This is a genomic window from Pseudomonas sp. UYIF39, from assembly GCF_029963765.1.
Taxonomy (GTDB): Bacteria; Pseudomonadota; Gammaproteobacteria; order Pseudomonadales; family Pseudomonadaceae; genus Aquipseudomonas.
Map to the genome: position 1 here is coordinate 230687 of NZ_JALBYU010000009.1, position 50824 is coordinate 281510.

Genomic DNA, 50824 nt, shown 5'->3' on the forward strand with positions numbered 1-50824 from the left:
CTGCAAGGTAAAGTGATCGGCGCGCAACGTGCGACCCTCGCCGGCACCTGGCTGGAAGACAACATGGAAGGCGTTGAAGTCAAACTCTACGACACCCAGGAAAACGCCTACCTCGACCTGACCTCAGGTCGTCTGGACGGCATCCTGGCGGACAAGTACGTCAACTATGAGTGGCTGAAAAGCGACGCCGGCCGTTCTTATGAGTTCAAAGGCGACCCGGTGGAAGAAAGCGACAAGATCGGTATCGCTGTACGTAAAGGCGATGAGATTCGTACGAAGCTGAACACCGCACTGAAAGAAATCGTCGCTGATGGCACCTACAAAAAGATCAACGACAAGTACTTCCCGTTCAGCATCTATTGATTCTGACCTGCCGGGCCGGCGCCGTTATTTGACGGCGCCAGTCCCTGGCATTGCCTGCCGCGATTTGAAAAGAAATCCATGACTATCGATCTCTACGGATTCGGCCCGGCGCTCGCCGCTGGCGCGCTGATGACTGTGAAACTGGCACTCTCGGCCTTGTGCCTGGGGCTGGTGCTCGGTCTGCTCGGCGCCTTGGCCAAGACTTCCCCGTACAAGCCGCTGCAATGGCTTGGCGGTACTTATTCAACCCTGGTTCGCGGCATCCCTGAATTGCTCTGGGTGTTGTTGATCTACTTCGGCACGGTCAACCTGATGCGTGCCCTGGGCGAGTTCTTCGGCAACCCCGACCTCGAACTCAATGCCTTCGCCGCTGGCGTAATTGCGTTGGGGCTGTGCTTCGGCGCCTACGCCACGGAAGTGTTTCGTGGTGCAATTTTGGCTATCCCCAAAGGTCACCGCGAAGCGGGTGTGGCGTTGGGCCTGTCGAAATTCCGTATCTTCACCAAACTGATCATGCCGCAGATGTGGCGCATCGCGCTGCCCGGGCTGGGCAACCTGTTCATGATCCTGATGAAAGACACCGCACTGGTATCGGTCATCGGCCTGGAAGAAATCATGCGTCACGCGCAAATCGGCGTAACCGTGTCCAAACAGCCGTTCACCTTTTATATGGTGGCCGCGTTCATGTACCTGGGCCTGACGGTTCTCGCCATGACCGGCATGTACTTCATGGAAAAACGCGCCGCTCGCGGCTTCGCGAGGAGTACCCAATGAACTGGGAAGTCATCATCAAGTGGCTGCCGAAACTGGCTCAGGGCGCGACGCTGACCCTGGAACTGGTGGCCATCGCCGTGATCGCCGGTTTGCTACTGGCAATTCCGCTGGGCATCGCGCGCTCGTCGCGACTCTGGTACGTGCGGGCATTCCCCTACGGCTACATCTTCTTTTTCCGCGGCACGCCGTTGCTGGTTCAGCTGTTCCTGGTCTACTACGGGCTGGCGCAGTTCGATGCGATCCGTAACAGCTCGATGTGGCCGTACCTGCGCGATCCGTTCTGGTGCGCAACCGCGACCATGACCTTGCACACCGCGGCCTACATCGCCGAGATCCTGCGCGGTTCAATCCAGGCGATTCCAAAGGGCGAGATTGAAGCTGCCCGGGCGCTGGGCATGTCCCGAGCCAAAGCGATGTTCTACATTATCCTGCCCCGCGCAGCGCGCATCGGTCTGCCGGCCTACAGCAACGAAGTCATCCTGATGCTCAAGGCCAGCGCCCTGGCCAGCACCGTGACCTTGCTGGAACTGACCGGGATGGCCCGCACCATCATTGCCCGGACCTACCTGCCGGTGGAGATCTTCTTCGCCGCTGGCATGTTCTACCTGCTGATGGCTTATGTGCTGGTTCGCGGCTTCAAGCTGCTGGAGCGCTGGCTGCGCGTCGATGCCTGCCAAGGGCGTTGATTGCTGCGTGCTGACGGGTGAGGCCTTACTCGCCCGTTTCGCGGCGCTGGATGCTTTTCTGATCGAGCATCAGGCGCTGTGGAAGCCTCGTCCGTTTACTCATCTGCAACTTCCTTGGGAAGCTTCCTACCCCGAGTTGTCTGTATGGCTACGCGGCAGGTCGTTGGAGGATGCGGAAAATGCTCATAACCAACCTGCTCTTCTCGATGCGCCGGAGCCCTTTGCTTCACTGGCCGCGTTTTCCCTTGAGCTTAGCGCTGTAGGTGAATTGCCGGCTCATGCACTCGAAGCAGCTGGCCATCGACTGGATGTCGATGTGCCGGGGCGCAAGTGGCAGCAGATTGAGGCGTTTGTCAGTCGGCTGGAATTTTCTGACGCGCCGAAGCATTGGCTGGATTGGTGTTCGGGCAAAGGCCACTTGGGTCGACGGTTGCTGACAGCCGGGCAACAGCTGACCTGCCTGGAATACGACCCGGCGCTGGTCGTCAGCGGTCAGGCACTCAGTCAGCGTCATCAATTGCATGCGCTTCATGTCGAGCAAGACGTGCTCGCGCCGGGTGCTGCCTCTTTATTGAATGCTGACCACACGCCGGTAGCGCTGCACGCCTGCGGTGATCTGCATGTGCGGCTGATGCAGCTCGCTAGCGCCTCCGGTTGCAAGCAGCTGGCCATTGCCCCTTGCTGCTACAACCGGATCAGTGTGAGCGAGTACCAGACGCTTTCCTCTGCGGGCATGCGATCCGACCTACAACTATCGCTCGAAGATCTCTCGCTGCCGATGAACGAAACCGTCACCGCTGGCGCTCGCGTCCGACGCCAACGCGACACCTCCATGGCCCGGCGCCTGGGTTTCGACCTGCTGCAACGGCAACTGCGCGGCGTTGACGAGTACCTGACCACCCCTTCTCTCCCCAGTGCCTGGCTGGATAAATCCTTCGCTGATTACTGCAATCATTTGGCCGCGCTTAAAGAGTTATCCACAATCGGACCGCAGAATTGGCCAGCACTTGAAGCCGCTGGTTGGCAGCGATTGGCCGAAGTGCGCAATCTCGAACTACTGCGCGGACTTTTCCGACGCCCATTGGAGCTGTGGCTGGTACTCGATCGAGCCCTTTTCCTCGCCGAGCAAGGGTATGCGGTTCGCCTCGGAACCTTCTGCGAAACCCCGCTTACACCGCGTAATTTCCTGATCCTGGCTGAGCGCCCTTAAAGCGCCTCTGCCTGTGGATAACTCTGGGGATGAAATTATCATGGATCCAATATATACAGCTGTTTCGGAGCTGAAACACAAGTGTTCAATTTTCGTACACCTGTAAAAAAAGCGGAAAAACAGGCATTTGCGATCAAATGAGAACGGCTCCGCAAATTTGCCTCTAAGCAGGTGCGGTACAAATCCCGTTGTGCATAAGCGTTCAGCCAAAACAACATAAACGACCTGCGAAACCTCGACTATCTTTGCCAAACGCCAGAATTGCCTGGTGTTCAAACAGCAAGGAGCTAGGAAAACCATGAGCACATTGAACAGTGCGCAGGAAGCCGTCGATACCGTCGCCAACCAAGCCATTGATGCTGCGCTGCAGCAAACCTTCGCAGTGGGTGGCGCCATCATCAACAACGCAACGGGCGAGGTCATCGCCGCGCTGCACAACAACGTGCTGATGCCTTTCCCCGGCAGTGCCACCACGTACTTTCTACCTCATGACCCGACCGCTCACGGCGAGCGGCAATTGGTGGACTGGTACTACGAAAACGTCGCGCCATTGAACCTGCAACCGCCCAATCAGTTGACTGTCGTCACCACGCTGGACCCGTGCGCCATGTGCGCTGGTTCACTGCTGACTGCAGGATTCAACGTCGCCGTCAGTGCGATCGATGACTACGCAGGCATCAACTACAACAGCCAGTTCACCTTTCCATCGCTGCCGCCGCAGATCCGCCAACAGGCGCAGGACACCTGGGGTTATTACGCGATCGCGGCGCCGGTCAGCCGGGCTTATCAAGGTTCGACCAGTCCGGTGTTTGGTGGCCAGACCATCGACTCGGCGGCTTACTTCCTCACCAGTTCGATCTTCTCCGCCAGCGTCAACACCGTACGCGAGGCCAGCAACAACAGCGGTCTGCCGCCGGATCAACTGCAAAACCCGGCAAACCTTCCGGCCAACAGCAAAGTCCGCCAGGCACTGACTGCGCTCAGCCCGTTTGCGCTGACCGTGCAATCGGCCAACCCACGCGACCCCGGCGCAGAACTCGCCCCGCCACTGTTACAAACCGCACAGCACAGCCCGGTGTTCAACTCGGTAGCCCTCATCGATCCATTCGGCAACCTGCTGGTGTGTCTGGGAGGCGTTGAGAACCAGTCGCCGATTCGTACAGCGTTCATGGAAACCACCCGCAACTACGCGGTCATGCGCTGGACCCTGATGAACGACCCCGACCCGGCAGTTCGCGCCCAGGCCGAGCAATACCTGACGCATCCAAAGTACGGCACCTTTGTCTTCCTCTACGCCCCCGACCCCACCACCCCGCAGGCCGTGATGACCTTCGGCGCGTATGGTTCGACCATGGAAGGCCCCGTGCCGCAGAGCTATCCGTCCAACCTCCAATACGTTCTGCTGCCGGGCAACACCACCGCCCAAGCGTTGTCGACACTGGCCCAGAACCTGCCGCCGTTCTACACGCAAAGCGTGCAAGTGGCGCCCGCGCAGGTGCTGAGTCAGGACCTGATTAACGCGGTTAAAAACGGCGTGTAATGCTTTAAAGCAATCGCACTGGCCGGCCCCGCAGAAGCGTCCGCGGGGCCAGCCTGACGCCTGCGCAAAAATAGTCTGAATTCAGGGGTTTACAGAACCAACCCAATCGCTATAATCGTCGCCCAACACGCCGGTATAGCTCAGTTGGTAGAGCAACTGACTTGTAATCAGTAGGTCCCGGGTTCGACTCCTGGTGCCGGCACCATATAAAACAAGGGCTTACAGCGATGTAGGCCCTTGTTGCATCAGCCAAACGTAATAACCCACGTAATAAGCCCGATCGAGCATTCCCCACGACCATCCTTCGAAACTTAAGGGCATGGGGTCAAGGTGCTGCTTTTAGGCGACTTACCGATCGTCCTGCACTTGTACAGGCAGGCCTGCAACCTTCCAGGTGAATGCATGGACAGCAGTGCCCTAGCGCCGACCCCTTACGACAATGGCGTAAAGGGTACCCAACAAGCCGGCCTTGTTGAGGATATCGGGGAGTCTGCAACCCCGCCTTTAACGGGGCAGTTCATAGAAAAAGCAATGATCGGCCTAGCAGCTGCTAGACCAGGCAAGTTCGGAGGTGAACTGGGCGCTCCTATGTTCACTGCGATGATCAATCATCTTTCGCACGAAAAAGAACAGGCAAAATCCTCCGAGATTGCGGCCCAGATCAAACTCGAAGCGGTAACAGCAGAACTCAACGCTCTCAACATCCAGAAAGTCAGGCTTGATGAGCGCCTGGAAAACCTTCGCAGCACAAGTAGAATTAAGCAGACCTGTGCGTTTTTAAGTCCCATTTTCTTCTCAGTAGCGATCGATCTTCACAAAGGCAACCTGAACATTTCAGTTGTTGTCGCTATCGCTTCCACTGTTCTGCTCGCAGTCAATTTTTTCGGATTCCGAGGTAAATCAGAATGAGTATTGGAATGGTTGAAAGCCTTAAAATTGTTCACGTGGAAGACCATGGGGTTCCGAACGAAGAGCACATCGCGATATCGGTCAAACAACGGTGCGACCTTTCGGACTTTTGCTTACTCATCGGTTTAGCTGGTATGGATGGCCGTGCTACGCCAGTTAAAGATCACATGCTTTGGTTCGGGTACGGACAGGTGAACCCTGGCGATTGGATCATTGTGTACACAGCGGCGGGCTCTACGAGAATTACTCCATTAGGTGACTCCGCTGGCTATGCGCGCGGCGCACGCGCCATTGCTATCCACTGGGGAAAGGAGCACACCATTTTTCAGAATAGAAGTTTGATTCCTATGATTGTTCGAATTGGTGCAGTTGGGATGGAAAAACAACCTGAGCCCCAATTCCAAGGTGTTTCGAAAGACGAGCAACGTAGATTGTTTTGAATCACCGAAGCATTTTGCCCGCTATCCAGTCCCAAGCTGATAACGAGGGTTCGATTCCCTTCACCCGCTCCACTATTTTCAAGGGCTCCAGACGTGTCAGTTTGAGCCTCAGCGTGTTTGGTGACAGTTCCGGTGACAGTTTGCGTGTGAGCGAGCTGATCCGCGAGAGAGAACCTGCCGCCACCCTCCCCTATAGCCAGTCCCGTTTTTATGTTGACCCACGGGAAACTGGTATTTTTGGTAAGTTTTTCCTCCCCCCTTCTGAAAGCTAAGAACCACACGGCTTGTAGACGATTTGATTAGGTAAGTTTTAAGTAATATCTAGAAATAACATTACCTTTTACCAAGGTCAGAAACCGAAAATAAAATATCTATATAATTCATATAGTTATATAAAAATTACTTCCCTCCTTACTCAAAAAAGCTAGTGCAAAGTAAGTGCTCAACACTGCATCGCGTGCGGGCTGTAGCAGGTTTTTCACCTCCACATACCTAAATTACTTGTTTCCCATGGGTCACCTGAAAATAGGGGCTTGAGATGGCGCTGCTGGGCGGTCGAAAAAGAGGGGGTGCGTGCAGGGTTCTGCAGGGTTTTCTCAGCCCCGGCTCGCCCAGGAGAGGCCCAGCGGGCGCTGTGGCAGGCCTGCTGCAGGTGTGCAGAAATTGAGACCAATTTAGCCCGCAGGCGTGGCGGGGGGACGACGGCGCGCGCCAGGTGAAGCCCCATCCAGCCGCGCCGATGCCGCCCCAAAACGGTGCGCTCCCGACGCTGCGGCCTCGCCCCCCCTCATCCGGACTCTCCAGCGACCAGCTGACCTTCGCCCGACTCGTCAACCGGTCACAGTCATGTAGGTGTTCCCCCACGACTGGGCAGCCCTCTGTAGCGGTAACGACAACGTAGGGTGATAGTAAATATTGTCGGGGGACTCTTGATCCCCGGACATTGACGGGCGTAAAGTGCGGACGTCGCTGCCAATTCAGCGATCCGGTTTGGTCGCCGGGATAAATCAAGGCGCAACAGCGCCCCATAACGATTGCAGGCGCTTTTTTTGTGTCCGCAACTTCGTGTTATGGCAGCTGTGCGTGGGAGGGCTTCGGCCCTGCCGGGTTCCTTGATCCCCGGTCGACCAACCTACGTACAGCTGCCACCCCCATTGCTTGGTCGCGATTGGTGGCAGCTCCTCAATTCAAGGAGCTACACGATGACCGCTCTCATTCCGTCCAAAATTCGCGCACTTGCCCACCGCCGCATGGCTCTCGCCGCGCTGCACGCCAACTCCTCCCTCTCCACTCGCCTCAAGCGCTACAACCATCACATGCACCAGGTGCGCATTCTGGAAACGCACGGCGGTGCCCTATGAGAAAGCCCTACGGTCTCACCGATGCGGATCTGTTTGAGTTGGAACGGGTGCGGGATTCGCTTGCCCTGGTGCACGCGCTCGCCCAGCAGGCTGATCACCCTGGGTTGTATCAGCCTCAGATGCTGGCCGGCTTCCTGGACCGGATCTGCGATGACCTGAACAGCGTAATTCGCTCTGCCAACAGCACCCAATCCCGCATCTAAATACTGAAAGGACTCACATCATGAACACCCAACTTATGCCCGTTCCGTTTTACGGCGACACCGTTGTGCTGGTTGGCAAAGACAACGCACCCTTTGTCGCTATGCGATCTATCGTAGAAAACATGGGACTGGCCTGGCAGGTGCAGCACAGAAAGATAAACGAGCGGTTCGGTTCAGTTGTCACCGAAATGGTGACAACTGGCGCCGACGGCAAACAGTACGGAATGACTTGCCTCCCCCTCCGCAAGCTTGCCGCCTGGCTCTACTCGATCAGCCCAAACAAGGTGGCGCCCGAGTTGCGCGACAAAATCGTCCAGTACCAGGAAGAATGCGACGAGGTGCTCTGGAATTACTGGACCAAGGGCGCGGCCGTTCGACCTGGTGCCGTCACCATCGCGCAACAAATCAGCCTTTCGAAACATCGCATGGTGCTGCTGAAAGAGCTGATGCGTAGCCGCAATCGGTCGATGCGGGACCTGCTTGGCGTCGAGATCACAAACCTATCCAACGCCATGGGCCTGCCTGTGCCAGATCTGGACGCCATCGGTACGGTCGAGCCGCCCCAAGCGGACGTGGTCGCAGACTTCTGGGGCGCGCTCCTGCAGCTGGACACCAAGGGCATCGTCTACAACCACTCCAAGGATCCGCAGTTGATCGCGCTGAACATGCCGCACCTGGTCGAACTGTTCGCTGCCAATGGCATCCAGACCGTGATCAGCACCGAGGTCACCACCGCGTTGAAGCGCTGCGCCGAGCCACAGTTCTTGGGATTAAAGGCGGTGGACAGCATCATTCGCAAAACCACGACCAAGTGCTGGGTGTTCAAGAAGGTCACCCAGATCCAAGCCCAATAGCGAGCGCAGCCTTACCGTCTGGGTAAGCAGCCGGTAAGCTACCTCCGCCACGTGACCTATAACGAACCGAAAGGAACCGCCGCCATGACCGAGCTGTGCACAGTAGATAGGCTGTATCAGGGTGATACCGTGGCGCTCTTGATGGAGCTGGCCGAGAACCCCAGCGAAAGGCTCGCGCAGCGGCTGGATGCCCTCACGGCACTGGGGATGTGGCCCCCGTCGCTGAAAATTCGTGATTTCCTGATTCGCTTCAAGAATAACCCAGCATGGGAGGCGCCATTGCGTGAGGTCGCTACGGCGGCGCTGGTGCGCAGCTTCGATTAATTCAAACAAAGGAACCCGGGGCGATAGTGCCACCGGTTCAATTAAGGAGCAGTAACGATGAGCAAGACCGATGCAGTGGACTACCTGATCAGGGCAATTGGTGACAACTCGAAAGGCAGCAACGCGCAACTGGCGGCCGTGGAAGCGCTGGGCGAAGCCGGTGGAGATCAGGCGATTGATCATCTGATCACCTTTGCCAGCGACGTGGCTCGTGGCAGTAACGCGCATATGGCAGTGATCAAGGCGCTCGGACGCGCCGCGCGCAACGCGTGATCCCGCGTTACGAGTAACGCCGTTTATGTTGAATCGGGGGGTACACCTGGACAAAGGGTGGCCCCCTTTTATTGCCCACTGAAGCCAGCACCACCTAGACTCGTAACCCGACACCCGGCCTGCTGGTTTTCGCAGAGTTGGCCACTCACTCGAAAAGGAAAGCACCATGTCCGACATTCATCAGGAATTACGCGGGCAACCGCTGTTGCCGAATGACCGAGCCCAAGGCGCCTGGTTTAGCATGCTGACCGAAATCATGGGGGCTCGCTCGAAAGCGGGCGCGCGGGAGACTTACCATCAGGCTCAGGGCTATATGGTTGCGCTGCATGATGTGGACTTGATCGACGCAACGGATTTGAAGCTCATGGGCACAACGGTCCTGCGCGCCCTGAATGACGCCTTGGAGCGTTTGCATGCAACAACAGACGCGAATAAGCCATGAGCGCGCGTGATGGTCACGACCCGTTCGCGGGACAGCACTGATGGCTCTGGTGTATCGCGGCATGGTCAACGTGGTGTTGATAGCGGCGGACGGCAGCGAGTACGTGACGTGCTTCCCGGCCATCCTCAACGAAACCATGCCAGGGCTGTTCGAAATGAGTACGCCGCACAAGCTGCCGGCGGCGCGCGACTCGCATACGATCCGCGTCATCCTGGACGACGGCCAGAGCCTCGGTGGTGACGTCGGCTATGTCGGCGACTTCGGCCTGACCTTCAGCCGGCCCCGGGGGCTCGAATGATCGGCGAAGCCATTCAAGAAGACGTGTTGCGCGCTGGGTGCCGGTGCGCTCCAAGCGCGAAAAGGTGCGCACCTGCCCGAGTCTAATCGCCGTGGGGCGGTTTGCTGATATGGGTGCGTGACCACCGGAGAACGGTGAGAAACAGGAGCATAAGGCCAGAAATAGACACCTGCCGCCATCTAAGCTCTTTGAACACGATTGACGTTGACCACATCGCTGCTCCGATCTATCGTTGCGCGTTTGCCCCAGATGAGGGCATCTGCGCGCCGAGATGTTGGACACAATGAAAAAGAGAACGGAATCAGACTTCCTCAAACAGGAACTTAAATCTCGCAGGGCTTTAATAAACGCGAGACATCCGCGCAAGTTCAGCTTACAAAAACTTGAAAACTCACGACGCAAGGTTCTTGGCCGAACCATCATAACTGCGCCATCGTCATTTTCGTTGTTTGAGCCCAACTATGACGCGTTTGCCGCCTTCCTGATAAGTCTAGAAAAGGCGACGTCAAAAGGAAGAGTGCTTATTGACTTGCAGCATGTTAAGTCCGTAAAGGTCTCGGCACTTTTGGTCCTTTACGCAAATATCGAGCAAACTCAAAAAAAGTTAAAAGACAACAGTATTATTAAAACAACTGGCGAGTGCTCCAGAGAAGTATCAATGTTCTTTCGAACCTTTGGACTTTGGAATTTAACTGGCGAGTCTAGAATGAGGTCGTTGAGAGCTTATGCAGACTCTATGGAAATTTGCACCATGCCACCACAAACTGTGGAACCTGACTATCATAGAAAACAGCTTAAAAAAGTTTTAATTTACGCGCAGCAAGCTGTAGAAAAAGTCGGGATGCACGAAGGGGCCCTGCTCGCTTATAACGCTGTAACCGAATCAATATCCAACGTATGGCAACATGCTTACGACAACAGTTTTTTTGATGAGCCGGTGCCGCTTGAACTCCAGAATTGGTGGATCATCGTCCAGCATGTAGGAGATCAGTTCTTCATCGCGATGTATGATATGGGCGCTAGTATTCCTACAACCATTAGCACCAAGCCATGGGCACATGAACTTATTGAAACAATTTCAAAGTACCTTGATATCAAAGTGCTTTCATCGGGCGACGCTAAAAGCATTAAGGCTGCTGTTGACTACGGGCGCTCGCGATTCAAGCGTGACAACCGAGGCAAAGGCCTGACTGAAGCAAAAGACTTTGTCCAAAAAAACCCCAAAGGGTCGATGTTAATTTACAGCGGACTAGGGCATTATGAGTACAAAACTGAGGGTGACAAGGAGATCCTTGAAACCTTAGGATCTTATTTTAAAGGGACCCTTATTCAGTGGAACTTAATGCTGGAGAAGAAAAAATGAAAGGTGAGAGAACAGTAATTGATGTTGGCAACGACTTCTCTGACATGCCTTTTGGACGTGACGAAAAAGATGGAGAATCTAACGGCCTTCGTTTTAGAAAAGAATTCTTACTTAAAGAACTCGAAAAGTTTGAATACGTTACAATTGATCTTACCAACACTCTCGGCTGCCCCTCTTCATTTGCCGACGAAGCGTTTGCCGGGTTAGTTATTTATGAAAATTTCAGTAAAGAAGAAGTGCTTCGTCGCTTGACGTTTATTTCCGAATACGAAAGCGTGAAGAGCAATATCCTGAAGTACATAAATGAAGCAAAACCAGCAGCGCAAATGAGGTAGATCGATTGGACCTCGTGAAATTACTTGCTGAAAGCGGATTACTGGCAATCATCGTAATGCTGGCTGGTTGGCTATTCGTTTTCAAGAACTCAAGAGCGCTACACAAGCAATCTGAAATCAACACGATTGCGGCAGGCATCGAAAAGACACTGCAAGAGATAGCGGACGAAAACTATAAATTCTGGAAAGATGCAGAAGACGACGACGACGCTCATTTAGCAAAAAGCAAGCTGTTCAGCTCTTACATAGAACACCGCTGCAATATAATCGAACGAAAAATCGGTATAATTTACGGCAAATGCTGCAACAGCTTAAATCCTGCAGTGGAAAAAATGCAGTTCACTGAGACTTGCATCAGCCTTATTGCCAAAATTCGTGACAAGTCAACCATTGACTCTGAGAAGCTAAAATTAGTTAAAGACAAGTACACAAGAATCAGTGCAATCAACAATCTGACTTTGAAGCTTTCCAACGAAATTCATAAGCTCATACTTACTAGATACCAGCCCATCAATGAATGGAAATGGCCGGAGAATTACTAGTAAGGAACAAATGCCGTGGAATCGCAGGCTTGTGGTCCAGCCTGCGTGATCGATGCAGCCTTATTCGATCGATTCAAACACCCTGAACCGAATCACTTCCTCTCCCAGCCACTCATTGACCTGCTGCAGGCGCGCCTGGATCGGCTCAAGCTCGTTCATTGCCCAGATCTGCGCGGCCTCTTTGATCGAGCCGAAGCCGCCGGCGTTTTGCGGAACGATGCCCATCAGCTGAGGGGGAATCCGCAGCGCCGCGAGCATGTCGTCGCGGCTGATGTTCTTGATCGAGCCGAACTCATCCTTCGCCGCCACCTCGCTGACCGGGATCAGTTGGATGCCATCCTTCTTGCCGCCGGGGGCATACATGAACAGGTTCCGGAAGTTGCCCGGCCCTTTGGCTGACTTCAACGCAGACCGGAGCGCGGAAACGTCCGTCTCGTTCTGCGCGGTGTCGGTCATGTACATGATGAAACCGGCGTGGCTGCCGTTGTTGTAGTACTTGCGCCGGAACAAGGTGGCGGACTCATTGAGCAGCGCGCTTTGCAGCGCCGGCAGCCACTCCGGAAGGCCGTAGATTTCCTGGTTGATGTCAGCCTCGCGCTGGTGGTAAACGGTCCCACGCTTGAACTCGTACTCATCTCGCCAGCCGCGCACCTGGTAATAGGTTTCGAGGTCCGCGCCGCGTCGCATGTACTTGCCCAGGGCGGGCTGCAGGCCCAGCGTGCTGCGCAGCATGTTTTCGCGCTTTTCCAGATAGCCGTTGCCGCACCAGAGGAAGTCCAGAGCGAATTGCTCGAACGTCTGCCGCGACAGCAACTTGTGGGGAATGAAGGTGCGGGCCAGCATGTTGCGTTTGAAATTCAGGCCCGATTGCAAAAATACGCTGGCTCGAGAGGACTTGGCCAACCCATCGAGGGACATCGGCGGTTCATACCACCGGCCGTTCAGCCAGCACTCCAAGTAGTCGAGGATCCCCCGCTCGTCGAGCACCGGCGTGGGATCTCCGAAGGTGAAGGCTTCCATCTTGCCGCCTGTTGCCGGCAGCACCTGTCCCTCGGCCGCAGCCGGGGCTGAAGTGGACGATTGCGTGGTTTCGCTGCGGCTGTTGCTCATCAGTAAATCTCCATGAAGCCGGTATTCGTTGAGGTTTGGCCCTCAAGCGGTTCGTTCTGTAATGCGTGGAAAAGCGCCCATGCGAGATCCGCGTGTCCGGTCTCGTCGGTGCGGCCTGCCGTGTAAGTGAACTGCCGGCCGCTGGCCGTGATGGTTTTGCGAATCGCCATGAGCGACTGGGCCATGTCGATCCAGCCGGCGTCGAACTCCAGGCGTCCTTTGTGAATAACGTCGTAGGCCTTGAGCACCAAGCGCGTCTTGACCTCGGGGGAATAGCTGAAGGTCGTCACGTTGGGGAAAAATTGGCGCACAAGCTGGGCCACGCCAGAGCCCATACCAGTGATGTCGATTCCGATGTATGTCACCCAGTAGCGCATCGTGACCAGGCGGATCGCCTCGGCCTGGGCGGCGAAGTCCATACCGCGGAACTGATGGCGCTCGAGCACGCGGAATTTCCCACCTGGAACAGTTGGCGGGGCCACGACCACCAGGCCGGAGCTGTCACCGGTTTCCGCCGGGTCGTAGCCAATCCACACCTGCCTATCGGCAAACGGCCGCGCGGCGAAAGGCTTGTAGTCCTCGGACCACTCGACCCAACTGTCGACCATGCAGGGCTGCAGGACGTTGAGCGGGAAGATGCTCGCCCCGTCGTCGACGAACTGGCACATGAGCAGGTTCGCGAAGGCGTCCGCGTTGTACTCGAGGCGCAGCTCTTCCAGGTCGAACAGATCACAGCCGCGCTGCTCGGCATCCAGGATGGTGACGATCTGGCGCCAGATCCGGTCCTCGCACAGCCGGCCCTGCTGCAGCGCATCGTGCGAAACGTCGAGTTTCAGCCGCTGGGCAACAGGCTTGCCCTTGTTGAAGCGCTCGCCGGTCCAGAACGTGTAGGCCTCATGCGCCATGCTCGATGGTGTCGAGAAGTAGGTGCGGCGGTATTGTTTCTGCATCGCCATGCCGCTGGCGACCTTGTTCAACTCGTTGAACTTGAAGGTCCAAAAGAATTCGTCGAAGTAGAAATTACCGTGGTAACCCTGAGCGGTTCGGGCGTTGGTACCGAGGAAATGCAGCTCGGCGCCGTTGGCCAGGATGATCGGGTCACCGGTGAGCTCTACGCCGCAAACCTCGCGGGCGAAGCCTTGTATGTATGCCTTGAAAATGTGCGCCTGGTTCTTCGACGCTGACAGGAATATCTGATTGCGTCCGGTGACCAGGGCATCAATGAACGCTTCCCGGGCAAAGTAGTAGGTGGCACCGATTTGCCGGCTTTTCAGGATTGCCCTGGTGCGCTGATTGCTCGCCCGGTACCAGTCCAACTGATAGCCAAAGCAGCCGTCTTTGAACGCCTCGGTCAACTGCTCGATTTGCTCTTCGCTGAACTCGTTGCGAGCCGCTTTCTTCTTTGGACCTTCGTTGCGTTTGGCCAGATTGGGGTTCAGATCCGTGTCGGTACCGCCGGCCTTGTAACGCTCGATCCGAGCCTGACGTTCCAGCTGACGGTGCAGCAGGTCAATTTCCTTGAAATCACCACCGGTCTTGCCATCCTTGAGGATCAACTGCACCAGGCGCGCTTCCAACGCACCACCGATGCGCTCGACGTTATCGGCCCGATCCCATTCGTCACGCGTTTTCCACGCGTGAACGGTCTTTTCCTTTTCATCCAGCATTTCGGCGATCGCACAGACCCGCAGGCCGGTCCAGTAGAGGAACTTGGCCTGACGGCGGTTATCGCGGATTGGAGTGGCGTCGGTTGTCGTCATGGCGGCGATGCTGACGCCTCGCGCGCGTGAAGGCGTAGCGATGTGCCATGTAGCGCCCGGACCTACAACTGGCGCTGATTGCCCGTAACGACGCTACTGCCGACGATGCACCTCAACGCAACTGCACCCAGCAGCACCGCTTTGAGGACTCGCTCAATGAAAAAGAAGTTTCGCTCCAAATGGTTCCGCGTCGCCGTCGAAGGTGCGACCACTGACGGTCGTCAAATCGAGCGCCAGTGGCTGGTCGATGCCGCTGAAACCTACAACCCGAACACCTACGCCGCTCGCGTCTGGGTGGAACACTACCGCAGCGTCCTGCCCGACAGCCCGTTCCGTGCTTATGGCGATGTGCTGGCCGCGAAGACTGAAGAAGTCGACGTCAATGGCGTTAAGAAGCTGGCTCTGTTCGTTCAGATCGAGCCGACCGCCGACCTGATCGCCATGAACAAGGCGCGCCAGAAGCTGTACACCAGTATCGAGATTTCGCCGAAATTCGCTGATACCGGCCGCGCTTACCTTGACGGGTTGGCTGTCACCGATTCACCGGCGAGCCTGGGCACCGAAATGCTCACCTTCAGCGCGCAGAACCCTGATGCCTCGCCGCTGAAGGCCCGAAAAAGCAAACCGGACAACTTGTTTTCGGAGCTGGTCGAAGCGCAGTTGGAGTTTGACGAAGTCGTCGAAACCCCGAGCGTGATCGACGGCCTGTTCTCCCGCGTTTCCGATTTGCTCGGCCGGAGCAAAGCCAAGGCCAACAAGGACGACGCTCAGTTTTCCGAATTGAACGACGCCGTCGAGGCTCTGGCAGGTCACGCCGCCGATCAGGCCAAAGTCGTCGCCTCAGCCGATGAAGCGCTGAAGTCTCTCCAAGGCAAACACGAAAAGCTGACCACCGACTTCGCGGACCTGATCAAGCGCCTGGGCGAAACCCAGGACCACAGCCAAACCAACCGCCCAGCCGCGACCGGCGGCGACGGCGCTGCGCTGACCGCCTACTGATCAAGTCGGCCCTTACAAGCTCCCCAGGAGAACACCATGCGTAACGAAACACGGCTTGCCTTCAACGGCTTCACCAAACAGGTTGCATCGATCAACGCCGTCGGGTCAGTGGCGGAGAAATTCACCGTCACCCCTTCTGTTCAGCAGAAGCTGGAAACGGCTATTCAGGAATCCAACGCCTTCCTGAAAAAAATCAACGTGCTGGGCGTCGACGAAAAAGACGGCGAGGCCATTGTTCTGGGCGTCGGCTCGACGATTGCCGGCCGCACCGACACCAGCCTGGCCGCACGCAACCCTCGCGGCGTCAGCTCGCTCAAGAACGACACGTACAGCTGCAAAAAGACCGACTTCGACACCGCGATTCCTTATGCGCTGCTGGATGCCTGGGCAAAATTCCCCGATTTCCAGGCTCGCCTGTCCGGTGCGATCGTTGAGCGCCAGGCGCTTGACCGCATCATGATCGGCTTCAACGGCACCAGCGCTGCGCCTACGACCGATCGGGCCACCCACCCATTGCTGGAAGACGTGAACGTGGGCTGGCTGGAGAAATACCGCACCAAAGCGCCAGAACGTGTGCTGAGCAGCGGCAAGGTTGCTGGCAAAGTCACCATCGGCCCGACTGGTGACTACAAAACCCTCGACGGCCTGGTTTACGACGCCATCCAGCTGCTGGACCCATGGCACCGCAAACGTCCGGACTTGGTCGTACTGGTCGATCGCAACCTGCTGCACGCGAAGTTCCTGGCCAACATCGAAGGCGCAGCCGACAACGAAAACGAGTTGGCAGCCGCGCGGATCCTCGCTAACGGCACCTTGGGCGGCTTGCCGATCGAAGACGCACCGTTCTTCATCGACGGCGGCATCATGATCACCACGCTGAAGAACCTGTCGATCTACTTCCAGATCAGCAGCCGTCGTCGCATGACCAAGGACGAGCCAGAGCGTGATCGCATCGCCGATTATCAATCGTCGAACGAGGACTACGTGATCGAAGACTTCGGTCTCGGCGCCCTGGTCGAAAACATCGAAGAGGCCGCGTAACAATGGCCCTCTCCCTCGCTCAACGTCACCGGCTGAAGGCGCTTGCCTCGCAGGAGGCTGCTGCCGCTTCGCCCGCCGTTTCGATGGCGGGCGGGACGGCCTACGAAATGCAGCTGGCCCAGCTGCTGCAGGATCGTCTGCGCCTGAAACAGATCCAGTCGAACGAAGGCAAAGCCGCGCTCAAGTTGCAGCTTCTGCCGGCTTACGTGCCTTACGTCGACGGTGTTCTGGCGACGGGCAACGGCGCCCAGGACGAAGTACTCACCACCATCATGATCTGGCGTGTAGATGCCGCCGACTACAACGGCGCGCTCGATATCGCAGCGTATGTGTTGCAGCACAACCTACTGATGCCCGACCGCTTCGAACGTACCACCGGCTGCCTGATCGCTGAAGAAGTCGCCGAAGCGGCGTTGAGCTCTCAGAAAACCGGTGGTGGATTCGACCTGGCCATCTTGCATCGGACGATGGAGTTGACCGCCGAGCAAGACATGCCGGACGAAGCCAGAGCCAAGCTGTATCTGGCTACAGGGCGCGCCACGGTGGCTGGTCTGAGCGCCGATAACCCGGGCCAACCCGGTCAGGTAATGGCCGGTATTGAACTGCTGAAACGAGCCATTGAGCTGAACAACAGCTGCGGTGGCAAGAAGGATCTGGAAGGCGCTGAACGCCTCCTGAAAAAGATTGCTCCCCCACCAGGGAGCTGACTGAGCGTACCCCGCAACCCCGGCGGCCCGGGGGTGAACAGCAGGTTTCTCTCCTTTCCTTGCTGTGACGCCCCGGCCACCGCCGACTTAGGGCTGAACCATGAGCGGATTTATTGCCACCGGCAGCACCGATGAACCCTTTGTCATCACCAATGACGGGTTCTGGCCTGACATCGATGTCGTACACCTGCGATCCGCTATTCGCTTGGATGGCAGCATCACCGACGCACGCATTGAAGTCGTGACCGTCAACGCGTTGATCCAGGTGAACGGCGAACTGGCCAAGGTGAAGCTGAATCATGTGGAGAACGGATACACCACCATCGCGGCTGTGCCGGCGCTTGAAGTTAATGGCGAAAGCCACTTCATCCACCTTTACCGCCGTTCGATCTATTGCAGCGTTGGAGCTGAGCTCGCTGAGCGATATCGCAGCTACGACACCAGCGTCGACGGCAACAAGAACGCAGACGAACTGACACCTTCGGTCGATGAATACCGTCGTGACGCCCGCTTCGCCATTCGCGATCTATTAGGCGTCGGCCATTCCACCGTGGAGCTCATCTGATGACGACCTCCGTGTATGCCGCTCAGGGCGACACCGTCGACGCCATTTGCTGGCGGGTCTACGGCCGCACTGCCGGCATCACCGAGGCAGTCCTTGAGGCAAACCCGGGGCTATCAGATTTCGGCACAATCATTCCGCACGGCACGCTGGTAGCGCTCCCGGATATCGCGCCGCAAGCCCCGGAGCTGCAAATGGTGAACCTATGGGATTGAGTCATCCGAAATCGCAAGCACACACACCATTACCTTCAACCTTGGACAGCGGAATCACGCGCATGCCTGACAAACCGGATACATGGGCCTGGTTCGCTGCCTGGCTCGAACTGAACTGGCCTGCCTTCTACGCAGGCGGGCTCGCCTGCGTGATCGCCGCTCTGCGGATCATTTACGGCGGCGGCACTTGGCGCCGGGTTTTGCTTGAGGCTCCGCTGTGCGGCGCCCTTGCGCTTGCGGCCAGCCACGGACTCTTTTTGTTGGGCATTCCCGCGACCACCGGCCCTTTCTTCGGTGGAGTGATCGGACTGCTGGGCGTTGAGGGAACCCGTGCACTGGCCAAGCAATTCTTCAACCGCAAGGTGGATCAGCTATGAGTGTTTTGCGCCACGGCGATCGCGGGCAACAGGTCCGCATACTGCAACAGCGGCTCAACATGCACGGCGCCGGTCTGGATCCGGACGGCGATTTCGGTGATGCCACCGAATCCGCAGTGCGTAATTACCAGCGTCAGGTTGGGTTGGTAATTGACGGTATTGCGGGCTCGAAAACCGCTCTGGCGCTGGCCGGCGCCGATTGTTCGAACCTGCTGCAGCACGCCCTGTTGGTGAAAGCCGCTGCGCGCCTTGGCGTTGAGCTCGCGGCGGTCATGGCGGTCAACGAAGTCGAAAGCCAAGGCAGCGGTTTCCTGGACAACGGCAAGCCGAAGATTCTTTTTGAACGCCACATCATGTATCGCCAACTCAGCACGCCGCGCACACCTGGTGATGATCCAGACGATTTGAAGGCAAACGCCGACCAATTGGCTGTGCTCCAGCCCAACCTGGTCAATCCGAAAGCAGGTGGTTACGCCGGCGGAACGGCAGAGCACCAGCGCCTGGCGAATGCCCGACTGATTGACGATCTGTGCGCGTTGGAGTCGGCCAGCTGGGGCGCCTTTCAGGTGATGGGTTACCACGCAGTGCGCCTCGGATACGCCAGCGTGATGGAATTTGCCGATCGGATGGCCCGGGACGAAAACGAGCAATTCGAGGCTTTCGTGCGGTTTATCGAAGCTGACCCGACGCTGCTCAAGGCGTTGAAGGGCAAAAAATGGGCAGCCTTCGCCAAGGCCTACAACGGCCCCAACTACGCCCGCAACCTGTACGACACCAAACTGGAGCGCGCCTATCAGCGTCACGCTGCAGGCTGCCCTATTCTGGAGGCCGCATGATTGACCACGAACAGATCCGCAAGCTCAGCCCCGTCGATGGCGACGTCTTTCTCCTGCCGGAGGGCTCTCCCTTTGAACTGGCCCGGGCACTCGGTGAAGCGATCGCAGTGGCGAAACCGGGCGTAAAGGCTGTGGTCATCTGCGGCGACGTGCGCAAGCTCGATACGACTGCGATGAATGCAGCCGGCTGGTACCGCGCGTGAGCACGCTGCGCCAGGCGCTATATGGCATCGCTTTGCTCGCCTCGATCGCGCTGCTGATCTGGGCTCAGAGCCAGCAGATTGAGGTCTCAGACCAAAAGACAGGCCGAGCGAAAGATGCCGCTGATGCAGCGCTTGCTCGAGCGACGCGCAGTGAGGAGACGGCCGCTCAACTTCTGGCGTCGCTGCAGCACGAACGAACCGCCCAGACCGCATTGCGCAGCGTTCAAAACCAACTGCGCCAAGGGCTCGCCGCCCGTCAACGAACGATTGAGGAACTGAAACGTGAGAATGCCGAACTTCGCCTATGGGCTAATCAGTCTCTCCCTGATGCTGCTCGCAGGATGCGCGAGCGCCCCGCCATCACCGGAGCCGCAGCTTATCGTGACTGGTTGTCCGGCCGTCGTGCCCTGCACCCTGTCAGCGACTAAGCCGGACAAGAACGGCGCCCTGCTCACCGACCAGGAGGCGACTGAGGGCGACTGGGCCCAATGCGCTGCGCAGGTCGATATGGTTTATCTGCATCAGCAAGCACAGGCCGGCAAACAATGAACAAACCTGATTCGCTTCGCGCTCACCTGCTTAACTCGGTACCGGATTTAAAGAAAAACCCTGACCGTCTGATGGTGTTCATCGACAACGGCACCATGCGCAGCACTGCGGCCTATGGGCTGTCGTTCGAATACAGCTACACGCTGAATCTGATTTTTACGGATTACGCTGGCCACCCCGACGCGATCGCTATTCCGCTGTTCGCGTGGATCCTGGTGAATCAGCGCGAGCTGATGGAGAACGTCGACCGCAGCAAAACGGCCGTCGCATTCGAGGCTGATGTCCTGGACAACAGCAAGGTCGACCTGTCGATCAAGTTGCCGCTCACTGAGCGAGTCATCGTCAAGCGCCAGGACAACGGCAACCTGGTCGTCAGTCATCCGCCGGAGCCAGTGGTCGACGATGATCCGTTCACCATGCCTGGGCTTGAGCTATGGACGGCCGAAGGCGAGTTCATCACGCGGTGGGAAAAACCGTGAGCAATGACCTGCAGGCGCTGGAAACATGGGTCTCTGTGTTGTTGGCCAAACTCGAAGAGGGTGAACGCCGCAAGCTGCTCGGCGCCGTCGCCCGGGATCTACGTCGCAGCCAGTCAAAACGCATCACGACGCAGCGCAACCCTGACGGCTCGGCATACGCGCCCCGCAAGCCCAAGGACCTGCGTGGAAAAAAGGGCAGGATCAAGAACAAGATGTTCGGCAAGTTGAAAACGGCCCGTTACCTGCGCACCGAAGCCACAGCCAACGGCGTAGCGGTCGGATATGTCGGGCGTGTGAGCCGCATCGCCCGGGTTCACCAGTATGGCCTCAAGGATCGCCCCGAGCGCGGCCAAGCGGACGTGCAATATGAAACACGACAACTGCTGGGATTCAGCGGCGACGAGCTGGAGAACATCCGAAACTTGCTCATCGATCACCTCGGAAGCTGACGTTCTACTGTACGCACTCGCGCTACAGCCCACCGCCGATGCAGCTTGCACGCGCGACCTGCAACATCGGCGGTATGGACTCTCTTACTGAACTGACTCGACGCCTTGAAAACCTGATTCGTGCCGGCACCCTCGCCCAGCTCGATCCGGAGAAGCCGCGTTGTCGTGTGAAAACCGGTGGTCTTCTGACCGGCTGGCTGCCGTTCTTTGCCCTGCGTGCTGGGGAGGACAGTGACTGGGACCCGCCGAGTATCGATGAGCAGTGCCTTGTGCTTTCGCCTTCCGGCAACCCAGCCCATGGCTTCGTCATTTTCGGCCTGTACAGCGATCGCTTCCCCGCTCCGGACAACGTGCCGACGCGCCGACGACGTCGGTACCGTGATGGCGCAATTGTCGACTATGACACCGAGAGCCACACGTTGACCGCCACATTGCCTGACGGTGGTAGAGCCAACCTGGTGGCCCCCGGCGGGATCACGATCACAGGCGACATCACGATTACAGGCGACGTCAACATCGAAGGCCTGGTGACTGTCACCGACGACGTCGTCGCTGGCGCGAAGAACATCAGCCTGGTGAAACACCGAACGACCGGCGTGCTGTCCGGCGACGGTGTATCCGAGGGACCGATTCCATGACCGGCATGAACAACCATACCGGCCTGGCCATCAGCGGCAACGCCCATTTGGCCCAGTCAATCGCCGACATCCTGACTACCCCACTGGGCTCTCGGATCATGCGCCGCGAGTACGGCAGCCTGTTGCCTAACCTGATCGATGCCCCCTTCAACCCGGAGACCCGGATGCTCTGCTACGCCGCTACTGCGACTGCTCTTATCCGCTGGGAGCCCCGCCTTCGTCTGTCGCGTGTGCAGTTTAGCGACATGACCGTCCAGGGAAACGTGGTGATCGACATCGAAGGCACCCGTGTCGATACCAATGAACCACTGAACCTGCAGGTTCCGCTCAAACTGGGAGCTACGGCATGATCGATCTTTCCCTGCTGCCCATGCCCGAGGTCGTCGAGACACTGGACTTCGAGGTGATCCTGAGAGCGCGTAAAGCGCGTTACCTGAGTCTGTACCCGGTGGATCAGCAAGAGGCGGTAGCGGCCGTGCTAACCCTGGAGTCCGAACCGGTAACCAAGATGCTGCAGGAGAACGCTTACCGCGAGATGGTGCTTCGCCAGCGCATTAATGATGCTGCCAAGGCGAGCCTACTGGCGTACGCGAACGGTACCGATCTGGAGAATCGCGCCGCAGATTTCGGCGTAGAGCGCCTGGTGATCACTCCGGCCAATCCCGACTCAGTACCACCGACCGCTGCAGTAATGGAGCTGGACGACGCATTGCGATATCGCGCCCAACTCGCCCTGGAGGGCTTGTCCGTAGCCGGTAGTACCGGCGCCTATGAATTCCGCGCTCTCAGCGCTTCGGCCAACATTGCCGCTGTCTCGGTCGATTCTCCAACCTTCCAAGCGGCCGAGGTCAGCGCGGCCGTGCGTGCCCAACTACCGGCCAATGCAATCGTTTTAGTGTGTGACTACGCGGCGGGACTGACCAACCCGTTACCAGGTGATGTGTCCTTAACAGTGCTTCCGGTAGCCAACGGCACTTTGGCACCGGCGTCATTGGTGGCCTCCGTACTGGATGCCTTGTCGGCTGAGGACGTTCGTCCTATCACCGATAGGCCCCGCGCGCAGCTCGGGCAGCCTGTCGACTTTTCCATAGTTGCAACGCTCGAGCTTGAACGCGGACCTTCGGCCGCCGTGGTATCCGCCGCGGCCGATTCAGCACTGGCAAAAACGATTGCCAAGGCCCGGGATTTGGAGGGCGAGCTGGCACGCTCAGCGATTTACGCCGCATTGCACGTCCCTGGCGTGGCTCGTGTGGTGTTGACACAGCCTCCTGCTGACATCCTCTGCGACAAGCGCCAATACCCGAACTGCACCGCTATCAATCTGACCAAGGTGATACCGGCATGAGCGAATTGTTACCTCCCAACAGCACTACGCTCGAGCGCGCACTCGCCACGGCGAGCGTCCTGGGCATCGATCCGCAAGCCATACGTGGTATCGCAGATTCGGCGCGCAGCCCGACCGACTTCCTACCTTGGTTGGCCTGGGCAATGTCGGTCGAAGGCTGGGAGGCCGCCGAAACCGAAGAGCAACAGCGCGCCCTGATTCGCGAGTCGATTCCGGTTCACAAACGCAAGGGCACGGTCGGTGCGGTGCGCCGCGTGCTGAAGGCGGTCGGGGTGAGAGCCGAGTTTAAGGAATGGACGCAAATCCCGGGCGCGGTGCCGTACACCTTTCAGTTGATCGCGTGGGCCAACGACAACCGAGGCGGCGAGGGGTCGATTCTGTCCCCGCAACTGTTCGACCGGTTGCGCGCCCTGGTCGATGCCACGAAGAACGAACGCAGCCACTACACGCTCAAGGTCGGCGCGCGGTTCGACGGTGGTTTGCGGTTGGCCAATGCCAGCCAGACCCGGCAACTGGACCGCCGCACGCTGGAAGCCCAGGGCGTGCCGATGGATACCGCCGAGTCAGCCCTGGGGTTGGCCAACGCGTCCAGCGTCCGCTGTGTGATTCATCAAAGCGCCGATCTGTTAGGCGTTCCCATCCATGCAGAGCAGGGCTTTGCGGTCGCTAACGCGCACCGTACCCGTATCGTTGTTCGCGCCACTATGGAGGCCGTCCTCGTATGAGCACCCCGTTACAACCCCTGATCACCAAGGCCGGCTTGGCCGCCATTTGGCGCGCCGACAACACCGGCGTGGCGGCCGAAATCACCCACATCGTGGTGGGCACCAGTGGCTATACCCCAGCCAATACGCAGACCGCTTTGCGCACCCAAGTGGCGAAATACGCCATTTCCGATGGTCAGCGCCTGAGTGACACCCTGATTCACGTCACGGCGGTAGCCGACGACGCCAAGGCCTATTGGGCGCGTGAGGTGGGCTTTCTGTTGTCGGACGGCACGCTGTTGGCGGTCTGGTCGCACCCTACCGAGGCGCTGACCTACAAGTCGGCCAACGCCGAGTTGCTGCTGGCCTACGACTTGTCGCTGACGGCGTTGCCAGCCAATAGTGTCACCATCACCTCGACCGGGGCGGGCTTGAACCTGACGCTGTCGGCCGAGCTGGCCGCGCTGGCCACGGCGCAGATATCCAGCATGTTGCGCGATCAAAAGAATCAGGACGCGCTCGACAGTCAGGACAAGCTGAACCAGTTGCAAGGCACGCAAATCGCCAACCTGCTGGAGCGAATAAAGGCCGTCGAGCTGCGACAGGATTCCGACCGCGATGGCCTGTTGACCGCCATTGCGGCCAACGCTACCGCAGTGATTTCCCTGCAAAACCTTTTCTCTAAAACCACCCTTGGAGTTTGAGCATGAGTCTCGAATCGCAAATTGCTGATCTGGTATCGGCAACCAATACCCTGATCGCCACTTACAACGGCAAGAAAAACGAAATCACGGCGGCGGTTAACGCGGCGATTGCTGGTATTCCTGAAACGTCCCGCACCTGGTGGGTGGATCAGGTCAACGGCCTTGACACCAACGCCGGCAACAGCAGCGCGGCACCGTTTAAAACCATCGGCAAAGCGTTGGCCTCTACGCCGGCGAGTGGGCAGTGTTCTGTCTATTTGCTGAGTGACTACGTGATGACGGCCAGTATTGCGGTTAGCTGCGCCTACCTGCTGATTTATGGTCCCAACGCCGTCACGTCGGGCGTTGCCCCAAAATTACGTCCTCAGTATTTTCTGGCGACCGATGCCTCCACGCAGATGGCGGGCTTCATTTTCTATAGCCAGGCTAACAATGTGGAACTGCGAAACGTCGACATCGTGTTGCCGTCGGTGGCGGGGGTGGTGCCGGCGCCGACGATTACCCGCGTCAATAGCTTTATCAAGACCAACTCTTCGTCTTCGTTGCCGCCAGTGCTGGGCGTTATGTTGCAAACGGTGGTGGTGACCAAGGCGGCGGATTTTTACGGCGCCCTGATTGGCCTGTCGGCCTCTTCGCTGGCGTTTGGTTGCTTCGCGGCGACGTTCCCAAGCGATATGTTGGGCAAGTATGTCAGCACCGTTTCAGCGGCGGGCGGCACGGCCGCCAATACCCTGTCGCAAATCACCACCAACCTTTCGACCCTTTAATCTCGCTGATACGGAACGCACCTTATGCAACTGCAAAATATTAACGTTGTTCATGGCGGCCAAAGTTATGTCGGCTTCGCCTTTGCTGATCTGCCCTTGGCGGCGGCTCTAGTCGTGGCGGCGCAGCAAATTGATCAGGCGGCCGACGTGGCTCGCCGGGCGGTGCTGGGCGATTCGTTGCGCGCCTTGGAATACCAGCGCGCGGCCACCGAGGCCAGGGCTTTTGCCGCTGCCGGTTATGCCGGAGCCATGCCGCCCTCGGTGCAGGCTTGGGCCGATGCGGCCGAGCTGGAGCCACAAGCGGCGGCTGATAGCATCATCACCGAGGCCGATGCCTGGCAAGCGGCGCTGTATGCGATCCGCGCGGCCCGCCTTAAGGGCAAGCAGCGGGTGCTCAAGGCCACCAGTCACGACGCCGCCGACGCGCTGGCTGACACCGCGATCGCGGAAATTCGCGCCAGCATTGAGGGTGTCGGCAACGCTATATAACCCCCCCCTGGCTACCGCCAAACCCCGCTTCGGCGGGGTTTTCTTTACTATTCAATGTGCCAAGGGCTCTTACAACCCCCGCACATCGCACCTGCCCCGCGCGCGCGTCAATCTATGGACTCACTGAACCGCGATCCTGCGCAGGAGCCGCCATACATGGCAACCGATTACCACCACGGCGTTCGCGTCGTCGAAATCAACGAGGGCAGCCGCCCTATTCGCACTGTCGCCACAGCTGTGGTCGGCATGGTCTGCACCGCCGAAGATGCCGATCCGATTGCGTTTCCTCTCAACCGCCCCGTGCTCCTTACCGACGTGCTTACCGCCAGCGGTAAGGCCGGTGTCAAAGGCACCCTAGCCAAAAGCCTGGACGCCATCGCTGACCAATCCAGCCCGGTCACCGTCGTTGTTCGTGTAGCACAGGGGCTGGACGCTGCCGAGACCACCACCAACGTGATTGGCGGTGTGACTGCCGGTGGCCAGTACACCGGAATGAAGGCTTTGCTGGCCGCAGAAGCGCAGCTGGGTGTGCGGCCGCGGATCCTCGGAGTACCGGGCCTCGACTCCTTGCCAGTGGCCACGGAGCTGGTGCTCACCGCGCAGAAGCTGCGTGGATTCGCATACGCCAGTGCCTGGGATTGCAATACCGTTTCGGAGGTCATTGCCTACCGAGAAAACTTTGGCGCCCGCGAGCTGATGACCATCTGGCCCGATTTCGTAAACTGGGACACCACCCTGAATGCCGATGCGCCGGCGTCTGCGATCGCCCGCGCATTGGGCCTGCGCGCCAAGCTCGATGAGCAAGTGGGCTGGCATAAAACCCTGTCCAACGTGGCCGTGAATGGCGTGTCCGGACTGAGCCGGGATATCTACTGGGATCTGCAGAATCCGGCCACCGACGCTGGATTGCTGAACGCGGCAGACGTCACCACGTTGGTTCGTCGTGATGGCTTCCGCTTCTGGGGGTCGCGCACCTGCAGCGACGATCCTTTGTTTGCCTTCGAAAACTACACCCGTACTGCCCAGGTACTGGCTGACACCATGGCCGAGGGGCAATTCTGGGCGGTGGACAAACCCATGCACCCAAGCCTGGTCCGCGACATCGTCGAGGGTATCAATGCCAAATTTCGCGAGCTGGTGCGCCTTGGCTACCTGATCGGCGGCGAGTGCTGGTACGACGAAGCCGCCAACGACAAGGACACCCTCAAGGCCGGCAAGCTGTACCTCGACTACGACTACACGCCAGTTCCTCCACTGGAGAACCTGGGGCTTCGCCAGCGCATCACCGACCGTTACCTAGTCGACTTCGCCAGCCGCGTCACCGCCTGATATTCATTCATCCGCGCGGCGATGGCCGCGCCTTTAGGAGAGCGCCCAATATGGCTCTGCCCAAGAAGCTCAAGAACATGAACTTGTACAACGACGGCGTCAGCTATGTCGGTGCTTGCAAGAGCGTCACCCTGCCCAAGCTCGCTCGAAAGCTCGAAGCGTTCCGGGGCGGCGGCATGGACGGCGCGGTGAAGGTCGACCTGGGTCATGGCGACGACGGGATTCAGATCGAATGGACCCTTGGTGGCTGGGATCTGACGGCGCTGCGTCAATACGGCGCGGTATCGGCCAGCGGCGTCATGCTGCGTTGGGCCGGTTCGATCCAGCGCGACGACACCGGTGAGGTATCAGCCGTTGAGGTGGTCGTGCGTGGGCGGCACGAAGAGATCGACATGGGTGACGCGGAAAGCGGTGAAGACACCGAGCACAAGTTCACCACCACCTGCAGCTATTACAAGCTGACCATCGACGGTAATGAAGAGATCGAGATCGACTTGCTCAACTTCATTTTCAAGGTTGATGGCAAAGACATGCTGGCTGAGCACCGCAAGGCGATCGGCCTGTAATCCCAGCTTTTCCCGCCGGCTCGTCCGGCACCCTCTCTTTCAAAGGATTTCGACATGATCACCTCCGAAAAAAACGAAGCTGTGGAAGCACCAGTTGTGAAAAACCCAAATCGCCCAGTCATCACCCTGGATACACCGATCGTCAGAGGCTCGACTGAGATCACCGAGGTGACGCTGCGCAAACCAGTCTCCGGCGAGTTGCGGGGCGTCTCCTTGACCGACCTGTTGCAGATGGACGTCCTCGCACTGCGCAAGGTCCTTCCGCGAATCACCACGCCAACCCTGACCGATCACGACATTGGCCAGATGGATCCGGCCGACCTGGTGCAGATGGCCACCGAGGTTGCCGGTTTTTTGCTGCCGAAGTCGGCGAAGGTGGATGCATCCCTCGTTGCGTAGATGACGCGATGGCGGATATCGCCGTGATTTTTCACTGGGGGCCAGCGGAGATGGATCCTCTCCCCCTAACCGAACTAATGGACTGGCGCGAACGCGCTCGTAAACGAAGTGGGGCGAAGGATGACTGACAAGCTGCGGCTGGAATTTCTGCTGTCGGCGATCGACAAGGTCACCGCGCCCCTCAAACAGATCAGCGCGGGGAGCAATGCTACGTCTCGCGCCTTGAAAGCGGCGCGGGACCAGCTGAAGGAACTCAACGCCCAGCAGTCCAACATTTCCAGCTATACCCGCCAGAAGGAAGCCGTCCGCCAATCCTCCGAAGAACTGGCCAAGGCGCAGGACAAGTTGCGCGGCCTGCGTGAACAGCTGCAGAAGATGGACGCCCCTACTGCGGCTTTTCAAAAGGCGTTCGTCAACGCCTCCGCCTCGGTGGAAAAGCTGACGAACAAACACACGGCTCAGCGCTCGGAGCTGCAGCGCCTGATCCCCCTCATGAAATCGACTGGTGCTGATACCCGCAACCTCGGCACCACCGAGCGTCGCTTAAAAACCGAGATCGAGGCGGCAAATAAAGCCATCCAGAATCAAAGAGACCGCCTCTCTGCGCTCGCCAAACAGCAGGAGCGGGTATCGAAGGCGCAGAGGAATTATTCCAAGGGCAAAGAGCTCGCCGGCAATGCCGCTGTAGCCGGCGCGAGCGCGGGTGCCGTGGGAGCTGCAACCGGCCTACCAATCATTGGGATGGTCAAAGATTACTCTCGCTTCGAAGATGCCATGGCGGGTGTCGCCAAACAGGTCGAAGGCGCACGGGATGGCAACGGACAGCTCACCCAGACTTATTACGACATGGGCGCGGCCATCAAGAAGATGTCCGAAACCATCCCCATGGCGACTACCGATATCGCCGCCCTGGTAGAAGGCGGTGCGCGAATGGGCATCCAGGGCAAAGACGACCTTCTGGAGTTCGCGCGCGTCGCCGCGACTGCCGCGACGGCTTTCGACCTGCCGGCACAGGAAGTCGGCGAGAACCTGGCGCGGATCGCGAACCTGTACAAATTGCCCATCAAGAACGTCAATCAGCTCGGGGACGCGATCAACTTCCTGGACGACAACGCCATGTCGAAAGGGGGGGAAATCATTGACGTCATGCAACGCACGGCGGGCATTACGGCCTCCGTCGGCATGTCGTTCAAAGACGCCGCAGCCTTGGGCTCGACCTTCCTGACGCTGGGCGCGTCAGCGGAAACCGCGGGCTCCGCCACAAACGCCATGATCCGAGAATTGGCTATTGCCACCAAACAGCCGAAGCGGTTCGTCGAAGGGTTGAAAGCGATCGGCCTGGAAGCACAGTCCGTGCAGGACGGCATGGCCAAGGACGCGACGGGCACCATTCAAAAGGTGCTAGATGCAGTCAACAAGTTGCCGAAGAATCAGCAACTCGGTGTGATGACTGAGCTGTTCGGCAAAGAATATGGCGACGACGCAGCAAAGCTTGCTGCCAACATGAGTGAATATCGGCGCCAGCTGGAGTTGGTGAACGGAGCGGACAACGCGCCCAAGCGCGACGGATCGATGCAGCGCGAAGGGGATATCCGTGGGGACCAACTGTCAGCCCGATGGGAGATGTCTCAAAACCGCATGTTTAACCTGAGCAGCGCCCTGGGCGAGACCCTTCGACCAGCACTTATTCAGCTGATTACGGGATTTAACGGCGTCCTCGAGCGCGTCAACGCGTGGGCGACCGCTAACCCAGGATTGGTGCTGGGCATCCTGAAGGTCGGCGCCGGCATCGCCGCATTGTCGATCGGCTTTAGTACGGTCGCTCTGGCGCTGGCGACTACCCTCGGACCATTCCTCGCCGTCCGTTATGGCCTATCACTGATCGGGATCCGCCTGCCTTCGTTGATCGGGCTGCTGTTCAATCTGGGTTCGAAGGTGCTGCCCTTCGTTGGCCAGGCGTTCATGTGGGTTGGCCGACTGTTCATGGCCAATCCAATTGGCTTGGCCATTACGGCAATCGCCGCTGCTGCGTATCTGATCTATGCGAACTGGGACAAGGTGAAGGCTTACTTCATCGGTGCCTGGGCTGAAATAAAACTGGGCTTCAGCGGCGGGATCAGCGGCATCCTGCAGACGCTCGCCAATTTCAGCCCCATTGGGCTGATCTACCAGGCCTTCTCGGCCGTGATGAACTACATGGGAGTCGAGATGCCAAGCCGATTCACCGAGTTCGGGGGAATGATCATCGCGGGGCTCGTCAATGGCATCACGAACGCGATGGGAGCCGTGAAGACTGCAATCTCTGACGCCGGTAGTAACACCGTCGACTGGTTCAAGGAAAAACTGGGGATTCACAGCCCGTCTCGGGTTTTTGCCGAGCTCGGCGGCTTCACCATGGCCGGATTGGCGCAGGGCGTTGCTGAAGGTCAGAGCGGGCCTCTGGAAGCAGTCAAGGCCGTCGGCGAGCTTATGACTCAAGCAGGGACTGTGACCATCGGTGCCATCACCGACGCGGGCGCAGCGCTGAACCCCGCCGCTGCCGTCCCCGGGGTGGCTGCAGCAGCTCTAACCCCTGCTGCTGCCGTACCCGAGGCCGCTGCAGCAGCATTGAGGCCAAGCGCATCCACACCCGCAGCGAAAGCTGCAAGTGGCGGCATGCTCGATTCGATATTGGGCATGGGCAAACGACTGGTCCAGGTGGGCGCGATGGCTGTGGGTATGGGCCCGGCACAGGGCGTTGCTGAAGGTCAGAGCGGGCATCTGGAAGTGGTCAAAGCCATGGGCGAGCTTGTGACTCGGGCAGGGACTGTGACCCTCGGCGCCATCACCAACGCGGGAGCACTGCTAAACCCTGCTGCTGCCGTGCCCACAGTCGCTGCAGCAGCTCTAAACCCAGCTACCGCCGTACCCGTGGCCGCTGCAGCAGCACTTAAACCAGCCGCCTCTGTACCCGGAGCGAAAGCCGAAAGTGGCGGCATTCTTGAATCGATCATGGGCATGGGCAAACGACTGGCCCAAGTGAGCGCAATCGCCGTAGGCATGGGCGGGGCTCAAGGCGCGATCGCGGTCGACAACCGCCCGCCAATTGGTCCAGCAGCAGCTCCAGCGGCGATGCAGATGGCGCCCGATAAAATCGTCATCAACATTCACCCCGCCCCGGGGATGGATGCCGCTGCGATCGCTCGGGCCGTGTCTGCAGAACTGGACAAGCGGCAGCATGCCAAACAAGCCAAGGGGCGCAGCGCCCTTTTTGACCAGGAGTAAACGGACATGATGATGTCACTTGGCATGTTCATTTTCAGCCTCGAAACCCTGGCTTATCAGGAACTACAGCGGCAGACAGAATGGCGTCACGGCTCGACCTCCCGTATCGGCACCAATCCATCACGCCAATTCCTGGGCCGTGGGGAGGACTCAATCAGCATGCCTGGAATTCTTCTGCCGGCACTCGCCGGAACCCCGCTCAGCCTCGACACACTTCGCGCCATGGCCGATACAGGCAAGGCCTGGCCGTTGATTGAAGGCACTGGCAGGATCTTGGGCATATGGGTGATCGAGAGCATCAACGAGACGAAGACTCTGTTCTTCTCGGACGGCGCAGCGCGTCGGATTGAGTTCACCATCGCGCTTAAGCGGATCGATGACGGCCGCGTCGACCTGCTCGGTGCAGGCGTCAGCACAGCCGGCAACATTCTGAGGAAAATCCTGTGATCGACCAGGCACTGAGCCAGATCGATGGCTATCTGAATGATGCGCAGGCCTCCATGCGGGAAGCGAAAGCCTACCCGCGCCCGATCTGCCGGCTGGAGGTCGACGGACGCGACATTACGGCGGCTATCGAAAAGCGTTTGATGAGCATCGAGTTGACCGATAACCGCGGACTCGCGGCGGACCAACTGGATGTAACGCTGTCGGATCATGATGGCCGCCTGGTCATTCCACCGAAAGGCGCAACCCTGCGCTTGTGGCTTGGCTGGAGTGATACAGGATTGGTCGACAAAGGCTCGTACACGGTCGACGAGACCGAACACAGTGGCGCGCCGGACCAGTTGAACATTCGAGCGCGCAGCGTGGACCTGAGTTCGGGACTGAAGGTCAAACGGGAACGAAGCTGGCACGACGAGACGATTGAGTCAGTCGTGCAAGCAATTGCGGGAGCCTACGGCCTTGGCCCGCTCGTCAGCGCTGCCCTGAGTGCCATCCAGGTAGTCCACCTTGATCAGGCCAATGAATCAGACGCGAACCTGCTCTCTCGCTTGGGACAAGAGCATGATGCGATCGCCACAGTGAAGGCCGGCAGGCTGCTGTTCATGCCGATCGGCAATGCAACCAGCGCCAGCGGATTGAATCTGCCGCACATCACGCTGACCCGCCGTGACGGCGACCAGCACCGTTTTCTGCAAGCAGATCGAGACAGTTACACAGGCGTAAGGGCGTTCTACTACGACGTCAACAGCGCCGAAAAAAAAGAAGCGGTATCCGGCGGCGGCGAAAACATCAAGGACCTCCGGCACTCCTACACCGACCAAAAAAGCGCGCTTGTCGCTGCCCGGGCTGAGTGGAATAAGCTGCAGCGGGGAACGGCGACGCTGAGCTATTCACTGGCGCGTGGTCGTCCGGATCTAACCCCAGAACTCACCTACTCCCTGACAGGAATCAAGCAGGAAATCGCGGACATCATCTGGCTGGGGGGCAACGTCAAACACAGTTTCACGTCGGACTCATTCACCACGAGTCTTGAGCTTGAATCGAAGTTACCGGATGGCGACGAGGTAGCGGAGCTGGCCGACGATGCCAAGGACTATTCAGGCATCGTCGCGTGGTACCGCGACAAGAAGAGCGGAAAGCAGCAAAAACTTACCGAGGGTGACCAGAGCAAGCCAAAACGGCTGACGCACCTGTACGAGAGCAAGGCTTCGGCACAGCGTGCGGTGGACAGAGAGTACAAGAGATTGCAGGCCAAGAACGGTGCTGCTACCACAGGAACCCCGGCGTGATCAGCCGGGGCGCGGGACATTGGCCAGGAGTTACTCCGTATCGGCCATCATCTCCGCCAAGCGTCGTAGATGGCTCTGGTCCGTTTCCGACATTTTTCGGTACATGCCAAGCAAAATGCACTCCAGCTGCGTCAGCTGAGGTGCGGAACACTCCCTGTCCCGAACGTCCTGTTCAAGTTGCTCCAAAACGCCTCGATCCAACATGCTCAATACTCCTTAAAGCCGCAGAGCATCGGCGAAATCGAGATTTTCTGAAGCACCAGGTGAGCACTATTTCGCATGGTAGCGCTAGATCGAGTGATGCAATTTCACTCCAGAGGAAGCGTGCCCTGCGACTCTTTCGCTGCCATTTCGGCGAGGCCAGTAGCGATCCGATGCACCACAACTTGATCACCAGGACTCAGCGAACGAAAACAGTTAAGCACTTCGTTTTCGATAGTGGTCTGCGTTCCCGCTGTCGTATCCCTCCGACCGAAAAGCACATACAACACGTCCACGCCGATCTTCGAGATCGCCAACAGATAAGCCGTGTCCGGCCTCTGTCGGTCATTCTCGTAATTGCCTTGGGAGTTACGTTTCACACCGCCTATATCAGCGAAATCGTTCTGATTAATTCCAAGCCGGTCGCGCTCTTCCCGGAGCCTCTCGCCCAAAGTTTTTTCCAAGGATTCTCCAGACGCACAAATTTTTGGCATGCACCGCTTTACACAGCCAAAGTTTTGGGCATAATGATGGCACATACAACACGATTGAACACACATGAACACTATGCCCGTCCTCCTTACAGCCGAGCAAGCCCGCGCAGACCTTGACCGCAACGGGATCACCATTGCTCAGTTCTGTCGGCAACATGACTTGAACAAAAATTTGGTCAGCGATTTGTTGAACGGTCGCAAGAAGGGCGTACGAGGTGAAGCCCGACGAGCAGCTGTACTCCTGGGAATCAAAGACGGCGTGATATCAAAATAATTGCAGCGGCCCCGGCGAGAAACCAGAAAATGAAACGCATCGTTCTAGAAACCCGTAGGCAAGTCGTTAGCGCCGTTATCTGTGCGTACCCAGGCGGTCGTGATTGCGCAGCTCCGCGTCTAGGGATGTCGGTCAAAAAGTTCGACAACCACGCCTATGAAAACGCTGGCAGCCGCCCACTGACTGATGAGCAGATCTGCCTTCTGGAGTTACAAACCGGCACCACTCACCTCCCCGACTTCGTCTGCAATCTGTACGGCGGCGTGTTTGTCCCAGTAGCCGAGGCTGGGCAGCTCGACAACCTCGACCTGTACGCCCGCTCGATCAATACCGCAGTCAAGCGTGGGTTGGTCGACGCCATCATTGGCAAAGCACTTCAAGACGGCGTCATTCAGGACGACGAGGTGCAGGCCATTCTCGTAGCGCACCGTGCACACGTTGCAGCCAGGCATGAAGAGATCACTGCGGTGATCGTTCTGCACCGGGAAAACCCGGGCAGCGAAGATTCGAAGTAGGCGCGGGAAGCGTCGTCATTTCTCGGCATTAGCCGAAGGCCGCGACTAGCGGCGGGGAGAAAAAGTGAGCACTTACAAGCTGGTATGTCCGCACTGCCAGGAGCGAATGCGCATCCGAACCAGTGAAGGCACGCATATCTTTTTGCGTATTGCCTACCTGCAATGCATTAACGAGGCCTGCGGCTGGTCAGTTCGAGCTCAGTTCGAAATGACTCACGAAATGAGTCCCTCCGGTATGCCAAACCCATCGGTTTCCTTGCCGGTTGCGCCGGTGGCGATTCGGCGGCACGCGATGAAGAAGGAAGGCGAGCAACAGATGGACCTACTTGGACTGGAGACGGCCTGATGAACATGACGATCACCGCGCAGAACCCCGAAAGCGAATACCGCGTCGCCATGCAGAGCGCCGCGCTTTGCTACATGCAACGCCACCAGGCTGAACACCTGGGAAATGACCAGCAGCTCTTCAACCGCACCGTCAATTACCTGCAGGCGACACTGGAAGTGCCCGTCTACCTTGCCGAAACACTGACGGGCTTGGCATACGGCGAATTGCTTTCCGGCGGTGGCCAGCGCCACCTCGACCTGAAGGGCAGTAGCGCATCCGTAGCGGTACTCACCGATCCAACCAGTGGCAAGTCCTTCGCCATTCCCGTCGCTTTGATTTTTAAACATCTGGTCGACGCTACCGAGCCTTAGCCAACAGCCCCTTTCAACAGACCGAATAGCACCACCTTTCGCGAGTGGGTTTGGGCAAGTTGCGCCCGAAATCAGGGAAAAAGCCATGAACACAGCACTTTCCATCCGGATGGACCTTAGCAAAAACCTCGCTGAAGCCCTGCATCAGGAGATGCGTGAGCGCCTTCGGATGGGCATTCAGGAGCATTGGTATTCGGACGAGTTCCGACGCGTTCCTGATGGCTTGCGGACTAGCGCAATCCTGTCTGCCTACCCCGCCTTGGCGGCTCAAAAAACAACTCTCGGCGCCCTTCAGGTCGCCATCAGAAAGCAGGCGTGAAGATGGAACAGCAAATCCGGGGTGACGTACTGACCCGACTCGAATTCGACTATGGCCTGCGGCACCGCACAGGCACCGACTTTATGCGCGGTGGCACCTGCCCTGCCTGTAACAAGAAGGAACTGTATTCCAGCTTCATTAATCCGTGGTTCATCAAGTGCGGCCGCGAGAGCAAGTGCGGTCAGCAGTGGCATGTCAAAGAGCTGTATGCCGACCTGTTTGACGATTGGAGCAAACGTGCCCCGTCCACCAACGAGGACCCTATTGCCACAGCGCGTGCCTACCTCGAGTTTGCCAGGGGCTTTCGCTTCGATCTGGTGCAAGGGACATTCACCCAGGAACAGTTCTACGATCCGGATCTTGGGATCGGCTCCGCCACCGTGCGCTTTCCCCTTCCGAACGGTAGCTACTGGGAGAGGCTCATTGATAAGCCACAGCGCTTTGGCAAGAAGAAAGCTCGGTTCACAAAGGGCGGCGGTGCCAAGGGGCACTGGTGGTGCCACCCACGTGTAAGCCTGTCAGACACGAAAGAAATCTGGATTGTGGAGGGCGTTTTCGATGCCATTTCCTTGATCCATTGCGACATCGATGCCGTCGCTGCAATGTCCTCAAACCAGTTTCCTGAACAGTCCTTGCGTGCGCTGGCCACCGAACGGGCCGGCGATCTGCCGAAGCTCGTCTGGGCTCTGGATAACGAACCAGGTGCACACCGCTACACCCGTAAATGGGTGGCCATGGCCCGTACCATGGGTTTTATCTGTGAAGCGGCCCAGATCCCTCAGCGCGATGCCCGCAAATTGGACTGGAACGACCTCCACCAGCGGTGGGGTTTCATCGATGACCTGGACGCACGTCGCCGGCGCATCGATGCAGATCTGGAGGAAACCAGGCACCACGGCGCACTGCTGATCGCAGAGAGCGCGTCCGAGAAAGCGATGCTCATGTACACCTGGCGCGAGCGCGAAGAATTCCACTTCGGCTTCGACTCCCGGCTGTACTGGTGGAAGCTGGACATCAGCAAGTTCAATAACGCCATGCAGGCACTGGAGACCAGCGACAACCATGAAGAGCAACTGCTGAACGAGAAGGCAATGCGGGAGAAAGCGCTGCGCATGTCGGGCTGCGTGGTCGAGATCGCCAACTGCTACCCCCAGGCGCTGTACTTCCAGCGCAATGAAATCACCGACGAGTCCTGGTACTTCTTCCGTGTTGATTTTCCGCACGACGGTGGTTCGGTAAAAAACACCTTCACCGGTGGCCAGGTAGCCGCTGCGAGCGAATTTAAAAAGCGTCTGCTCGGCATGGCCGCCGGCGCAGTGTTCACCGGCAGTGGCCAGCAGCTCGACAAGATCATGAAGGACCAGCTGTTCGCGATCAAAACGGTTCAGACGATCGACTTCGTCGGGTACAGCAAGGAATACGGTTGCTACGTATATGGCGACGTGGCTATCAAGGATGGCCAGGTGGTCGACGTCAACGACGAGGAGTTTTTTGAGTTCGGCAAGCTGCGTCTGAAAACCCTGCAACGCGCGGTACCGGTGCGAATTCAACGCGACCCGAAGGAATACAGCGACGAATGGGCGAAATTGTTGTGGACATGCTTCGGCGCCCAGGGCGTTGTCGCGCTGACCTTCTGGTTCGGCTCGCTGTTCGCCGAGCAGATCCGCGCTCGATACCAATCGTTTCCATTCCTCGAAGCCACCGGCGAGGCCGGGGCCGGCAAAACCACACTTCTGAACCTGCTGTGGAAACTGCTGGGCCGCGCCGGCTACGAAGGGTTTGACCCTTCAAAATCTACCAAAGCTGGCCGCAGCCGCTTGATGGGGCAAGTGTCCGGGATGCCGGTGGTGCTGCTGGAGTCCGATCGGAGCGGCGACGACAAGTCCCACGCAAAAAATTTCGAATGGGACGAGCTAAAGGACTACTTCGGCGGCGGCACCCTGGCGACAAAGGGCGTTAAAACCGCCGGTAACGAAACCTACGAGCCGCCCTTCCGAGGCACTATCGCGATCAGCCAGAACGCGCCTGTGATTGCTTCCGAGGCCATCATGACGCGGATTGTGAAACTGCATTTCGTGCGGCCGAACGTGACGCCAGAAAGCCGAACTGCGGCTGACCGGCTGACGGCCCTGGACGGCAACCAGCTCAGCCACTTCCTGCTGCAAGCGGTGAAGCGTGAAACCGATGTCATGTCCACGCTCGCCGACAAAATCCCCGCACACGAAGCGCGTTTGCGCCGGCTGCACACCCACTGCATCAGCTGCGACACCGAGTACCCGGCCAACAACGACAAGGCCGCATGCCAAAACTGCGGGAATCAGCTGCGAGGCTATATCCGAGTTGAGCGGATTGTTAAAAACCATGCCCAACTGCTCGGCCTGCTGGACTGCATCCGCTCGCTCGTACCCCTGAGCGATTCCCATATCAGTACCTCCCAGCGTTGCATCATTTCAATGGCGATCGAGCGCCAAAGCTCGATCAGCGCTGACCACCCTGTCGTCGCTGAATTCTGGGAAGTCTACGACTACCTCCAAGGCCTCGACGCCGATGGGCCGGTGGTCAACCACAGCAAAAAAGACAACGTCATCGCCATCAACCTAAACGAGTTCGTCGAGCGAGCCGCAGAACACCGGCAGAAGCTGGCCGACGTCAGCGAACTGCGCGATCGCCTCAAAGAATCGCGGTGCCGAAAATTCCTGGAATCGAACAAAGCGGTCGACAGCGCAGTGCGTGCTTATCAGGCCACGCGAAATAACAACACGATCACCAAGTCACCAACTGTCAAGTGCTGGATGTTTCAGGCGTAGGGCTGCAACCCACGTCGAACAGCCCTGAAAGGAGAGAACCATGCAGATTCAAGTCGTTGCCGGCACTGATTGTAGTGATGCGAAAAGCCTGCAGGACCGCGTCGCTCAGTTGCTCAGTGAGCTGGGAAACGATCACCGCAAAACCGTGCAGGCCGAGGCCTACGGCGCCAACGGTCTGGTCGACATTTTGGAGGTACGGGCCACGGACGGTCAGCGCGAGATCCTGGTGCTGAATTGTTCAAGGCAACAGATCCAGGCGGTTTTGGACTGGCAGTCATGCACCGAAGACACGAACGAATTTGAAGACCTGGTGCTGCACCTGGTGCGACTGCCAGACAGCAACCTGTAACGCCGGCTGCAACCGGCATTTTTGAAGGAGAGAACCATGCGCAACACAGAGCAGCTTGAACAGACGGAACGCGGGGCCCTGCTTGGGCAACTGATCGGCGCGGTCGTGACGGTGGCGTTAATCGCCATTGTCGCGGTCCAGGTGCCAGATCTGATGATTTGGATCCTTAGCTAAGGATCCGCAAAGAGTTGGTGCCACGGGGCTGCAACCCCATGGCAAGGGGCATCTCTCCACAACACCAATAGAACCTAAGCCCATAACTTCTAATAACACCAGCCCCGGCGCAGAGCCTACACTCCCGGGGCGCTCCATATGATAGAGGGCAAACCATGAACTCCCGATCGGACAACGTCCTGGTGTTCGCAGACCTTCAGCGCGTCACCGGCTACCAACGCCGTTCCGATGTCGAAAGGTCGCTTATCGAGCAGGGCATCCGGATGTTCCGGGGGCGTACAGGCCCGTGGACTACATTGGAACTCATCAACCAAGCGGCGGGAGTGAAGCCAACCGCTACAGAGCGATACGACGCCGATATCCTATGAGGAAAGCAAGGAAGCGGAAGCATAATCCGCACATTCCCTCCCATATTGACCAGGCCGCACTCCCAGCGGCCGTTTACTTTGACCAGCGGAATGCCGGGGTCTGGTACACACTTCATTACGACGAAACGGGCAAGCAACGACGCCGAAATATTGCCCCGGCAGACGTCACTCTGGCGGAACTGCACCAAATCATGGAAGAAAGCTCCGGCGTCGATCGGGGCACCCTGCGCTTCGTCTGTCAGCAGTTTCACGACAGCGATCGCTATAAAAAGCTGAGTCCGAAGACCCACGACGACTACTGCTACTCCCGCGATGTCCTGCTCAATATCCCCACCAAACTTGGCAAGCCGTTGGGCGACCTGACCGTGAAGAAATTCACCTCTGCACTTGTTCAGCGGATCGTGGATCGTCTGGCTGACGAGGGAACGCCATCAAAAGCGGCGCATGCGTTGCGGTACCTGCGCCGGGTACTGCAATGGGGCCGTAACCGTGGCTTTCTGGACATCAACCCCGCCCAGGGCATCGAAGCGCCTATCGAGCGGAAACAACGCCGTCTTCCTGGCCACAAGGTCATGAATGATTTACTCGACCGTGCTCAGGCGTTTGGCCGACTTGCCAGGAACGAAAAGGGTGGTTGCCCTGAGTACCTTTGCTACGTGATGGAGATATCCTACCTCTGCCGTCTACGCGGCATCGAAACCATCACACTCACCGACGCGCATGAACTGGATGAAGGTGTGATGACGAATCGGCGAAAAGGTAGTCGGGATAACATCGTCCGGTGGACACCCAGGCTTCGTGCTGCATGGGAGGGAGCGAAGGCGTATCGCACTAAGATGTGGGACCGCAACACCACTGCTATTCCTATCCGGGCCGACCGGCGCTACATCATTGTGGCGAGCCACGGCGGCGCGTTGCGCAAGACTAGTTTGGATACTGCATGGCAACGCTTTATCAAATCAGCGATCGAGGACGGCACCATGACCGCCGAACAGCGATTCGGCCTTCACGATCTCAAGCGCCAGGGAATTACAGACACCGTCGGCAATCGCGCAGACAAACAGGAGGCCAGCGGCCACCGAGACGGGGCCATGATGGACGTCTACGACCTCAGCTTACCGATCGTTAACCCGTCAGCTGATTGAGCAAACCCCACGTAAGAAAGACTCAACAAGCCCTGTATATGCGGGGCTTTTTTACGCCTGCACGTAATAAGAAAACCCATAAGTAGCTGATTTTGCTATTTAAAGCAGCTTCCTTGTAATCAGTAGGTCCCGGGTTCGACTCCTGGTGCCGGCACCATACAAAACAAAGCCCTCGTAGAAATACGAGGGCTTTGTTGTTTCTGGGTTTCGGAATGCCCTTACGTCAAATCGTGTAAATGACGCGCATAGAACAACAGCGATTGTCCCGCTGGCGTCCGACACCGCGGGCATTTCACACCAACAGAAACGACCCAATGGTGGCGTCGTTCGCGCGTTCCAAGCGCTAAGCACTTAGCTGCTTAATCCAGTCAAGGCTCGCAATGGTAGAACCGGAAGGACGGTATTCACACCCGATCCATCCTGGGTAGCCACGCTGCTCCAGCGCCGCGAACAAGGCAGCAAAGTCGATGCTCCCCGTTCCCGGTTCGTGACGACCCGGGCAGTCGGCAATTTGCACATGGACGGTTCTGTCATAAAACCGAGCCAGAACATCTGCTGCGTCTCCGGTCAGAAGCTGGGCATGGTAGAGATCGAGAATCAGCCCAACACTCGGGAAGGTCTCCAGCACCTGTTGCGCCTTGCTGAAGTCAGACATGTAATAACCCGGCATCGCCTGCGAACCGATCACTTCGATAAGCGGCCGCAAACCCTGATCTTCGAAGTACTTGACTGCATACTCCAGGTTGCCCCCGAAGATAAGCGCTGCCTCATCCTGCGTTGTAACGCCAGACATGATGTGGACATCCGAACACGCCAGCGCCTTTGCATAGCGGGCGGCCTGGACCAAGCCAGCACGAAACTCTTCTTCCTTGCCCTGCAAGGCAGCGATGCCTTTGGTAACGCCAGCCGGTGCGGCGAACTGAATCAACGGCAGACGGTATTGAGCCAGGTGATCGGCCAGTTCGCTGGCGTCGAATTCATAGGGCGACGGGAACTCCACCGCCTGAAAACCAGCTGCGGCGGCGGCTTCGATGCGTTGCAGAAAAGGCAACTCATTGAATTGGAAACCGAGATGAGCATTGAATTTAAGCATTGGGTAAACCTCCATCCTGGGAAGAAACGAAATCATCAACCTGGAGCATCCTTCGCAGCTCCAGCACTGCACTATCGGGAGTGGTCAATACAGGTAGACCAGATCGAGCCTGTGCTTGCCCTGCGGCGCTCGTCATCGAAAACTGTGCGAAACAGATCAGATCGCAGTCCCCGACCTGACCGGCCATTTCCGCGATGGCGGTATCGTGGCCTTCTCTGTTCCCTTCACTCAGTGCCTGCATTGCACCAGGGACAAAATAGGGCACCACCTCCAGCGCTCGACCACTGCGCTCAGCCACTTGCTTGAACTCGGCCATTATCGAGGTGATGGTAGGCTCGAACGTCGCCAGCACGGCAACACGCGATGCTTGCGCTAGAGCCAGATTGATCATGGCTTCGTTCGGCTTGAGTACTGGAATGGAAATGTCAGGCTTGCACAGGTCGATGGCATCGCCGAAAGCCGAGCAGGTAAAAAGAATGGCATCCGCTGCGCTTTGTACTGCGTAATGGGAAAGCGTCAGAAAGCGCGCCTTCATACTCGTGGTTAATCCGCCCTCCTCCACTCGGTCTCGGGACAACGAGTCCTCGAGCAGATTGATGATCTGTGCCTGCGGCCATAGCCGGGCGAAAGCCGCCGTGATGGGATCGATCGCCAGTGCGGTCGCGTGGATCAGAAAAATGCGTGGAGCCTTCATACTCATGTGCCTCGACAAGGTTGGTCGACAAGTCCACCTGCGCTCTTTGTGCAGATACCCACATCCTCTTCGTATGGTATTTTCCAACTCCAGTCCGATGGGGGTATCTACCCCAACGGGAACGGACTGAAGCTAACCATTCGAGATAGAGCCTGTGATCAAGAAAGACCTCGCCTTGCAGTTGGCCCCACGCGTCATCGACATGGTTCGCGCCCGGTCGATGAAAGCCGGTGAGCCGTTGCGCGAGCAGACGTTCGCGCAAGCGCTGGGTGTTTCGCGTTCGCCTATTCGGAGAGTTTTTGCCTTGCTCGCTGAGTGGGATCTCGCGATTCAGGAACCTAATCGTGGCTACTTTCTGAAACAAGGTGCAGGGCAGATTCAGGAAACAACATTCCCTCTCGCCAGTGATCCTTTCGAAGACTTTTACCTTCGCGTGGTCGACGACATTCTTGGCGGGGAAATACCTGCCCACTTTTTCGAAGCGCAGCTGTTGCGCCGTTACGAAGTGCCCCGCGGACAATTGCTCAAGGTATTGAACAGGCTGGCCAGCGAAGCCATGGTGGAGCGCAAGCCGGGGCAAGGATGGAGTCTCAAAGACTTCGTGCATAACGCCCAGACACACATCCAAAGCTACCGCTTCCGAATGGCCATCGAGCCGGCCGCCCTGCTTGAGCCCGGTTATCAGATTAATCACGCAGCGTTTGCCAAGGCCAGGCAGCAACAGCAGGCCATGCTCGATGGGGATATCCACACCTTGTCCCGCGCCCAACTGTTCCAAGTGGGCGCCCAGTTTCACGAACTGATCGTGCAGTGCTCCGGAAATGTCTTTTTCATCGATGCCATACGCCAGCAAAATCAACTCAGGCGATTCATGGGCTACAAAGCCAACGTCGATCGCACTCGCCTTATGGTGCAATGCCAGGAACACATCCATTTGCTCGACCTCATCGAGTCTGATCTGCGCGAAGAAGCCGCTCAATTTCTCTGGAGGCATCTGGACGAAGTGGGCCGGCTCAAGACTCAACAGGACGTCTTGCCAGAAGCGCACCCCGAACACCCCATTACGGATTGAAGCCTCGTCAGAGCGCTCCCCAAAAATTCGCTGGTCAGCTTAGCATGATTGTTTCTAATCGAAACAAGATACAAAAATATGGCACGTCCGTACTAGGCAGTTAATTTTTTTCGTCGGATATTGTATTTCATTACAACAATAAGCAATTATGCGCGCCGCTGGACGCTGAGCTATATCGAATTACACAGGGATGATCGCAGTGAAACAAAGGACGTTGGGTAGAGGGCCGGGAGTCTCGAACTTTCTGTTCGGGGTGTACACCATATTGGTTGCCCTGCTTGGAGCGTCACTCGCCTATAGAGGCGGGGCTCTGGTGGCAGCTGGCGGATCACCCTATTACGCCATGATGGGCACCGCCCTGTTGCTATCGGCCATCCTCATCGGCCTGAAACAGGCTCGCGGCATTTACCTCTATGGTGCGGCCTCCCTGGCCACCTACGCCTGGGCGATCTGGGAGTCCGGGTACGATGGTTGGGCCTTCATTCCACGCTTAGCCTGGCTGGCCGTTCTCAGCGTACCGTTTCTGGCTTTTTGGCCTTTGGTGCGTCGTGACTTTGCCAACGCTAAAAGAAGCCATTACTTCACCATTATGGGTCTACTGCCGATACTTATGGCGATCACCATCCTGGTGCCCCTGTTCTTCCCAACAACCGTTCATCTTGCCGACTCGACGCTCGCAACGACGCGTCCCGAACAACCGTTCAGTCGCAATACGGTAACTTCACCGGACGGTAATATTGCCGCGTCACACGACGAAACCAACTGGACCGCCTATGCAGGCTCCAACTTGGGCAATCACTATTCCGCAGCATCGCAAATCACCCCTTCGAATGTGTCGGGCTTGGTGAAAGCCTGGGAATACCACCACGGCGACGTGAAGCAACCCGGTGAAAAAACCAAATACTTGAACGAGGCCACTCCGATCAAGGTGGGTAACTCGCTCTATACCTGCACTCCGAAGCAAATCATCATTTCTCTGGATGCCACCACAGGGAAGGAGAACTGGCGGTTTGACTCCAAAGTCGACCCAGCCTACTTCGACAATGGCGGCGCATACTGCCGTGGTGTCTCCTATTTCGAAGTGCCAAATGCCAGTGGCCTGTGCGCCTCGCGCATCATCTGGGGCACCAACGATATTCGCTTGGGAGCGGTAGACGCCTTGACTGGCCAAGCGTGCCCCGGATTCGGCAACGCAGGTTTTGCGGATTTGAAAGACGGGTTAGGCACCTTCAGAAAAGGGTCGACCGGGATTACCTCCGCGCCCATCGTAATCCGCGGGGTAGTGATCACCGGGGGCCGAGTCCTTGATTCAGATGTGCGCCCAGCGCCCTCGGGAGTGGTTCGTGCCTACGACGCGGTTACCGGCAAACAAAAATGGGCTTGGGACTTGGGCCGCCCAGACACCAATGCCCCCGCTCGCGACGACGAGAACTACACGCTCAGCACACCCAACTCCTGGGCACCGCTTTCCGCCGACGATGAACTGGGATTGGTGTATGTCACCACCGGCAACGCTGCCGGCGACTTCTATGGTGGTACTCGCACGGAACAAGAGGACAAGTTCAGCTCCTCCCTGGTTGCACTGGATGCGGCCACAGGTAAGGTCAGATGGCATTTCCAGACAGTTCACCACGATCTATGGGACTACGACCTGAGTCCACAACCCAATCTGATTGACTTCCCCACATCAACGGGCACACGCCCTGCCGTCATTCAAGCCACCAAATCCGGCCAGCTGTTCGTACTTGACCGCGCCACCGGCGAACCTTTGGTGGATATCGTGCAATCTCCCGTCCCACAGGGAACCGCTCCTGGCGACTACACCTCGGCCACCCAGCCGCTTTCGCCCAATATGCCGAGCACCATGGGGCGCCCATCGAAAATGCCGGAAGTACTGACCGAGGCAAATGCCTGGGGCTTAACGCCATTCGATCAGTTGCAATGTCGCATCGAGTTTCGCCAGGCACGCTACGAAGGGATCTTCACACCACCAGTCGTAGGCCAACAAAGCCTGATTTTCCCCGGCCATCATGGCGGCTTGAACTGGGGAGGCGTGATGGTAGACCTCAAACGAGGCCTGCTGATCATCAATAACCAGCGGCTCCCTTACATGCAGGGGCTGGTTCCTCGCGAACAACTCGACGCCATCAATGCCAAGTCATTCCAAGAAGCGCCGGGCAACAGCCAAGGCTTCCGCGTCCAGGCCGGACTGCCTTACGGCGCCATCAAAGATCCATGGATGTCATCCCTTGACCAACCTTGCATTGCGCCACCCTGGGGCTTCATTACTGGTATAGACCTGCGCACGCGCGATGTAGTCTGGAGTCGCCCGTTCGGTACGGGGTACGACAGCGGGCCTTGGGGAATCGCCTCTCGTATGCGCTTCGAAATCGGTACGCCGAGTGACGCGACGGGCGTGACAACAGCTGGAGGCGTGACGTTCATCGGTGCCGCCATCGATCGTTTCATGCGGGCTTACGACAGTGAAAGTGGAGAACTACTGTGGGAAGAACGCCTTCCCGCGGGCAATCAGGCTTCACCCTTGACCTACATGAGCCAAGGCCGACAGTACGTCGTGGCAGTGGTCGGCGGTCATGACCGAATTCCAACCAAGTTAGGTGACAGCATCATCGCCTGGGCCCTACCCAAGAAGTAAATCGCGCTCTGCCTGAAAAGGCTCTCCGTAACATTATCGGACCGGGATGGAAGGGAAGTTAGCAGTCTAACTTCCCACTTACGAGAGAAGTAATTTTGTAGCTGCTTATCACAGCCCCGGACAGGGGCGACCCTCTTAACTTTGTTTGAACAGTGTGCGGCACGGCTGATGACGTCATTCGCGTTATCGGACGCGTAAGTGCGCGCCGACATAACTGGAAGCCGCTGCATAGAGATGCAATTTTTATCTTAAGAAACCGAACAGGAATTAAACATGTTTGAACTCTCTTCTGGCTTATACGTTTTGGTGGGTGTCAGTTTCATAACTTCATTCATGACTGCCGCCATTGGTGTCGGTGGCGGGATTGGATTGCTTGCTGTGATGCCTCAATTTATACCTATCTCTGCGGTTGTACCGGTTCACGGCTTGATTCAAATGGTGAGCAATGGCAGTCGATTCGCATTTGACTACAAGAGCGCAAAAATAGAGATCCTTCCCAGATATATCATCGGCTGTCTGACGGGAGCTTTTATTGGATATTTCTTCATAGGGAATTTCCCTGAAAAATACTTATCATTGATCCTTGGCATTTTTATTCTAGCAATCACATGGACCAAGATTGTTTCATCATTAGGATTCGTGCTTAAAAACTTTGCCATCGTTGGTTTTCTTCAAACATTTCTTTCGCTTTTCGTTGCTGTAACCGGTTTGATATCACAGCCCATCTTGATGAAGATGAATATCAATAAAAATGAAGTAATCGTCACGCATGCCATGCAAATGAGTGTGCTGCACGGCTTGAAAGTCGCTGCTTTTGTTATTGCGGGCTTTGCATTCATGGACTACGCAGAACTCATAATCATCATGATAGCAGCATCCACTATCGGCTCGTATCTGGGCGGGTTTCTTAGAGATCGAATATCGCAACGTGTAGGCGCCATGCTTTTAAAAGCGGGGGTCACTTTTTTTGGTTTTAAAATGATTCTGGATCATTTTATCAAGGGCATGTGAAGTTTATCAAAACAGGGAGTGTGAAATTACCGCGAGCAAAAAGTTTGATTTCTTTGACACCCAAGGAATCTCCAACTTTCTTAATGAGCATGGATATTGTGTTGTCAAGCCTCAAGACAACTCTTTGGAGGCATTTAGAGATGTCGCGGGCAAGTTTGGGCTAATTCAATTCCACACAAAATCTGACGAACATGGCGTCGTGGGCGGTGGAGAGCCAATTAATAAGGATTGGCAAAGCTTCAAAGATGATTATCATGGTGAATTATCAAGTGATTTTTTCCCTCATACTGATGGATCTTTCTTGAATGGGATAACTTATGTTGATGGCGTGGCAAAGAAAATCACGCCTCCCAAATTTGTAATTCTTCAGTGCGTATCAAAACCAGAGATTGGCGGAGATAATTTTTTGGTTGACGGGCAGAAGATTTACAATGACTTACTTGCAAATCAAGCTGACATATTAAAGACATTGATGACGAGCGGAATTGTCACTTACTGTCGAGACGACCTGTTATCTATGGATTGCTCTGTATTCGAAAAAATCAATGATAATAAATTAAGAATCCGCTACAGGTATGACAGCACCGCGTTTATTCCTGAGTGGGCCAGCGCTGCATTTAATTACATCCAAAATGAATACTCCACCAATGAGAACTACATTATTAATGTAAGTCTTGAGCCTGGGGATATTCTGGTGATGGATAACCTTAGAGTCTTACACGCACGCCATCAATTCTTTGATGGCAGCAAGAAACGAAAAGTAAGAAGACTTTGGATTGCTGATGACTCACAAGTTATATTTAAAAATATATTGAATCAGTCACCTGTGCGTAGAGCAATGCTCCCCTTTCAGAACTATAATACTTCCCAACAAGAAAATGCAGAGCATTTACGTATTGAATATACATGTGGCATTCATTATCAACCGACCAAGAGCTTATCAAAAGCTCACGACGAGCTTGATATGATTGTCGAGTGATAGCCTCTGCCCGCCAATCTGCTGCGCATCGAGATCATCCACGAACTTCCCTAGCATGAACTGACTTGCGCCTGCGGCTGCAGTAAACACGCCATCGGCGAAGAAGTCAGCGAGATTACTACACCATACAAAACAAAGCCCTCGTAGAAATACGAGGGCTTTGTTGTTTCTGGGTTTGGAAAACCAGGCCTTAGTGACCCGCGCTCTGCCCACCATCAACGTGCAGAATCTCGCCAGTAACAAAGTTGGCGCTATCCAGATAAACAACCGCCTGCGCAATATCACTGATCTCACCCATATGCCCGACCGGGTGCAGATTCCCCAGCGCTTCATGAGTTTCCTCACCATGCATCGGCGTCTTGATGATGCCTGGAGAAACAGCATTCACCCGAATCCCACGCTTGGCGTACTCGATGGCCAGGGATTTGGTCGCCGCGTTCAAGCCACCTTTCGTCAGCGAAGCCAGTACCGACGGCACACCGTCAATTGCGTGGTCCGTCAGGCTGGTGGTGATGTTGACGACGTGGCCTTTGCCCTGTTTTTCCATCTCGGCGATGGCGAGCTGAGTAATGTAGAAGAAACCGTTCAGGTTCACCGACAGCACGGTGGCGTAGTCTTCAGCGGTGTACCCGGTGAACGGCTTGGCAACGAAGATCCCGGCGTTGTTGACCAGGGTGTCGATGCGGCCAAAGCGTGCGATGGCTTCACGGATGACTTGCTGGGCGACTTCCGGGTTGCCGATGTCGCCCGCCACGGTGAGGATGTCCGGGTCGGTGGACGGTTTGATCGAACGCGAAGTGGCGACAACCTTGTAATCCAGGTCACGGAAAGCCTTGACCATGCCTGCGCCGAGACCTTGGGAGGCGCCAGTAATAACGATGACTTTCTTCGAATTGCTCATGATGAACCTCTACTAATAAATGATGGTTTGAAAAAGTAAGTAATCAGGCTTCGGCGGGGGCCTTCGCCATTTGTCTCAACATCTGTTCGTAGTACTCGACCGACTGCGAACCGGACACCAGGTGACGACCGTTAAGCACCATGGCCGGAACCGAATTGATGCCGCGCTTGCGGTAAAACTCTTCAAGTTCACGCACTTCTTTGGTGAACGCTCCGGACGCCAACACCTCTTGAGCCGCCGCCGCATCCAGTCCCGCTTCAGCAGCCAGACCCACCAGCGTCTCGCGATCGCTCGGGTTTCGGCCGTCGGTGAAATAGGCGCGCAGCAGGATTTTCTTCAGTGCGACCTGCCGCCCTTCCTGCAACGCCCACATCAACAACCGGTGAGCATCAAACGTGTTGTAGAAGTGGCTGCGCTTCTCCAGATCGAACTTGAAACCAATGGCCGCGCCACGTTCGATCTGCATCGCTTTGCCGGCGGCGACGTCTTCGGCGGTTCGTCCATATTTGCGCATCAAATGCTCGACCGCTTTTTCGCCGACTGCCGGCATGTCCGGGTTCAGCTCGAAGGGCTTGTAGGTCAGCTCCACCGAAACCTCACCGGCCACGTTCTCGATCGCCTGCTCCAGCGCCGTCGCACCCAACGCGCACCACGGGCACACCACGTCGGAGATGAAATCGATGGAGACGGTCGCGGTCATGACTTGTCCTCCGCCTCTGCCAGCTGCCTGCGGTACTGGGTGGTGGTGATGCCGGCGTAGCCCCAGTTATCGGTGTCGACTTCTTCGATCACGATGTGGGTCAGGTGCGGGTCCTTGTTGAGGACGCGTTCCAGGGTTTCAGTGATTTCGGCGATCACCTGAGCTTTCTGCTCCGAGGTAACGCCATCGCGGGTGATGCGAACGCTTACGAAAGGCATGAGGAATCTCCAGTGACCTTCTCATCGGGATGATGGGGAGGCGTTGGAGCTCAATGTAGGGAGTTAGCTGGAGGGGATAAAGGTGGGGACGGGAACATCATTAGTTACGTGGTGTAATGAGTTATGTCTCGCAGACACAATACGTCTGCATCAAAAACGATCAATCGACTAGCCTGCGTTTATCGCAAATTTTAGATAACCCAAAGGTGGGAGGCGTTCATGGCAGTTCAATTTTTCGACAGCCCATTCCATGTCACGCATGACAGCGAAGTCGCTAGCAAAAAAGCGTTGAAGATGGAGCTATCGATATTCATCACTGACTACATCAAAACCCTGGGCCTCAAACAAAGTGAGGTTGCAGCCAGGTTGAACGTGACCCAATCACGCGTCTCAGAACTCACCACTGGCAAGATCGAGAAATTTACGATCGATGCAATGATGGACATGCTGGATAAACTCGGCTTTCGAACGACTTTTACGTTGCCATCCAACGATGCCGGGGCTATGCCTCAGATCGTCGTCATTTCACAAGTTCACACCTGCTAGACGTTGTGCGATTTTGCAGTAGGACTCAGCCCCTTCTGATGTAGTCCATCTTGTTACGTGTCGCTTTTTTTCACTTCCAGCGACACGTTATTAGAACGTGTCGCTGGAGACGACATAGGCGAGTCGATGCGTTCCTTCGTTAACGGCCTCTCCTCAGCGATTGGAAGCGTTTGGCTCTCATTCATTTCGCGTACCGATTCCAGCAAATCCTTTTGAAACTGATCCAATTCAATGTCCATTCCTGATATCTCCTTCAGCAAGTCGGCAAGTCCATCAGCACGCCTTTTTCAAATTATGAAAATTATGGCTGGCCAATAATTATTGCCCAGCCATAAAAATCACTAAACCTTCAAACCACGCCACCTAGCCACGATTGCGCATCCTCCCCCCTCAAGCTACCTTCAGACCGTCGTGTAGTGGTCAACTGATCCCGGACACGGTTTTAAGGTTTTCTTCGGTTTTTGCCG

Annotated in this window: 67 protein-coding genes and 1 tRNA gene (1 of these 68 only partly in view); 59 read left to right on the top strand and 9 right to left on the bottom strand. The window is 57.1% G+C overall.

What is annotated here, in order from left to right; genetic code table 11:
- From MO767_RS15065 to MO767_RS15150, 18 genes are all read left to right on the top strand, one after another.
- Positions 1–363, top strand: partial view of an ABC transporter substrate-binding protein gene (locus MO767_RS15065; RefSeq protein ID WP_282481140.1) — the end only. It extends 384 nt beyond the left edge of the window; 363 of the gene's 747 nt are visible here — the last part of the coding sequence; the start codon falls outside the window, past its left edge; it ends in the stop codon at positions 361–363.
- Positions 364–441: 78 nt separating this feature from the next.
- Complete coding sequence (locus tag MO767_RS15070; protein WP_149416717.1) at positions 442–1137, top strand: ABC transporter permease; 696 nt, start codon at positions 442–444, stop codon at positions 1135–1137.
- Positions 1134–1823 (top strand): ABC transporter permease, encoded by a 690-nt coding sequence (locus tag MO767_RS15075; RefSeq protein ID WP_282481141.1) that lies wholly within the window; start codon positions 1134–1136, stop codon positions 1821–1823. The genes MO767_RS15070 and MO767_RS15075 overlap by 4 nt, the downstream gene beginning before the upstream one ends.
- Positions 1804–3033: a methyltransferase gene (locus MO767_RS15080; protein ID WP_282481142.1), complete on the top strand. Its 1230-nt coding sequence runs from the start codon at positions 1804–1806 to the stop codon at positions 3031–3033. The genes MO767_RS15075 and MO767_RS15080 overlap by 20 nt, the downstream gene beginning before the upstream one ends.
- Before the next feature lie 298 nt (positions 3034–3331).
- Positions 3332–4573 (top strand): nucleoside deaminase, encoded by a 1242-nt coding sequence (locus MO767_RS15085; protein WP_282481143.1) that lies wholly within the window; start codon positions 3332–3334, stop codon positions 4571–4573.
- Between the two features lie 129 nt (positions 4574–4702).
- A tRNA-Thr gene (locus tag MO767_RS15090) sits at positions 4703–4778 on the top strand.
- Positions 4779–4975: 197 nt separating this feature from the next.
- Positions 4976–5482, top strand: coding sequence for a hypothetical protein (locus MO767_RS15095; protein ID WP_282481144.1), 507 nt, complete (start codon positions 4976–4978; stop codon positions 5480–5482).
- On the top strand, positions 5479–5922 hold the full coding sequence (locus tag MO767_RS15100; protein WP_282481145.1) for a hypothetical protein: 444 nt from the start codon (positions 5479–5481) through the stop codon (positions 5920–5922). The genes MO767_RS15095 and MO767_RS15100 overlap by 4 nt, the downstream gene beginning before the upstream one ends.
- Positions 5923–7124: 1202 nt before the next feature.
- Complete coding sequence (locus MO767_RS15105; protein ID WP_282481146.1) at positions 7125–7283, top strand: hypothetical protein; 159 nt, start codon at positions 7125–7127, stop codon at positions 7281–7283.
- Complete coding sequence (locus tag MO767_RS15110) at positions 7280–7486, top strand: hypothetical protein (RefSeq protein ID WP_282481147.1); 207 nt, start codon at positions 7280–7282, stop codon at positions 7484–7486. The genes MO767_RS15105 and MO767_RS15110 overlap by 4 nt, the downstream gene beginning before the upstream one ends.
- A 20-nt stretch (positions 7487–7506) precedes the next feature.
- Positions 7507–8340 carry a phage antirepressor N-terminal domain-containing protein gene (locus MO767_RS15115; protein WP_282481148.1) on the top strand — a complete coding sequence of 278 codons (834 nt, stop codon included), beginning with the start codon at positions 7507–7509 and terminating at the stop codon, positions 8338–8340.
- An 84-nt stretch (positions 8341–8424) separates the two neighbouring features.
- Positions 8425–8664, top strand: coding sequence for a hypothetical protein (locus MO767_RS15120; RefSeq protein WP_282481149.1), 240 nt, complete (start codon positions 8425–8427; stop codon positions 8662–8664).
- Between the two features lie 57 nt (positions 8665–8721).
- Positions 8722–8937: a hypothetical protein gene (locus MO767_RS15125; RefSeq protein ID WP_282481150.1), complete on the top strand. Its 216-nt coding sequence runs from the start codon at positions 8722–8724 to the stop codon at positions 8935–8937.
- A gap of 166 nt (positions 8938–9103) precedes the next feature.
- Positions 9104–9379, top strand: a complete 276-nt coding sequence (locus tag MO767_RS15130) for a hypothetical protein (RefSeq protein ID WP_282481151.1) — start codon at positions 9104–9106, stop codon at positions 9377–9379.
- 40 nt (positions 9380–9419) lie between these two features.
- Positions 9420–9677 (top strand): hypothetical protein, encoded by a 258-nt coding sequence (locus tag MO767_RS15135; protein ID WP_282481152.1) that lies wholly within the window; start codon positions 9420–9422, stop codon positions 9675–9677.
- A 283-nt stretch (positions 9678–9960) separates the two neighbouring features.
- A complete protein-coding gene (locus MO767_RS15140) occupies positions 9961–11040 on the top strand; it encodes a hypothetical protein (RefSeq protein WP_282481153.1) in 1080 nt (359 codons plus the stop codon).
- Positions 11010–11375, top strand: coding sequence for an STAS-like domain-containing protein (locus tag MO767_RS15145; RefSeq protein ID WP_282481154.1), 366 nt, complete (start codon positions 11010–11012; stop codon positions 11373–11375). The genes MO767_RS15140 and MO767_RS15145 overlap by 31 nt, the downstream gene beginning before the upstream one ends.
- A 14-nt stretch (positions 11376–11389) precedes the next feature.
- Positions 11390–11917, top strand: a complete 528-nt coding sequence (locus tag MO767_RS15150) for a hypothetical protein (RefSeq protein ID WP_282481155.1) — start codon at positions 11390–11392, stop codon at positions 11915–11917.
- A gap of 60 nt (positions 11918–11977) precedes the next feature.
- On the opposite strand, the gene MO767_RS15155 is transcribed toward MO767_RS15150, so the two are convergent.
- Positions 11978–13027: a phage portal protein gene (locus MO767_RS15155; RefSeq protein WP_282481156.1), complete on the bottom strand. Its 1050-nt coding sequence runs from the start codon at positions 13025–13027 to the stop codon at positions 11978–11980.
- Positions 13027–14787 carry a terminase ATPase subunit family protein gene (locus MO767_RS15160; RefSeq protein ID WP_282481157.1) on the bottom strand — a complete coding sequence of 587 codons (1761 nt, stop codon included), beginning with the start codon at positions 14785–14787 and terminating at the stop codon, positions 13027–13029. The genes MO767_RS15155 and MO767_RS15160 overlap by 1 nt, the downstream gene beginning before the upstream one ends.
- A gap of 156 nt (positions 14788–14943) precedes the next feature.
- Here MO767_RS15160 and MO767_RS15165 point away from each other — a divergent pair, with 156 nt between their 5' ends.
- The 26 genes from MO767_RS15165 to MO767_RS15290 all read left to right on the top strand — a co-directional run bounded on the left by MO767_RS15165 (position 14944) and on the right by MO767_RS15290 (position 33142).
- A complete protein-coding gene (locus tag MO767_RS15165) occupies positions 14944–15786 on the top strand; it encodes a GPO family capsid scaffolding protein (protein ID WP_282481158.1) in 843 nt (280 codons plus the stop codon).
- A gap of 36 nt (positions 15787–15822) precedes the next feature.
- Entirely contained in the window at positions 15823–16827 is a 1005-nt protein-coding gene (locus tag MO767_RS15170) for a phage major capsid protein, P2 family (protein WP_282481159.1), read from the top strand.
- A gap of 2 nt (positions 16828–16829) precedes the next feature.
- Positions 16830–17534 carry a terminase endonuclease subunit gene (locus tag MO767_RS15175; protein ID WP_282481160.1) on the top strand — a complete coding sequence of 235 codons (705 nt, stop codon included), beginning with the start codon at positions 16830–16832 and terminating at the stop codon, positions 17532–17534.
- Between the two features lie 100 nt (positions 17535–17634).
- On the top strand, positions 17635–18099 hold the full coding sequence (locus MO767_RS15180) for a head completion/stabilization protein (RefSeq protein ID WP_282481161.1): 465 nt from the start codon (positions 17635–17637) through the stop codon (positions 18097–18099).
- Positions 18099–18311: a tail protein X gene (locus tag MO767_RS15185; RefSeq protein ID WP_076383323.1), complete on the top strand. Its 213-nt coding sequence runs from the start codon at positions 18099–18101 to the stop codon at positions 18309–18311. The genes MO767_RS15180 and MO767_RS15185 overlap by 1 nt, the downstream gene beginning before the upstream one ends.
- Positions 18312–18373: 62 nt before the next feature.
- The gene (locus tag MO767_RS15190; protein ID WP_282481162.1) at positions 18374–18688 is read left to right on the top strand and encodes a phage holin, lambda family; all 315 of its coding nucleotides are present in this window, start codon (positions 18374–18376) and stop codon (positions 18686–18688) included.
- Positions 18685–19524 carry an N-acetylmuramidase family protein gene (locus MO767_RS15195; RefSeq protein WP_282481163.1) on the top strand — a complete coding sequence of 280 codons (840 nt, stop codon included), beginning with the start codon at positions 18685–18687 and terminating at the stop codon, positions 19522–19524. Before MO767_RS15190 ends, MO767_RS15195 begins: the two co-directional genes overlap by 4 nt.
- Positions 19521–19727, top strand: a complete 207-nt coding sequence (locus tag MO767_RS15200; protein WP_282481164.1) for a hypothetical protein — start codon at positions 19521–19523, stop codon at positions 19725–19727. The genes MO767_RS15195 and MO767_RS15200 overlap by 4 nt, the downstream gene beginning before the upstream one ends.
- A complete protein-coding gene (gene lysB / locus MO767_RS15205) occupies positions 19724–20155 on the top strand; it encodes an Rz-like lysis system protein LysB (RefSeq protein ID WP_282481165.1) in 432 nt (143 codons plus the stop codon). The genes MO767_RS15200 and lysB overlap by 4 nt, the downstream gene beginning before the upstream one ends.
- A complete protein-coding gene (gene lysC, locus MO767_RS15210) occupies positions 20055–20276 on the top strand; it encodes an Rz1-like lysis system protein LysC (RefSeq protein ID WP_282481166.1) in 222 nt (73 codons plus the stop codon). The genes lysB and lysC overlap by 101 nt, the downstream gene beginning before the upstream one ends.
- Entirely contained in the window at positions 20273–20755 is a 483-nt protein-coding gene (locus tag MO767_RS15215; protein WP_282481167.1) for a phage tail protein, read from the top strand. Before lysC ends, MO767_RS15215 begins: the two co-directional genes overlap by 4 nt.
- Positions 20752–21204, top strand: a complete 453-nt coding sequence (locus tag MO767_RS15220) for a phage virion morphogenesis protein (protein ID WP_282481168.1) — start codon at positions 20752–20754, stop codon at positions 21202–21204. Before MO767_RS15215 ends, MO767_RS15220 begins: the two co-directional genes overlap by 4 nt.
- Before the next feature lie 38 nt (positions 21205–21242).
- Positions 21243–21842 carry a phage baseplate assembly protein V gene (locus MO767_RS15225; protein ID WP_282481169.1) on the top strand — a complete coding sequence of 200 codons (600 nt, stop codon included), beginning with the start codon at positions 21243–21245 and terminating at the stop codon, positions 21840–21842.
- 5 nt (positions 21843–21847) lie between these two features.
- On the top strand, positions 21848–22192 hold the full coding sequence (locus MO767_RS15230) for a GPW/gp25 family protein (RefSeq protein ID WP_282481202.1): 345 nt from the start codon (positions 21848–21850) through the stop codon (positions 22190–22192).
- A complete protein-coding gene (locus tag MO767_RS15235; RefSeq protein ID WP_282481170.1) occupies positions 22189–23187 on the top strand; it encodes a baseplate J/gp47 family protein in 999 nt (332 codons plus the stop codon). Before MO767_RS15230 ends, MO767_RS15235 begins: the two co-directional genes overlap by 4 nt.
- Positions 23184–23912: a phage tail protein I gene (locus tag MO767_RS15240; protein ID WP_282481171.1), complete on the top strand. Its 729-nt coding sequence runs from the start codon at positions 23184–23186 to the stop codon at positions 23910–23912. Before MO767_RS15235 ends, MO767_RS15240 begins: the two co-directional genes overlap by 4 nt.
- Positions 23909–24595 (top strand): phage tail protein, encoded by a 687-nt coding sequence (locus MO767_RS15245; protein WP_282481172.1) that lies wholly within the window; start codon positions 23909–23911, stop codon positions 24593–24595. Before MO767_RS15240 ends, MO767_RS15245 begins: the two co-directional genes overlap by 4 nt.
- Positions 24596–24597: 2 nt before the next feature.
- Positions 24598–25362, top strand: a complete 765-nt coding sequence (locus tag MO767_RS15250) for a hypothetical protein (RefSeq protein WP_282481173.1) — start codon at positions 24598–24600, stop codon at positions 25360–25362.
- A gap of 24 nt (positions 25363–25386) precedes the next feature.
- Positions 25387–25851 (top strand): hypothetical protein, encoded by a 465-nt coding sequence (locus tag MO767_RS15255; RefSeq protein ID WP_282481174.1) that lies wholly within the window; start codon positions 25387–25389, stop codon positions 25849–25851.
- Between the two features lie 156 nt (positions 25852–26007).
- Entirely contained in the window at positions 26008–27180 is a 1173-nt protein-coding gene (locus MO767_RS15260; RefSeq protein ID WP_282481175.1) for a phage tail sheath protein, read from the top strand.
- A gap of 50 nt (positions 27181–27230) precedes the next feature.
- Entirely contained in the window at positions 27231–27746 is a 516-nt protein-coding gene (locus MO767_RS15265; RefSeq protein ID WP_282481176.1) for a phage major tail tube protein, read from the top strand.
- Positions 27747–27800: 54 nt separating this feature from the next.
- The gene (locus tag MO767_RS15270; RefSeq protein WP_282481177.1) at positions 27801–28145 is read left to right on the top strand and encodes a phage tail assembly protein; all 345 of its coding nucleotides are present in this window, start codon (positions 27801–27803) and stop codon (positions 28143–28145) included.
- Between the two features lie 8 nt (positions 28146–28153).
- Positions 28154–28273 (top strand): GpE family phage tail protein, encoded by a 120-nt coding sequence (locus MO767_RS15275; RefSeq protein WP_076383311.1) that lies wholly within the window; start codon positions 28154–28156, stop codon positions 28271–28273.
- Entirely contained in the window at positions 28266–31409 is a 3144-nt protein-coding gene (locus MO767_RS15280) for a phage tail tape measure protein (RefSeq protein ID WP_282481178.1), read from the top strand. The genes MO767_RS15275 and MO767_RS15280 overlap by 8 nt, the downstream gene beginning before the upstream one ends.
- A 6-nt stretch (positions 31410–31415) precedes the next feature.
- A complete protein-coding gene (locus MO767_RS15285) occupies positions 31416–31856 on the top strand; it encodes a phage tail protein (protein ID WP_282481179.1) in 441 nt (146 codons plus the stop codon).
- Positions 31853–33142 carry a phage late control D family protein gene (locus tag MO767_RS15290; RefSeq protein ID WP_282481180.1) on the top strand — a complete coding sequence of 430 codons (1290 nt, stop codon included), beginning with the start codon at positions 31853–31855 and terminating at the stop codon, positions 33140–33142. The genes MO767_RS15285 and MO767_RS15290 overlap by 4 nt, the downstream gene beginning before the upstream one ends.
- A gap of 308 nt (positions 33143–33450) precedes the next feature.
- On the opposite strand, the gene MO767_RS15295 is transcribed toward MO767_RS15290, so the two are convergent.
- On the bottom strand, positions 33451–33807 hold the full coding sequence (locus MO767_RS15295; protein ID WP_282481181.1) for a helix-turn-helix transcriptional regulator: 357 nt from the start codon (positions 33805–33807) through the stop codon (positions 33451–33453).
- 103 nt (positions 33808–33910) lie between these two features.
- Here MO767_RS15295 and MO767_RS15300 point away from each other — a divergent pair, with 103 nt between their 5' ends.
- The 10 genes from MO767_RS15300 (at position 33911) to MO767_RS15345 (ending at position 40487) form a co-directional block, all read left to right on the top strand.
- Positions 33911–34111: a DNA-binding protein gene (locus MO767_RS15300; RefSeq protein ID WP_282481203.1), complete on the top strand. Its 201-nt coding sequence runs from the start codon at positions 33911–33913 to the stop codon at positions 34109–34111.
- A 29-nt stretch (positions 34112–34140) separates the two neighbouring features.
- Positions 34141–34626, top strand: a complete 486-nt coding sequence (locus MO767_RS15305; protein WP_282481182.1) for a YmfL family putative regulatory protein — start codon at positions 34141–34143, stop codon at positions 34624–34626.
- Positions 34627–34690: 64 nt separating this feature from the next.
- A complete protein-coding gene (locus MO767_RS15310) occupies positions 34691–34972 on the top strand; it encodes an ogr/Delta-like zinc finger family protein (protein ID WP_282481183.1) in 282 nt (93 codons plus the stop codon).
- A complete protein-coding gene (locus MO767_RS15315) occupies positions 34972–35325 on the top strand; it encodes a hypothetical protein (protein ID WP_282481184.1) in 354 nt (117 codons plus the stop codon). The genes MO767_RS15310 and MO767_RS15315 overlap by 1 nt, the downstream gene beginning before the upstream one ends.
- An 85-nt stretch (positions 35326–35410) precedes the next feature.
- Complete coding sequence (locus MO767_RS15320) at positions 35411–35644, top strand: hypothetical protein (RefSeq protein WP_282481185.1); 234 nt, start codon at positions 35411–35413, stop codon at positions 35642–35644.
- A gap of 2 nt (positions 35645–35646) precedes the next feature.
- A complete protein-coding gene (locus MO767_RS15325; RefSeq protein ID WP_282481186.1) occupies positions 35647–38451 on the top strand; it encodes a toprim domain-containing protein in 2805 nt (934 codons plus the stop codon).
- Positions 38452–38491: 40 nt separating this feature from the next.
- Entirely contained in the window at positions 38492–38800 is a 309-nt protein-coding gene (locus tag MO767_RS15330) for a hypothetical protein (protein ID WP_282481187.1), read from the top strand.
- A 36-nt stretch (positions 38801–38836) separates the two neighbouring features.
- Positions 38837–38974, top strand: a complete 138-nt coding sequence (locus MO767_RS15335) for a hypothetical protein (protein ID WP_282481188.1) — start codon at positions 38837–38839, stop codon at positions 38972–38974.
- A gap of 155 nt (positions 38975–39129) precedes the next feature.
- The gene (locus MO767_RS15340) at positions 39130–39342 is read left to right on the top strand and encodes a hypothetical protein (protein WP_282481189.1); all 213 of its coding nucleotides are present in this window, start codon (positions 39130–39132) and stop codon (positions 39340–39342) included.
- Positions 39339–40487: an integrase gene (locus tag MO767_RS15345; RefSeq protein WP_282481190.1), complete on the top strand. Its 1149-nt coding sequence runs from the start codon at positions 39339–39341 to the stop codon at positions 40485–40487. Before MO767_RS15340 ends, MO767_RS15345 begins: the two co-directional genes overlap by 4 nt.
- 343 nt (positions 40488–40830) lie before the next feature.
- Here the strand turns inward: MO767_RS15345 and MO767_RS15350 are convergent, their stop codons facing one another.
- Positions 40831–41580, bottom strand: coding sequence for a TIM barrel protein (locus tag MO767_RS15350; RefSeq protein ID WP_282481191.1), 750 nt, complete (start codon positions 41578–41580; stop codon positions 40831–40833).
- Positions 41573–42274 carry an arylsulfatase gene (locus MO767_RS15355; protein WP_282481192.1) on the bottom strand — a complete coding sequence of 234 codons (702 nt, stop codon included), beginning with the start codon at positions 42272–42274 and terminating at the stop codon, positions 41573–41575. Before MO767_RS15355 ends, MO767_RS15350 begins: the two co-directional genes overlap by 8 nt.
- A 154-nt stretch (positions 42275–42428) precedes the next feature.
- Here MO767_RS15355 and MO767_RS15360 point away from each other — a divergent pair, with 154 nt between their 5' ends.
- The 4 genes from MO767_RS15360 to MO767_RS15375 all read left to right on the top strand — a co-directional run bounded on the left by MO767_RS15360 (position 42429) and on the right by MO767_RS15375 (position 47992).
- Positions 42429–43346: a GntR family transcriptional regulator gene (locus MO767_RS15360; RefSeq protein ID WP_282481193.1), complete on the top strand. Its 918-nt coding sequence runs from the start codon at positions 42429–42431 to the stop codon at positions 43344–43346.
- A gap of 199 nt (positions 43347–43545) precedes the next feature.
- On the top strand, positions 43546–46002 hold the full coding sequence (locus MO767_RS15365) for a membrane-bound PQQ-dependent dehydrogenase, glucose/quinate/shikimate family (RefSeq protein ID WP_349016929.1): 2457 nt from the start codon (positions 43546–43548) through the stop codon (positions 46000–46002).
- A 273-nt stretch (positions 46003–46275) separates the two neighbouring features.
- Positions 46276–47013 carry a TSUP family transporter gene (locus MO767_RS15370; protein ID WP_282481195.1) on the top strand — a complete coding sequence of 246 codons (738 nt, stop codon included), beginning with the start codon at positions 46276–46278 and terminating at the stop codon, positions 47011–47013.
- 67 nt (positions 47014–47080) lie between these two features.
- Positions 47081–47992, top strand: coding sequence for a TauD/TfdA family dioxygenase (locus MO767_RS15375; RefSeq protein WP_282481204.1), 912 nt, complete (start codon positions 47081–47083; stop codon positions 47990–47992).
- Between the two features lie 190 nt (positions 47993–48182).
- On the opposite strand, the gene MO767_RS15380 is transcribed toward MO767_RS15375, so the two are convergent.
- Genes MO767_RS15380 through MO767_RS15390 form a run of 3 tightly spaced genes read right to left on the bottom strand, consistent with a single transcriptional unit; the run spans position 48183 to position 49811 of the window.
- Positions 48183–48893 carry an SDR family NAD(P)-dependent oxidoreductase gene (locus MO767_RS15380; RefSeq protein WP_282481196.1) on the bottom strand — a complete coding sequence of 237 codons (711 nt, stop codon included), beginning with the start codon at positions 48891–48893 and terminating at the stop codon, positions 48183–48185.
- Positions 48894–48936: 43 nt separating this feature from the next.
- The gene (locus tag MO767_RS15385; RefSeq protein ID WP_282481197.1) at positions 48937–49593 is read right to left on the bottom strand and encodes a DsbA family oxidoreductase; all 657 of its coding nucleotides are present in this window, start codon (positions 49591–49593) and stop codon (positions 48937–48939) included.
- Positions 49590–49811, bottom strand: coding sequence for a 4-oxalocrotonate tautomerase family protein (locus tag MO767_RS15390; RefSeq protein WP_201184146.1), 222 nt, complete (start codon positions 49809–49811; stop codon positions 49590–49592). The genes MO767_RS15385 and MO767_RS15390 overlap by 4 nt, the downstream gene beginning before the upstream one ends.
- Before the next feature lie 219 nt (positions 49812–50030).
- Here MO767_RS15390 and MO767_RS15395 point away from each other — a divergent pair, with 219 nt between their 5' ends.
- On the top strand, positions 50031–50357 hold the full coding sequence (locus MO767_RS15395; protein ID WP_282481198.1) for a helix-turn-helix transcriptional regulator: 327 nt from the start codon (positions 50031–50033) through the stop codon (positions 50355–50357).
- Positions 50358–50410: 53 nt separating this feature from the next.
- Here MO767_RS15395 and MO767_RS15400 read toward each other — a convergent pair whose 3' ends face one another.
- Positions 50411–50596: a hypothetical protein gene (locus MO767_RS15400; RefSeq protein WP_282481199.1), complete on the bottom strand. Its 186-nt coding sequence runs from the start codon at positions 50594–50596 to the stop codon at positions 50411–50413.
- Positions 50597–50824 lie beyond the last annotated feature (228 nt).

Bases quoted from the DNA above. Each gene is read 5' to 3' on its own strand.
- MO767_RS15250 (WP_282481173.1), top strand. From the start codon at position 24,598: ATGAGTCTCGAATCGCAAATTGCTGATCTGGTATCGGCAACCAATACC.
- MO767_RS15380 (WP_282481196.1), bottom strand. From the start codon at position 48,893: ATGAGCAATTCGAAGAAAGTCATCGTTATTACTGGCGCCTCCCAAGGT.
- MO767_RS15100 (WP_282481145.1), top strand. From the start codon at position 5,479: ATGAGTATTGGAATGGTTGAAAGCCTTAAAATTGTTCACGTGGAAGAC.
- MO767_RS15260 (WP_282481175.1), top strand. From the start codon at position 26,008: ATGGCAACCGATTACCACCACGGCGTTCGCGTCGTCGAAATCAACGAG.
- MO767_RS15175 (WP_282481160.1), top strand. From the start codon at position 16,830: ATGGCCCTCTCCCTCGCTCAACGTCACCGGCTGAAGGCGCTTGCCTCG.
- MO767_RS15180 (WP_282481161.1), top strand. From the start codon at position 17,635: ATGAGCGGATTTATTGCCACCGGCAGCACCGATGAACCCTTTGTCATC.
- MO767_RS15070 (WP_149416717.1), top strand. From the start codon at position 442: ATGACTATCGATCTCTACGGATTCGGCCCGGCGCTCGCCGCTGGCGCG.
- MO767_RS15320 (WP_282481185.1), top strand. From the start codon at position 35,411: ATGAACACAGCACTTTCCATCCGGATGGACCTTAGCAAAAACCTCGCT.
- MO767_RS15110 (WP_282481147.1), top strand. From the start codon at position 7,280: ATGAGAAAGCCCTACGGTCTCACCGATGCGGATCTGTTTGAGTTGGAA.
- MO767_RS15345 (WP_282481190.1), top strand. From the start codon at position 39,339: ATGAGGAAAGCAAGGAAGCGGAAGCATAATCCGCACATTCCCTCCCAT.
- MO767_RS15280 (WP_282481178.1), top strand. From the start codon at position 28,266: ATGACTGACAAGCTGCGGCTGGAATTTCTGCTGTCGGCGATCGACAAG.
- MO767_RS15235 (WP_282481170.1), top strand. From the start codon at position 22,189: ATGATCGATCTTTCCCTGCTGCCCATGCCCGAGGTCGTCGAGACACTG.
- MO767_RS15120 (WP_282481149.1), top strand. From the start codon at position 8,425: ATGACCGAGCTGTGCACAGTAGATAGGCTGTATCAGGGTGATACCGTG.
- MO767_RS15350 (WP_282481191.1), bottom strand. From the start codon at position 41,580: ATGCTTAAATTCAATGCTCATCTCGGTTTCCAATTCAATGAGTTGCCT.
- MO767_RS15245 (WP_282481172.1), top strand. From the start codon at position 23,909: ATGAGCACCCCGTTACAACCCCTGATCACCAAGGCCGGCTTGGCCGCC.
- MO767_RS15130 (WP_282481151.1), top strand. From the start codon at position 9,104: ATGTCCGACATTCATCAGGAATTACGCGGGCAACCGCTGTTGCCGAAT.
- MO767_RS15225 (WP_282481169.1), top strand. From the start codon at position 21,243: ATGCAGCTTGCACGCGCGACCTGCAACATCGGCGGTATGGACTCTCTT.
- MO767_RS15080 (WP_282481142.1), top strand. From the start codon at position 1,804: ATGCCTGCCAAGGGCGTTGATTGCTGCGTGCTGACGGGTGAGGCCTTA.
- MO767_RS15285 (WP_282481179.1), top strand. From the start codon at position 31,416: ATGATGATGTCACTTGGCATGTTCATTTTCAGCCTCGAAACCCTGGCT.
- MO767_RS15315 (WP_282481184.1), top strand. From the start codon at position 34,972: ATGAACATGACGATCACCGCGCAGAACCCCGAAAGCGAATACCGCGTC.
- MO767_RS15095 (WP_282481144.1), top strand. From the start codon at position 4,976: ATGGACAGCAGTGCCCTAGCGCCGACCCCTTACGACAATGGCGTAAAG.
- MO767_RS15355 (WP_282481192.1), bottom strand. From the start codon at position 42,274: ATGAAGGCTCCACGCATTTTTCTGATCCACGCGACCGCACTGGCGATC.
- MO767_RS15125 (WP_282481150.1), top strand. From the start codon at position 8,722: ATGAGCAAGACCGATGCAGTGGACTACCTGATCAGGGCAATTGGTGAC.
- MO767_RS15105 (WP_282481146.1), top strand. From the start codon at position 7,125: ATGACCGCTCTCATTCCGTCCAAAATTCGCGCACTTGCCCACCGCCGC.
- MO767_RS15275 (WP_076383311.1), top strand. From the start codon at position 28,154: ATGGCGGATATCGCCGTGATTTTTCACTGGGGGCCAGCGGAGATGGAT.
- MO767_RS15300 (WP_282481203.1), top strand. From the start codon at position 33,911: ATGCCCGTCCTCCTTACAGCCGAGCAAGCCCGCGCAGACCTTGACCGC.
- MO767_RS15330 (WP_282481187.1), top strand. From the start codon at position 38,492: ATGCAGATTCAAGTCGTTGCCGGCACTGATTGTAGTGATGCGAAAAGC.
- MO767_RS15215 (WP_282481167.1), top strand. From the start codon at position 20,273: ATGAACAAACCTGATTCGCTTCGCGCTCACCTGCTTAACTCGGTACCG.
- MO767_RS15230 (WP_282481202.1), top strand. From the start codon at position 21,848: ATGAACAACCATACCGGCCTGGCCATCAGCGGCAACGCCCATTTGGCC.
- MO767_RS15115 (WP_282481148.1), top strand. From the start codon at position 7,507: ATGAACACCCAACTTATGCCCGTTCCGTTTTACGGCGACACCGTTGTG.
- MO767_RS15265 (WP_282481176.1), top strand. From the start codon at position 27,231: ATGGCTCTGCCCAAGAAGCTCAAGAACATGAACTTGTACAACGACGGC.
- MO767_RS15395 (WP_282481198.1), top strand. From the start codon at position 50,031: ATGGCAGTTCAATTTTTCGACAGCCCATTCCATGTCACGCATGACAGC.
- MO767_RS15335 (WP_282481188.1), top strand. From the start codon at position 38,837: ATGCGCAACACAGAGCAGCTTGAACAGACGGAACGCGGGGCCCTGCTT.
- MO767_RS15190 (WP_282481162.1), top strand. From the start codon at position 18,374: ATGCCTGACAAACCGGATACATGGGCCTGGTTCGCTGCCTGGCTCGAA.
- MO767_RS15370 (WP_282481195.1), top strand. From the start codon at position 46,276: ATGTTTGAACTCTCTTCTGGCTTATACGTTTTGGTGGGTGTCAGTTTC.
- MO767_RS15305 (WP_282481182.1), top strand. From the start codon at position 34,141: ATGAAACGCATCGTTCTAGAAACCCGTAGGCAAGTCGTTAGCGCCGTT.
- MO767_RS15185 (WP_076383323.1), top strand. From the start codon at position 18,099: ATGACGACCTCCGTGTATGCCGCTCAGGGCGACACCGTCGACGCCATT.
- MO767_RS15140 (WP_282481153.1), top strand. From the start codon at position 9,961: ATGAAAAAGAGAACGGAATCAGACTTCCTCAAACAGGAACTTAAATCT.
- MO767_RS15165 (WP_282481158.1), top strand. From the start codon at position 14,944: ATGAAAAAGAAGTTTCGCTCCAAATGGTTCCGCGTCGCCGTCGAAGGT.
- MO767_RS15390 (WP_201184146.1), bottom strand. From the start codon at position 49,811: ATGCCTTTCGTAAGCGTTCGCATCACCCGCGATGGCGTTACCTCGGAG.
- MO767_RS15255 (WP_282481174.1), top strand. From the start codon at position 25,387: ATGCAACTGCAAAATATTAACGTTGTTCATGGCGGCCAAAGTTATGTC.
- MO767_RS15200 (WP_282481164.1), top strand. From the start codon at position 19,521: ATGATTGACCACGAACAGATCCGCAAGCTCAGCCCCGTCGATGGCGAC.
- lysC (WP_282481166.1), top strand. From the start codon at position 20,055: ATGCTGCTCGCAGGATGCGCGAGCGCCCCGCCATCACCGGAGCCGCAG.
- MO767_RS15340 (WP_282481189.1), top strand. From the start codon at position 39,130: ATGAACTCCCGATCGGACAACGTCCTGGTGTTCGCAGACCTTCAGCGC.
- MO767_RS15325 (WP_282481186.1), top strand. From the start codon at position 35,647: ATGGAACAGCAAATCCGGGGTGACGTACTGACCCGACTCGAATTCGAC.
- MO767_RS15400 (WP_282481199.1), bottom strand. From the start codon at position 50,596: ATGGACATTGAATTGGATCAGTTTCAAAAGGATTTGCTGGAATCGGTA.
- MO767_RS15085 (WP_282481143.1), top strand. From the start codon at position 3,332: ATGAGCACATTGAACAGTGCGCAGGAAGCCGTCGATACCGTCGCCAAC.
- MO767_RS15240 (WP_282481171.1), top strand. From the start codon at position 23,184: ATGAGCGAATTGTTACCTCCCAACAGCACTACGCTCGAGCGCGCACTC.
- MO767_RS15155 (WP_282481156.1), bottom strand. From the start codon at position 13,027: ATGAGCAACAGCCGCAGCGAAACCACGCAATCGTCCACTTCAGCCCCG.
- MO767_RS15135 (WP_282481152.1), top strand. From the start codon at position 9,420: ATGGCTCTGGTGTATCGCGGCATGGTCAACGTGGTGTTGATAGCGGCG.
- MO767_RS15160 (WP_282481157.1), bottom strand. From the start codon at position 14,787: ATGACGACAACCGACGCCACTCCAATCCGCGATAACCGCCGTCAGGCC.
- MO767_RS15270 (WP_282481177.1), top strand. From the start codon at position 27,801: ATGATCACCTCCGAAAAAAACGAAGCTGTGGAAGCACCAGTTGTGAAA.
- MO767_RS15170 (WP_282481159.1), top strand. From the start codon at position 15,823: ATGCGTAACGAAACACGGCTTGCCTTCAACGGCTTCACCAAACAGGTT.
- MO767_RS15385 (WP_282481197.1), bottom strand. From the start codon at position 49,593: ATGACCGCGACCGTCTCCATCGATTTCATCTCCGACGTGGTGTGCCCG.
- MO767_RS15075 (WP_282481141.1), top strand. From the start codon at position 1,134: ATGAACTGGGAAGTCATCATCAAGTGGCTGCCGAAACTGGCTCAGGGC.
- MO767_RS15195 (WP_282481163.1), top strand. From the start codon at position 18,685: ATGAGTGTTTTGCGCCACGGCGATCGCGGGCAACAGGTCCGCATACTG.